Annotated in this window: 30 protein-coding genes (1 of these 30 running past the window's edge); 21 read left to right on the plus strand and 9 right to left on the minus strand. The window is 38.0% G+C overall.

Annotated features, from left to right (window positions below; genetic code table 11):
• Positions 1 to 293 precede the first annotated feature (293 nt).
• The 4 genes from U2718_RS25365 to U2718_RS25380 all read left to right on the plus strand — a co-directional run bounded on the left by U2718_RS25365 (position 294) and on the right by U2718_RS25380 (position 3,382).
• Positions 294 to 533 (plus strand): hypothetical protein, encoded by a 240-nt coding sequence (locus tag U2718_RS25365; protein WP_342002862.1) that lies wholly within the window; start codon positions 294 to 296, stop codon positions 531 to 533.
• A 661-nt stretch (positions 534 to 1,194) separates the two neighbouring features.
• Positions 1,195 to 1,677, plus strand: a complete 483-nt coding sequence (locus U2718_RS25370; protein ID WP_342002863.1) for an adenosine-specific kinase — start codon at positions 1,195 to 1,197, stop codon at positions 1,675 to 1,677.
• A 53-nt stretch (positions 1,678 to 1,730) separates the two neighbouring features.
• Positions 1,731 to 2,678 (plus strand): YihY/virulence factor BrkB family protein, encoded by a 948-nt coding sequence (locus U2718_RS25375; RefSeq protein WP_342002864.1) that lies wholly within the window; start codon positions 1,731 to 1,733, stop codon positions 2,676 to 2,678.
• A 116-nt stretch (positions 2,679 to 2,794) separates the two neighbouring features.
• Complete coding sequence (locus U2718_RS25380) at positions 2,795 to 3,382, plus strand: DUF3611 family protein (RefSeq protein ID WP_342002865.1); 588 nt, start codon at positions 2,795 to 2,797, stop codon at positions 3,380 to 3,382.
• Between the two features lie 9 nt (positions 3,383 to 3,391).
• Here the strand turns inward: U2718_RS25380 and U2718_RS25385 are convergent, their stop codons facing one another.
• From U2718_RS25385 to U2718_RS25395, 3 genes are all read right to left on the minus strand, one after another.
• Positions 3,392 to 5,029 carry an alpha-amylase family protein gene (locus U2718_RS25385; RefSeq protein WP_342002866.1) on the minus strand — a complete coding sequence of 546 codons (1,638 nt, stop codon included), beginning with the start codon at positions 5,027 to 5,029 and terminating at the stop codon, positions 3,392 to 3,394.
• 78 nt (positions 5,030 to 5,107) lie between these two features.
• Positions 5,108 to 5,605 carry a permease gene (locus U2718_RS25390; protein WP_342002867.1) on the minus strand — a complete coding sequence of 166 codons (498 nt, stop codon included), beginning with the start codon at positions 5,603 to 5,605 and terminating at the stop codon, positions 5,108 to 5,110.
• 633 nt (positions 5,606 to 6,238) lie between these two features.
• Positions 6,239 to 7,081: a hypothetical protein gene (locus tag U2718_RS25395; RefSeq protein ID WP_342002868.1), complete on the minus strand. Its 843-nt coding sequence runs from the start codon at positions 7,079 to 7,081 to the stop codon at positions 6,239 to 6,241.
• Between the two features lie 1,062 nt (positions 7,082 to 8,143).
• Here U2718_RS25395 and U2718_RS25400 point away from each other — a divergent pair.
• Entirely contained in the window at positions 8,144 to 8,872 is a 729-nt protein-coding gene (locus U2718_RS25400; protein ID WP_342002869.1) for an AIM24 family protein, read from the plus strand.
• A 198-nt stretch (positions 8,873 to 9,070) separates the two neighbouring features.
• Positions 9,071 to 9,460 (plus strand): 6-pyruvoyl tetrahydropterin synthase family protein, encoded by a 390-nt coding sequence (locus U2718_RS25405; protein WP_342002870.1) that lies wholly within the window; start codon positions 9,071 to 9,073, stop codon positions 9,458 to 9,460.
• Here U2718_RS25405 and U2718_RS25410 read toward each other — a convergent pair.
• Positions 9,457 to 9,702 (minus strand): hypothetical protein, encoded by a 246-nt coding sequence (locus U2718_RS25410; protein WP_342002871.1) that lies wholly within the window; start codon positions 9,700 to 9,702, stop codon positions 9,457 to 9,459. The two genes, U2718_RS25405 and U2718_RS25410, sit on opposite strands and share 4 nt — an antisense overlap.
• A gap of 362 nt (positions 9,703 to 10,064) precedes the next feature.
• Here U2718_RS25410 and U2718_RS25415 point away from each other — a divergent pair, with 362 nt between their 5' ends.
• Positions 10,065 to 11,381 carry an HhoA/HhoB/HtrA family serine endopeptidase gene (locus U2718_RS25415; RefSeq protein ID WP_411813364.1) on the plus strand — a complete coding sequence of 439 codons (1,317 nt, stop codon included), beginning with the start codon at positions 10,065 to 10,067 and terminating at the stop codon, positions 11,379 to 11,381.
• 169 nt (positions 11,382 to 11,550) lie between these two features.
• Here the strand turns inward: U2718_RS25415 and U2718_RS25420 are convergent, their stop codons facing one another.
• A complete protein-coding gene (locus tag U2718_RS25420) occupies positions 11,551 to 12,129 on the minus strand; it encodes a DUF1997 domain-containing protein (protein ID WP_342002872.1) in 579 nt (192 codons plus the stop codon).
• A gap of 469 nt (positions 12,130 to 12,598) precedes the next feature.
• On the minus strand, positions 12,599 to 13,081 hold the full coding sequence (locus U2718_RS25425; protein ID WP_342002873.1) for a DUF393 domain-containing protein: 483 nt from the start codon (positions 13,079 to 13,081) through the stop codon (positions 12,599 to 12,601).
• Positions 13,082 to 13,237: 156 nt separating this feature from the next.
• Between U2718_RS25425 and U2718_RS25430 the strand changes: the two genes are divergently transcribed.
• Complete coding sequence (locus U2718_RS25430; protein WP_342002874.1) at positions 13,238 to 14,251, plus strand: NAD(P)/FAD-dependent oxidoreductase; 1,014 nt, start codon at positions 13,238 to 13,240, stop codon at positions 14,249 to 14,251.
• A gap of 234 nt (positions 14,252 to 14,485) precedes the next feature.
• On the plus strand, positions 14,486 to 20,104 hold the full coding sequence (locus tag U2718_RS25435) for a translocation/assembly module TamB domain-containing protein (RefSeq protein ID WP_342002875.1): 5,619 nt from the start codon (positions 14,486 to 14,488) through the stop codon (positions 20,102 to 20,104).
• A gap of 249 nt (positions 20,105 to 20,353) precedes the next feature.
• On the opposite strand, the gene U2718_RS25440 is transcribed toward U2718_RS25435, so the two are convergent.
• The 3 genes from U2718_RS25440 to U2718_RS25450 form a co-directional block, all read right to left on the minus strand.
• On the minus strand, positions 20,354 to 21,214 hold the full coding sequence (locus tag U2718_RS25440; protein ID WP_342002876.1) for an alpha/beta fold hydrolase: 861 nt from the start codon (positions 21,212 to 21,214) through the stop codon (positions 20,354 to 20,356).
• Between the two features lie 85 nt (positions 21,215 to 21,299).
• Positions 21,300 to 22,277, minus strand: coding sequence for an iron-siderophore ABC transporter substrate-binding protein (locus U2718_RS25445; RefSeq protein ID WP_342002877.1), 978 nt, complete (start codon positions 22,275 to 22,277; stop codon positions 21,300 to 21,302).
• 100 nt (positions 22,278 to 22,377) lie between these two features.
• A complete protein-coding gene (locus U2718_RS25450) occupies positions 22,378 to 25,044 on the minus strand; it encodes a TonB-dependent receptor (protein WP_342002878.1) in 2,667 nt (888 codons plus the stop codon).
• 661 nt (positions 25,045 to 25,705) lie between these two features.
• Between U2718_RS25450 and U2718_RS25455 the strand changes: the two genes are divergently transcribed.
• From U2718_RS25455 to U2718_RS25510, 12 genes are all read left to right on the plus strand, one after another.
• Positions 25,706 to 31,069, plus strand: a complete 5,364-nt coding sequence (locus U2718_RS25455) for an amino acid adenylation domain-containing protein (RefSeq protein ID WP_342002879.1) — start codon at positions 25,706 to 25,708, stop codon at positions 31,067 to 31,069.
• A gap of 13 nt (positions 31,070 to 31,082) precedes the next feature.
• Positions 31,083 to 32,336 (plus strand): glycosyltransferase, encoded by a 1,254-nt coding sequence (locus tag U2718_RS25460; RefSeq protein WP_342002880.1) that lies wholly within the window; start codon positions 31,083 to 31,085, stop codon positions 32,334 to 32,336.
• A gap of 171 nt (positions 32,337 to 32,507) precedes the next feature.
• Positions 32,508 to 37,115 (plus strand): type I polyketide synthase, encoded by a 4,608-nt coding sequence (locus U2718_RS25465; RefSeq protein WP_342002881.1) that lies wholly within the window; start codon positions 32,508 to 32,510, stop codon positions 37,113 to 37,115.
• 41 nt (positions 37,116 to 37,156) lie between these two features.
• Positions 37,157 to 38,245 (plus strand): LLM class flavin-dependent oxidoreductase, encoded by a 1,089-nt coding sequence (locus U2718_RS25470; RefSeq protein ID WP_342002882.1) that lies wholly within the window; start codon positions 37,157 to 37,159, stop codon positions 38,243 to 38,245.
• A gap of 6 nt (positions 38,246 to 38,251) precedes the next feature.
• Positions 38,252 to 42,979 (plus strand): amino acid adenylation domain-containing protein, encoded by a 4,728-nt coding sequence (locus U2718_RS25475; protein ID WP_342002883.1) that lies wholly within the window; start codon positions 38,252 to 38,254, stop codon positions 42,977 to 42,979.
• Between the two features lie 14 nt (positions 42,980 to 42,993).
• Positions 42,994 to 44,004, plus strand: coding sequence for a TauD/TfdA family dioxygenase (locus U2718_RS25480; RefSeq protein WP_342002884.1), 1,011 nt, complete (start codon positions 42,994 to 42,996; stop codon positions 44,002 to 44,004).
• 30 nt (positions 44,005 to 44,034) lie between these two features.
• The gene (locus U2718_RS25485) at positions 44,035 to 48,603 is read left to right on the plus strand and encodes an amino acid adenylation domain-containing protein (protein ID WP_342002885.1); all 4,569 of its coding nucleotides are present in this window, start codon (positions 44,035 to 44,037) and stop codon (positions 48,601 to 48,603) included.
• Positions 48,600 to 50,006 (plus strand): condensation domain-containing protein, encoded by a 1,407-nt coding sequence (locus U2718_RS25490; RefSeq protein WP_342002886.1) that lies wholly within the window; start codon positions 48,600 to 48,602, stop codon positions 50,004 to 50,006. Before U2718_RS25485 ends, U2718_RS25490 begins: the two co-directional genes overlap by 4 nt.
• Before the next feature lie 64 nt (positions 50,007 to 50,070).
• Positions 50,071 to 51,324: a diaminobutyrate--2-oxoglutarate transaminase gene (ectB, locus tag U2718_RS25495; RefSeq protein WP_342002887.1), complete on the plus strand. Its 1,254-nt coding sequence runs from the start codon at positions 50,071 to 50,073 to the stop codon at positions 51,322 to 51,324.
• A gap of 244 nt (positions 51,325 to 51,568) precedes the next feature.
• Positions 51,569 to 52,339, plus strand: coding sequence for a class I SAM-dependent DNA methyltransferase (locus U2718_RS25500; RefSeq protein WP_342002888.1), 771 nt, complete (start codon positions 51,569 to 51,571; stop codon positions 52,337 to 52,339).
• A 252-nt stretch (positions 52,340 to 52,591) separates the two neighbouring features.
• Positions 52,592 to 56,707 (plus strand): amino acid adenylation domain-containing protein, encoded by a 4,116-nt coding sequence (locus tag U2718_RS25505; RefSeq protein WP_342002889.1) that lies wholly within the window; start codon positions 52,592 to 52,594, stop codon positions 56,705 to 56,707.
• Between the two features lie 14 nt (positions 56,708 to 56,721).
• On the plus strand, positions 56,722 to 57,671 hold the start of the coding sequence (locus U2718_RS25510) for an amino acid adenylation domain-containing protein (protein WP_342002890.1). It continues 3,640 nt past the right edge of the window; the window shows 950 of its 4,590 coding nt (coding positions 1-950); the start codon lies at positions 56,722 to 56,724; its stop codon lies beyond the right edge, outside the window.

Raw genomic sequence — 57,671 nt, forward strand, 5'->3', positions numbered from 1 at the left:
TATTACTTAAGGTTCACCCATATAGATTAAAGCAGAACAGCCAGGGCAATTGATAAGCTAATCCGCCTTTAAGTTGCATAATCCTTAGCCTTAGAAAGACGCAAAGACGCGGAGAACGGGAGACGCGGGGATGCAATTTGAATAGATTATTAGCTTAGAAATCATAGTCATCGCTTAGAGATTGCTTACGGCTTGCTGAAATTGCATTCTCAACCGTGGTAAGTATGACTATTTGGCTCCACACTTCTGGATAAACTGCCGAAAGTACTCAGCTTACTACTTTTTTCACCAATATGCCAGTCAATACTCTCTCTGGTGCTGTCACACCGATTGAAAGTATGCTTGTATTCTTTCAATATTTGTCTTGGCTAAATCCGCTACGAGATTATGTCACGATTTCACGCACTTTACTCCTCAAGAGAGTTGACTTAGAAGTGTTATTGCCCAATACTTTTGTTTTATTAATCTTTACAGTCATATTTTTAGGGGTAAGTAAGCCACCTATTTCGCCGTCAACTCGGTTAGTGAAGTAAAAAGCCCACTCTTGCAAGCGGGCATACAAAAAGATTGACAAAATTTAGTCTGAGTCAAAAACTAATGTTGTACCCAGTATGTAAAAAATAAGGCATTTTTATCCTATATTAAAAGTGGAAAACTTGATTTTAAGACTTAACTTTAGACTTCTGTATTAGTTCTCAATTGTCTGCAATACAATCAATAAAATTTAATAATTAGCAAATGTTTTTTGTTTTTTGATGTTACACAATTGTAGTAACTCAGAACTTTACTTCTTTACAAAGCAAGAGTTATCGTCTTTTTTCAACTCAAATTAATAATAGTTGGTTATAAAGATATGCGCAATTTTTCTGTAGAAAATGCGATCGCCTCTTTTTTATCAATATTCATCTAACAAAAATTATGTAGCATAATTTAAACAGTATATACCAATTAGATAGGCTTCACTATAATTAAATAAATGAACATAAATAGACAGAATGAAATATAAAATTATTAAAAATTATTTATAAATTGTAGAGTGTGTTAAAGTAACGCGTAACGCACCACCATCATGCTACGTTACGGTAATTTTTCATTCTCTTAAACTCTCAAATCTTTGCATAGCCGTAAATACCCTACTAGATATCATAAGTCTTTTGTCCTCTACCTTTTACCTGCTATTTGGAGAAAAATAATATGGAATTAAAATCAGTAGCAATGGAGATTCCGGAAGGAAGTAATATCATTATTGGTCAAACCCATTTTATTAAAACAGTAGAAGATTTATATGAAATCATGGTGGGAATATCTCCCCAAGTTAAATTTGGAATAGCCTTTTGTGAAGCTTCTGGCCCCTGTCTAATTAGAGTCACAGGTAATGATAGAAATTTGGAAGAAGTAGCAACAAAAAATGCCAAATCTTTGGCTGCTGGTCATAGCTTTATTATTCTATTAAAAGAGGCATATCCCATCAATTTTTTGAATGCTATTAAACAGTGTCCAGAGGTTTGTAATATCTACTGCGCCACAGCAAATCCTGTACAGATGATAGTCGCTCAAACAGAACAAGGTCGCGGTATTTTAGGTGTTGTCGATGGATTTTCACCCAAGGGTATAGAAAGTGCTGATGATGTCAAAGCACGGCAGGAATTATTGCGTAAGATTGGTTACAAACTTTAAGTTGAAAGTTCCTCTTGATTAAACTTGTAACTCTGCACCAGACATCAGTTCTTATGATTCGATATATTCGAGCCAATATTATACCGTCAAAACCAGCTCAACTCCTCATCAAAACAGGACTGAAGTGGGATCAAGATAATTGCCCCGGTATGGCAGCTGCCCTATCGTACTACGCCCTCTTCTCACTGTTTCCAATGCTATTAGTAATCTTAAGTGTGATCAGTTCGGTGATTGAACCCAATTCTGATGCATTTCAATACCTCAAAGAAGTCGTAGATCGGTTTTTACCTCCAGAAGTTCACGAACTGGTGAAAGGAACTGTAGTTGCCCTCAACAAAAACAGTGTCGGAGCTGGAATCATTGGTTTTGGATTGCTCTTATCCGCAGCCAGTACAGTTTTCGCCGTTCTCAGAAATTCAGTCAATAAAATCTGGCGATCGCATTATACAGCTTCTGAATCAGCATCAATTCATAGAATGGTACTTTCATTTTTTCTGAACCAACTTCTGTCTTTTATGTTGGTTTTTGCAACTGCCTTATTGTTGTTGACTTCATTAATCTCAAATATTGCCATTAAGACAATCCTCAAGCTAGTCGCAACCTTTAAAGAAACCTTTTCCTTTATCCAGGTTAATGAACTGCATTTATCCCAAGGGCTTTATGCCGGCTCGGCTTTTTTCATTTTGGCTTTGGCTGCCTGTATTTTATTCAAAATTTTGCCATCCGTTTATGTAGGTTGGCGTGATGTCTGGTTAGGTGCTCTACTTACTGCCTTACTGCTGGTGGCGTTGCAACAATTAGTTAGCAATAGCATTATTACGATCGGTAGTCATTTTCTATCCTATGGCATGATCGGAAGCGTTATGATTCTGTTGCTGTGGATTTATCTGACGTGCCAAATTTTCCTAGTTGGCTGTGTGTTTTCCTATGTTTACGCCCATATTTTCGGTAGCCGTCGCGGAATGGCAATGAATAAGGTAGGCAAATCTCCTTCTGCTTGAGCCTATATCTTTCTTCCCAAGTAATACGAACTAAAAAATTGATTGCAACAGATATATTCACAAAAGCCGAATACAAAAGCAATTTTTAATCCAAAATCCAAAATCCGAAATTGTATATGTTTGACTTCCTTAAAACTGAAACTGTTAGCTCTACTCCCCAACAGATCGCTCGTTCTATGCGCTGGCTGGGATGGGCTGGCTTCTGGTTGCAAGCCCTGCTGGGATTTATTCCGCTATTGGTAGTAGTCACATCTGTGCTGTTCAATCCTAGACAAGGTGGATTTTCCTTTGGTATATGGTTAGCGATCGCTTGTTTAGGGATTCTCATTTTTAGTATTTACTGGTGTTTTCGCTATACACAACTAGCAAACAAGCTAACGATTCGGGAACTGCGCCCAGCTAAGTCTGAGATTAGCCGAGATCTGAAATTCGGGCTACTTGCCAATCTTAGTATTATGGCGCTTGCAGTACTGATTGCCCTAGCGCGAGTTGGTGAATTGAGCTTCAAAATGTTAACGCTGCCTCAAGGTTCGACTGTGATTACTCCCAATCAAAGCGCGACGATGGTAACCCAAGGAGCAATGATCCCACCGTCTACTATTATTGCCATTCAAGCGATGGTGAATGCGATCGCAGCCGGATTAGTTGGAGCGATTGTGGCAATAATGTTGCTCTACCAACTTGGGCAAAATCGTAATGACTAATCATTGCGATTAGCCGAATGAGAGCATACTGTTAACTCGGAACCAGCGATAGCCGTATGCTGATAAAGGTATGGAGTGAACATCACCGTCGAGTGGTTCATACTGACAATTGCAAAACAAATCTATCAAATGTTGGTACTGTGGTGATTTGAGCCTAACGTTACAGACTTTATCTGCTAAGTTATGAACTGCTATTACCGCATTGCCATTCCACTCACAACAATGGGCAAAAACGCTAGGTTCATCTGTTTCTAGAATATGCCATTGACCCCGCCCTAACTCCGGACACTGCTTGCGAATGCGAATTACCCGTTCCATCCAGTTAATTAAAGAATCTGGTTGACGCTGCTGGGTAGCAACATTGACATCCTCATAGCCGTATTCACCCTGAGAAATGACAGGATGAGGCAAAGCAGAAGTCGGGGCAGTAGAAAAGCCTCCATTCTCTTCATTTGACCATTGCATCGGTGTACGAACACTGCTTCTACCTGGTAAAGACAAGTCATCACCCATACCAATTTCTTCACCGTAACGGACTAAAGGCGTACCAGGTAAACTAAATAACAGACTGTAAGTTAATTCTATACGACGGCGATCGCCTCCTAGTAAGGGTGGTAGTCGGCGACGGATACCCCGCCCGTAAATCTGCATATTTTCTTGAGGTGCAAAAGCCGCAAATACTTCTTGTCGTTCAGCTGGGGTAAGTTCAGATAAAGAAAGCTCATCGTGATGGCGGACAAAGTTTACCCACTGTGCAGTATGAGGAATACTTGGTAGAGACTTGAGCGCATCACATAAAGGTTTTGTTTCCTGACGGGCAAGAGCCAAAAACATATACTGATTCAACCAAAAGTTGAATAGCATTTGCATCCGATCGCCATCTCCGAAATAGGTACAAAGTTTATCTGGCTCAACGTTTGCCTCTCCTAGTAGTACTGCATCACCATGACGAGATGAAACAAACTCCCGCATCTCGGATAGGAAATTTTCTAAATCGGATGGTTCTGCACCAGGAATGCCCATTCCTTCTATCAAGTAGGGAGCAGCATCCACGCGAAAACCAGAAACGCCTAACTCTAACCAAAAACCCATGATTTTGCAAATTTCTTCTCGTACCGCCGGGTTGGCAATATTTAGATCTGGTTGTTCTTTATAAAAATGATGTAGGTAATAAGCTCCTGATTGTTCGTCGTACTCCCAAACACTTTCTTTTTCTCCAGAGAAAATAACTGTGTGTGAGTCTACCTTAGGTTCTTCTTCTGTCCAAACATAATAGTTGCGGTACTTCGAGTTCCGATCTGATCGTGCTGCTACAAACCAGGGATGGCGATCGGAAGTATGGTTAACTACTAAATCCGCAATCACGCGAATACCCCTTTCTCGCGCTTCGTGCATGAATTCTACAAAATCTCCTAAAGTTCCTAATCGAGAATCAACATTGTAGTAGTCCATTACATCGTAACCATTGTCACGATTAGGAGAAGGATAAAATGGCAATAACCACAGACAAGTAATTCCTAACCCAGCCAGATAATCAAGTCGGTTCGTCAGCCCCGGAAAATCACCTACGCCATCTCCATTGGAATCTACAAACGTCTCCACATCTAGAGAGTAAATAATTGCGTTTTTATACCATATGTGTTCCATTGCAGCTACTTTCCTGTCTTGATATAACTCATTAATAACTAAATACTCATAAATTTTAGTATTAACTACTACTGTGCATTATGATTTTGCTACCTCCTGTTGCGAGTATTGTTCAGTATCGGCAGCTTGATAGACGTGTTTGTTTTGCCAGTGTAACCACACCAATACACCACCAAGTACAGCAAAGATCATATTGAGCCACAAAGTGTAATCAATGCTAAACCTATACACTTGTGTGAGCATAGATCGTTCAACAGGAAGTACGCCACACAGAGCAAAAATTTCATGTACTGTAATTGCTGCTACTATTATGCAGACATACACAGCGATCGCTGGCAATGAACATGATGAAGAGATCAAACCAAATAACCCAGCTAAAGTCACTTGTTTCCAACTGCGCTTACCTAAAACTCTTGCCATTCCACAGCGGTTAACCAGTACCTGAATGACAGCAGAAATCGTGTACCCGAACACCAATGCCCAAAATGATTTCCACAAAATACCAGCACTGGCGAGCAGAGCTTGGATGATTTGATTGAGCATGACATAGTCTATATAGCTAAATTTTGTTTGCAAAAGTCTTGTACTTCACCCTGATTTGAAACTCCAGTAAAAGCTTGTCAAATGTTTGACAAGACATCGCTTTAAAGTATTAGGACAATAGGATAAGATGCAAAACCTGAGACTGGAGAGTTTTTTACCCAATAGTCATGATTGTGGAAATTTTCAAAATATTACTCACCTACCTTTAGGTAGAAATAACTTGGCTTTGGCAAAAAGAAGGTAATTCTTTCTAGCATTGCAATTAGAATAACTAATTGAGAATCAGTACCAACACTAGTTAGTGCAGGCACAATGTTTCAAATACACCATCCACTTCTAAAGCTTTTTCCTGGCACGTGGCTTCTGTACAATAGTTTCTGCCAGGCAAGTTCCAAACCTTGCTTATCCCAGCTAAGGGGAAATAGATCTAGTTGTGATTGACTATAATTATTACCAAAATCATTATATAAGTAAAAAGACGCAAGAAAACTTTTTTTTCGTGTTTTATATCACTGGTAAATAAATCCAAACTCTAGAAGTGGGAGTTAGGCGATCGCTCCCAAATACGTCATCACCCACCTGAGTCACAGCTTCTTTGTTGCAACGGAACTGTTGGCTCAAGTACTCAAAGACTGCCTGATCCGGGTTGTAGCAACGGCATTTATACTAAATCCCTGAAGGATATACAGCTTCGGCAACGATTACAGGCATATTATTATATTGTGCTTCTAACTGTCTTTTCACCTGCAAATCCCAAGTTACCTTATAATCTCGTTCAATCTCAGCCACAATAAACGGACGAACTATGCCGACGACTGCTATTGTCTGCCCTTTGTTAATAGCTACCGCTGGCGGCGTATTTAATAAAATTGGCAAATTTTCCCCGACAAACAGTCGATTTTCCTTAATTGAAAATAAAACTGGGCTTTGAATATTTTCAACTTTACCGATTACTACTAGTCTTTTACCTGAATATACATCAATATTGGCACGGACTTGAGTCGGTGTAGGAGAAAGTATAATAGAGCGAGCTATAATCGCAGGTTTGTTGATGCTATCTCTATAATTTTCATCTTGCAACCTGAGCTTAAACTCCCGTTCAATTTCTGAAATTATCAGGTTGCGAACCTCACCTGTGACTTGAATTGCAACATTTGGATCTTCGGGTAAGTCAAAGGCTTTTCCAGAGGCATTTACAACTATGATCGGTTTCCCACTAAAAAAACGGCGATCGCTAACTGTAAATGAGCTCAAACCAACTGTTTGTAAAGGTTTGCTTTTAATCGTTACACTTTTACCAATTAATTCCTCAGTGTTGTTAACTACATCTGTAGTGGTAACTAAACCTGGAGGAGCTACTGTTTGTTGACCGTTACTATAACAAGCCCTTACTATCACTGCTAACATTACTAAGCCTAATAATACTTTCGCTCTCCAAAGGCTTTGAAGTATGCCATTTTTTTGAGTATTAGTCTTTTCGGTAGTCTGTTTTTCGTCAAGTTTAATCATAATTAAAATTATTTAATAATATTTTGGGAAAAATATTAAATTTACTAAATAAGATAGATTTTTATTGTTCTTGTTAAAGATTATTCAAAATTTGATTTTTACTTTCAAAAAGTAATTAATTATTAATTAAACCCAAAATTTAAACTAATTCTTATAATAATAAGAAAATTATATTATTTCTTCTAGCTAAAGTTACATAAGGAATATAAAATTATACCTGTTGACTCTACCATAGATAGAGCCAAAAATATCTGCTTAGAGATGATTTATAAAGTAAACCTTAAACTGTAGTAGTGGCGTGACCGAACTAATTTAGTGCATAAATGTAAAATAAAGCTTGGATATGGCCATCTAATCTGCACCGAACAGACTAGAAGCCTAGAATTTCGGAGCATACTGCCCATACCACAAGAAAATCTCGGCAAAGCGCGATCGCGCAGTGTCTATTCTTGTAAGTTGTGTTCATTGGTAAAAGCTTGAAGCGTATTTACTTCCACTCACTTCTTTGGTGGCGTTACTGATGTTATAGCGTGAAAATAATTTTGTCTCATAACCAAAGTTCCTATAGAGAAGCGATTAATCACATCTCTACATCTGGGATTGATACCGCCATTGGGCAACATCTATTTAGCCATATACATAGTACAATCTCTTACATTATTTATCCAGTTATTAAACAGTTGCTAATTTCTAATAAATCTCATAAAAAAGCTCCTAACACAGGAGCCAGTGCATTCAAGCGAGTGTGTAAACGTGCCATTAGTGCTAGTTTAATCATTAATTTATAAATTAAACCCTATCTTAAGGTTGATAGTAACAATGAGATAGTAAAAAAGCGATCGCACTTTCAGTTTTGAGTCGATTAAACAGATATAATGCTACGGTTTTTGGAATCGCTGTGCATCTATCTGCCGCTGCACGACTTTCCTGCGCCTGAGTGTCAGCAAACTAGCATTTGTGTATATCTACTCTCTGTCTGCAACGTTATAAATTCTTACAAGTATTGACAAATACTAAAAAAATTTATACACCTAAACTTAATTGTCAGCGGAGATAGAAATTATGCACCACGAAGTCAAAATTTTGGAACCAACAGATTTATGGTATTTGCAAAATAATATTAACAAAGATACAAATAAATATTACCATCCTACAAAAAATATTCCACTTGTTCAGCAAGTGGAAATTAGACTAGAAAACTCTGGAGTAATTATTCAAAAAGGTACACTGCATAGTTGTATTGGAAAATTGACTTATGATGTTTATAAAACTGATAATCGTTTAAGAGATATATGGGTGTCTTTAACAACAGAGATAGAATTTAATGCGCCTGTATACAGAGGTTTGGGTATGGTTTTCCTAGAACCTAGACAAAAAGGTTATTTTTTGCATTACACACCTATTGAACTTTCAGAACAAGAACAATGGGAATTTGATGATGGTGTATTTCAGTTTTGTTCTGACAATGTAGTCATAGGAGCAAGAAAATTAAAATTCCGCCAGATGGCTGCTTCTGGAGATGGGAAATGGAGAATTGCTCTCAAAGCTTTACCAGGGCAAATAGCAAAAGTGATCACGGGTACTTTAGCACCTGCCAAAGTAATTGAATTAAAAAGAGGAGAAACTTTGATTGCAGATTATGACATGGTCAAAGGATATACAAATGGGATTACAGAAGATTACCGGAAATTAGGTCATTTTGGCAAAGGAGGTGGAGAAGGTTTTATTTGGATTTATAGTGGTGAAGGTAAACTATTAGTATCTGAAACTGATAGTCTTGGTCTTGGATAAAGCGGCTTTTCTGGTGCAACGTGTGTCATCTGTGTATTAACATCCCCCAAAGGAAGTCGATGGAAGCTTCAGTGTATGGTTTAATTGAAGGCGATCGCCTTTGCATAACAAACCTAACCTGTTGTCCCAAGATGCCTAGAAGCAGAGTATACGATCAACAAAGAATATATTCAAGATTGGCTTTGAGGCGATGTTAAAATGCCCAGATGGAAACTAGTAACAGAATTCTCGTTTGATAGTGCTCATTTCATTAAAGATTACGATGGCCCCTGTGGTAGGTTGCATGGACACACTTATAAAGTACGAATCGAAGCAATATCATCCAAATTGCACTCCTCAGAATATTGTCCGCATCCAGTCATGGTAGCCGATTTTAGAACTTTACGCTGGGCGAAACAGGATGTTTCCAAAGGAGGACTCGATCATTGCGTTCTCAACGAAGTCTTGCCTCCTGAGTACGAAACCACCGCTGAGATGATTGCTAAATTTATCTACGACGAAACCAAAAAACGGATGCCGCAGGATATACAACTAAAAGTTGCGGTGTCAGAAACTCCAAATTCTTGGGCAGAATATGAGGATGACTAAAATTGGCATCGCCCAATCGCGATATAAACCCCAGATGTAGAGACGCGATTCATCCCGTCTCTACAAGAATTTTGGACAGAAGCAATCGATACTCCACCAGCAGCACTTAACCAGCGACTACGAGGAAGTTTTTTGAATCTCAACCTCCTAGAGTACAAGTGTGCTAATGCTAAACCCATAGCAATTAATACTGATAAAATAAGTATGCCTTGGGCAGACGAAAAAAATGCTGAAATCCACATTATGTTACTAGTAACTTATAAAAATAATTTAGTTTCATTGCTACTCTTACTAAGAAATGTAGCTACTAATATTTTTATCGTCTTCACAAGAAGCTGAATCAAAACTATTCCTAAAGAGTGAATATAAAAAGTAAGTAAAAATTAAATAAGTATTTTTATAAAATTTTTTATAAATCAGTTCATACCATATAGTAAATGACTACAAATATTAAAAAAATGCATAAAATCACAGTAAAATCATTACTTTTGGTAATTTATGGCTGATAGCTCTCTTCCGGCAGAGGTAAAAAAACTAAAAAAGTATCAAAATTGAAAATAGACATCCTCAAATGGATAACTTACATCTAAATTAAAGCCTAACTATGACGCAAAGAATAAGCAGAAAAAATAATCAGAATACTTTTGATTTAAACTTTTACGAGACTCAAGAACAACCAGTCATTCTTAAGAAAGAAGCTTTGAAAACAAACCATTTTCTAGGCAAATTTCCTTGGCGCAAAGAAGCAAAACACTTACTGCTACCATTCATAGCAACAGCCATAGGTTTATTAAATGGCTGCTCGGTACAAGTTCCCAGAAGTACTCCTGAAAATAATACTACTCAACAAGTTCAGCAGCCAACACCTACAAACAATCGTCCCTTAGAACCAACTCCTGAAGACACCAATTTTGTAGTAGAAGTCGTAAACAAAGTAGAGCCGGCAGTAGTGCAAATTAACACTGCTCGCACTGTCCGCACTCAAGTTCCAGACGTTTTTCAAGATCCATTTATTCGCAGGTTTTTTGGCGATCGCGTACCGACACAACCACAAGAACGAGTCGTACGCGGTGTTGGCTCTGGTTTTATAATTAGTGCAAATGGTCAAATTTTGACTAATGCTCACGTTGTTAACAACGCTGATAGAGTAACGGTTACTTTTTCTGATGGTCGCAGATTGGAGGGTAAAGTACTTGGAAGTGATACCGTCAGCGATGTTGCGGTGGTGCAAGTTCCTGCCAACAATTTACAAGTAGTAGAATTAGGAAATTCCAAGCAGGTACAACCAGGACAGTGGGCGATCGCGATCGGTAATCCTTTAGGTTTGCAAAGAACAGTTACAGTTGGTGTTGTTAGTGCTATAGATCGTTCTGTAAGCGATTTAGGAATTTCTGAGCGTGGTATTGGCTTTATTCAGACGGATGCAGCTATCAATCCTGGAAATTCGGGTGGCCCTTTGTTAAATGCTCGCGGGCAAGTCATTGGTGTCAATACTGCAATTATCCAGGGCGCTCAAGGCATTGGCTTTGCTATCCCAATTGAGACAGCACAACGCATCGCCCAACAATTAATTACCGAGGGCAAAGTTGAATATCCTTACATTGGTATTGAGATGATAGCCCTGACGCCAGAGATTAGGCAACAAATTAACAATCTTCCCAACAGTAATATCCAGGTTGGCACCGATACAGGCGTTTTAATAGTTCGCATTGCTCAAGGTTCTCCAGCAGCGCGAGCTGGATTGCGCCCAGGAGATGTAATCCAGCAAATCAATAATCAATCAGTGACAACAGCCGAACAAGTGCAGCAGGCAGTTGACAAAAGTGGGGTAGGTAGTAATGTACAACTGCAATTACTACGGAATGGACAAACCGTGCAAATAACTGTACAATCAGCACCCCGCCCGGCTAGAACCCAATAAATCCAAACTTACACACAAGCCATTACAAAAGCCCAGCTATTATGCCGGGCTTTTGAGTGGGGATATATTCCCTAGAGGTTTAGATATAAGAGGTTAAGTATACATAGTTAATTTGTAGGCTGATAATGACTACGAAACTTAGGCTGTTGATTTCGGAAAAAACTCAAATCTAACTAACTGGATTTGTGATTGGAATCATGGAAGAAGTGTTTGCAATAACTTGCATCCCCTTAGCCCAAGCTTGATAATCCCGCACTAGTTGACGTTCCAAACGGTGCTTCATAGTCAAAAGAATGCCATTGAGAAAAGTATTACCAGCAGTCTCTAAAATTGACTTGGGTGTTAGCAAAAGGGCTGGCGGTAACTCAACTTGCACTATCAAATCTGCTCTCCCCTTGAGCAATGTGGCACTTCCTCTACTTTCAGGCGATAGATTACCTGTAAGATTGAATTTGAAAGACTTTTGTAGGTACTCGACTCCATGAATCTCACAAGCAAGCGATCGCAGATGGATTGTTCCGTCTGCCTGTGCCAAAACCTGCAAATCGACTATCGGTTTAAAACTGAACATCATAAAATTTAGAGGACGAAGCTTGAGCCGAAAGTCAGATTTACTCAGTGGTTCTACCTGAGTGCGATCGGTGACAGCTTCAACCAAACGTTGTGGTTGACGTAGATAGTGTTCAATTGGAACTGCCTGATTAGGCACGTTCATCGTCAAGTCTTGAGATGCATGCAATTTAAGCATAAGTAGAATTCCGTTCCCCTACAAAAGGAAGATACTTAATAAACTCGGTATAGGTTTTGAGAAAATCCAGGCTGTAAGCATTACGAACACCAAAAATCCACTGATTTAAAAGCCTACGCCATCATATAAATTAACTTTTGTAAATATTATTAATAATTTATTACAAAAAAAATTTAAAAAACAGGGTGGATAACCGTATATTTTTAGAGATACAAGGGAAGAGGAGGAAAGAGGACACGGGAACACGGAGAATAATTTTTCCTAAATACCACACCCTAATTTTGATTAAGTACCTAAACAAAATTAATTACACATTTTTTTTGCTGTTCCCCGTTCCCTATTGCTCCGAACTTCTGAAGTTCCCTCCGGGATGCTAGCTAACGCAACGCCTGACGGCGAACGCGTCTACAGAGTTCTCTGTGTTCCCTTGCCTCCACCGATAAGTTTAATTTTGCCTAACCACTTACCATTACTCACTTAGTTGGCAGCGCCCCTGCGTACTACACTCAATCCGCTTGTTGCGATCGGCTATGATTGTTGCTAAATCTGGTCGTCCAGTTAGAGTAAGCCGCCAATCAGCCCAAATTCCATACAGCCTATCAACGATGGGGCCAATTACAGGCCAACGGGTTGCAGCATATACCCATCCCATACCTAATGCTTCGTAGACTCGACGAAAGACTTCCACATTTTTGATTACACTACCATCAGGCAGAACAGCGTGAATGCGCCCCATCGCCGTTGCAAAGTCTACACCTCCATGCTCTTCGGGGGTATAATTTTCGTCTGCAATATCTACAAATGCTACCAAGCCTCTACCCGCGTCTCGCCTTTTCAAGAAGTTGACTTCTCGCATACACAACGGACATTCACCGTCATAGAGTAACTTGATTTGCCATGACGGTACCGCAGTTCCAACGGCTTCATGGGACTGAGTGTTTAAAGAGGACATAAGTATTTCTCAATCAATTCATGTCTTAAGTGAGGCTAAAAAGCCACATTAATTATTTTAATTAAATTTAATAAAATTTAACAACTGTTCTTTGGTGGGAAAAATCTCAGTCAAATTCGAGATATCCTTAAGCAGGTATTATGTATATTTTTCTTCATGGCTGAAAAGTCTTCTCAATCCTCTTGCCTAGTGATTGGAGGTGGAATTTCTGGTTTAATTGCTGCTACAGTTCTGCAACGTCACAATATTCGCGTTACTGTAGTTGACAAAGGTCGAGGAATTGGCGGGAGAATGGCGACTCGTCGAATTAGACATCCTGAGTATGGTGAAGGTGTCTTTGATTACGGCGCTCAATACTTTACTGTTACTGATTCAAAGTTTCAATATTGGGTTAACAGTTGGATTCAAGAGGGAATTGTTCAGGAATGGACACGAGGTTACTCAAGGCACAATCAACACTCAAGCAATAGTGAAGTTTGCTATCGAGGAGTCAATAGTAATCGCAGCATTGCCCAACATTTGGCTCAAAACTTGAATGTTCATACAAATACAAAAGTCGTTAGTTTTGAATGGCAGAGCGATCGCTGGCAAGTAAAGACAGAAAACAACGAAAACTTTTCAGCAGATGTACTATTGCTGACACCACCGATACCCCAAACTCTAGAATTACTAAATCGTTCGCAAATTGAATTAGCACCGCAATCGAGACATAGATTGGAACAGGTAGTCTACCATCGCTGTATTGCGGTACTTGCTCTATTAGCACAGCCCTCTTTGATCCCAAATCCTGGTGGTATGAAGTTGGATGGGGAACCTCTAAGCTGGATAGCTTGCAATTACAAAAAAGGAATTTCACCACAAGGCAATGCAGTTACACTCCACGCAAGTCCCAAGTTCAGCACAACCAACTGGGAAATGGACAATTTAGCGATCGCCAATCAACTTCTAGAAGCTGCATCTGAATGGCTAGGCTCGCAGGTAATAGAATTTCAGGTGCATCGATGGCGCTTTAGCCAACCACAGACAGTATATGGTGAGCCTTTGTTTGCGCTAACTAAGCCAGGATTACTAGTTATATCAGGAGATGGTTTTGTTCAACCGAATATTGAGGGTGCTGTTTTATCAGGTTTAGCTGCTGCTGATCACATACTGAAAATTTTAAATTCATAAAATCTGTGTACATCTGTGTCCTTCTGTGTTTGATTTTTTTGAAACTAGAATGAGTCACAGTTTTAATGCACCCTCTTAGCCTTGCCACACCACTAACTTAAATAGCGATCGCGCAACCATAAAAGCATGATGCTAATATTCATTTCACAATCATAATTTTTACCTTGTGCGTTTGTGTAAATCAACAGGTCAAGTTCAGAAGCTCCCTTCTTCTGTGCACAGAGGATGCAACCAATGACAAATCAACCTCATCCAAATCATCAGCCTCAACGAAGAACAAGTAGACGTACTCGACAAATTCTCATCGGAGGTGGCTTCGCTATTACTGGAGCCATTTTAGTAGGAGTGGTTGCTGGAAGTTGGTGGGCATACAAATTTATTGACAAGCAACTCTCGCCTTTGATTGTTCAAAACTTAGAAGATGTTTTAGATCGTCCTGTAGAAGTAGGCAAAGTTCAAAAATTCAGCTTCACAAATATCACATTTGGTCGTTCTACTATTTCTTCCACTGTAAAAGATCCAAATCAAGTCAATATTGATCGCATTGTAGTCAACTTCAACCTACTAGATGCTCTATTGACTCAAACCTTACCTTTAAATATTACTCTTGAACGCCCCAATATCTTTTTGTCACAAAATCAACAAGGACAATGGATAATACCACAAATCAATCAATCAAAACTAAAAACAGGATTAAAAGACAGTTCAATCAAAATTAATCCTAGTATTACGGTGCAAAATGGTACTGCTACTTTGTCTGCGATTGGAAAACCCAACCGTCCTTACAGTTTACCAGAGGATTTGTCCTCAATTTTTGCAACACCAAAACAATCAACCCCTAATCTCAATTCTAAATTACAAAATCAAGTTAGAAGTGTTGTCAAGATTGGCAATATTAACGCCAATCTTTCATTGCAAGACAACTATCAACTGATGGCATTCGACTTGACTGGAAAACCAGCAACCGGAGGAAGTCTGCAACTGCAAGGCAATGCTAATTTAAACTTGCCAGAAATTAAGCTACAAGCCACAGCACAAAACTTTCTTGCTTCAGATATTACGCTGTTATTACCCACACTGCCGGCGAAACTCCTCAATGGCAGACTCTCAAGCAATGTAAATGTTCATTTCCCTCCCCATAACCAGCCGCTTCAGTTTGGTGGCAATTTGAGTTTTCGCGATCTAGCAGCTAAGTTTGATGGTATTCCCAAACCAATTACATCTGTCAACGGTAGTCTCCAACTGCAAGGAGAACGCATCACTTTAGGAAATGTAAGTTTGCGTTACGGAGAAATTCCAGTACGAGCTACTGGTAGCCTTACCACCCAAGATGGTTATAATCTCAATGCCCAAGTACTTCCTGTCAGTGCCAAAGCTTTATTAAAAACATTAGATCTCAAATCACCTGTATCAGTTGCAGGAGAATTTGGGGTTGAGACGCGAATCACGGGAGCGATCGCCCAACCTATCATCACAGGAAGCGCCAGAAATACTAAACCCGTAAAAGTAGATAAAGTTAATTTTGCCACAACTAATGCTAATTTTCAGTTGACTCGCCAAGCTCTGATTTTACAAAAGTTTCTGGTTACTCCCGCAGATGGTGGTGCGATCGTCGGTAAGGGAAATATCCAACTAGATAAACAACTGCCAGTTACCTTGAATTTGCAACTACAGGATTTACCAACAGATGGTATTGCTAGTTCTTATGGAATTAAAGGTACAAATTTAACCTACGGTAAAATTACTGCTGATGGGAAGATTTACGGTGATCTAAACAATATTCGAGGCAATTTGCACTGGCAAGCACCTCAAGCAACCTATCCAGGGCAAGGAAATATTGTGATTGCAGGTAATAATCTCTTATTTAAAGATACGGTTTTCTCTGTTGCAGGTGGGAATGTTCGGTTACAGGCAGAACTGTCTCAAGTCGTGGGGGTATTGCCGCAACGCTGGCAGGTACTTTTAGAGGGATCAAAAATTTCGCTCAATCAGTTTGCAGTCAATATGCAAGGGCTAGCGAGTGGAAGATTGCAACTATCTGGCAGTATGAACCATGCCAACCAAGCTACCATGTCTGTGCAAGGACAAGCCCAACTTGCTACCAATCAAAAATTGTTGTCGGTAGCGCCGATTAAGGCTTCACTACGTTGGTTAGGGGATAAACTGCAAATTCAACAAGCAGCAATTCCTGGTTTAGAGGTAGATGGATTGATATTCACTCAGCAGCCACCAGGAAAAAGCATACCTACCATCTCTAATTTAGATTTAAATGCACGACTGCAAAACTTTAACTTAGCTACTGTGCCAGTTCCGATTCCCGATGCTATTCGTTTAAATGGAAAAGCGAATTTCAACGGACGCATCACTGGCAATTTAAAAACGCTCAAATTGGCAGGTAAATTGGGACTAAATCAGTTTGCCGTTAATGATTTTATCTTTGATCCCAAACTTAACGGGCAGTTGCAGTTTGCCCAAAACCAAGGATTAAATGTAAATTTGACTGGGCAACAAGACAAAATTGAATTGCAATTAGATAAAGACTATCGTTCTGCTAACTTTTTATTACAGCAAGGCGAAACTGTTGCTCGCGCTACAGCCAAGAATTTTGGTCAAGACTATCGTTTACTAGTAAATTTACGTAATCTGCAATTGAAAAAAATTACTGCCAATACACAAGGGCTGGTTGATGGCAATTTGCAAGTATCTGGTAGTTGGGATAATCTTAACCAGGCTACCATTCAGGCTCAGGGGAAAGCACAACTTCCTTCAGTGGCAAAACCCCAACCAATCGGCCCTATTGTAGCTTCACTGCATTGGCAAAAAGATAGGTTACAAATTCAACAAGCATCTGCTCCTGGTGTAAAAGTAGATGGATGGGTATTTGTCCAGGAGGCACCAGGACAAATAATACCTAGTATCTCTAACTTGGATTTGAATACTCGACTGATCAACTTTAACTTGGGTGCGCTGCCAGTTCCTATTCCTGATCACGCCATCCGTATCGCTGGAAAAGTAAACTTCAACGGACGTATCACTGGCAATTTAGACATACTCAATCTCGCAGGTAAATTAGGGTTAAACCAATTTGCTGTTAATGATTTTGTCTTTGAACCCTTACTTAAAGGACAGTTGCAATTTGTCCAAAACCAAGGGTTATCTTTAGATTTAGCTGGTAAACAAGACCGAATTACATTGCAGCTAGATCGTACTTATCGTCCCATTAATTTCTTATTACAACAAGGGCAAACTGTTGCTCGCACGATCGCTAATCAAGGCGATCGCACCTTGGCAGAGGTACGCAATCTTCCGCTCGAAAAATTCGCGATCATCCCAGCAGATGCATTCGGTTTAGGGGTAGTCAAGGGCAACCTTAATGGTAACTTTGATTTGAATCTTACAGAGTTATTAAATCCAGCAGTAGTAGGAGTTGTAAGCGTTACTAAACCAGCCCTTGGCTATATCGGGGCTGATTTATTTACCGGACAATTACACTATGCTAACGGTACTGCCGTCCTCAGTCAAAGTCAATTACATAAGGCACAAAGCCGTGTGTCGATGACTGGGAGTTTGAATCTTAGAAGCGAGCCCCAAATAAGAGCAAAAATTACTGCTCATCCTATCAATTTACAAGATATTTTAGCAGCGTTACATTTTTTTGAACTTTCAGATTTTTCTAGAGGACTTAAAGCTCCTGAATATGCTTCTGCAAAAGTATTGCGATTATCGCCAGTGGGCAACTATAACACTAACCTGCCAGAACAGCTAAAATTGCTTGCAGACATCACTCAACAGCAAAAGCAAGCGCAGAAGCAAGCAGCTTTGCAATTACCAGAACTTTCACAGTTGCAAGGAACGTTTTTAGGTAATGTCAATGTTGGCTTTTCTCCTCGCACCGGGCTGACATTCAACTATGGCTTGCGCAGTCAAGATTTGAACTGGGGCGAGTATCAAGTCGAGCAGGCGATCGCCCAAGGTAATTTCCAAAATGGCTTATTAGCAGTTTCACCTCTCAAATTACAATCTGGGCGATCGCTGGTAGCATTTTCAGGACAAGCAGCGCTAGACAAGCTATCTGGGCAGCTAGTATCTCAGAACATTCCCATATCACCTCTACGTAAGTTTTTTGATTTGCCTGTTGATATTCAAGGTGACTTCAACAGTAATGTGAATTTGGCAGGTAACTATAAAAATCCCCAAGTAGCCGGAGAGTTATTTCTAACAAATGCAAGCCTCAACCAAACCCCAATTAATCAAGCTCAAACTTTGTTTAGCTATAATAATGCTCGCTTAAATTTTAATGGAGAATTGCTTGCTACCAATTCACAAAATCCGCTACGGTTAGGTGGTAGTATTCCGTATACTTTGCCTTTTATAACTGCATTTCCCAATAATGATGAATTCAGATTAGATGTCAATCTTAAAGATGATGGATTATCTTTAATTAATGCTCTGACAAACGGTCAAATGAACTGGGCAGGTGGCAAAGCAGCAGTACAAATCAATGCTAAAGGAACTGTGCGTAACACAACAAATGGTTTAGAAATTAAACCATTCATGAATGGTGCTATTGATTTTGACAAAGCGGCATTTGCAGCATCTAATATGCAAAAAATCATCGAAAACTTGACTGGTAACATCTTATTTAATTTTGACCATCTTCAATTTGATAACTTACAAGCTAATGCCGCTAATGCGAATGTATTGATTCAAGGTTTTCTTCCTATTTTTAAGCCTGAAAATTCTACTATTTTAGAACAAAACAAACCCTTAACCATTACTCTGAATAATCAAAAGTTACGGTATAAAAATCTTTTTCGAGGGAACATTGATGGTCAGGTATCAATTACTGGTTCTGCCCTTGCACCTATAATTGGTGGACAAATTAACCTTGAAGATACCAGAGTAGAAATAACATCATTTAATTCGCCTTTTTCATCTTCTCTTTGTGATTCTCAAGCTAATCAGCAAATAACTGCTGCCAATCCAATTAAAACAAACGAAGGGAACCAAAACTTTGTGTTTATACCTCGATTTAATAACCTACGATTGAACTTAGATGATAAAGTTCGTCTAAAAGGCCCCTTATTTAATTTTTCACTTGCAGGGAAAATGGCTGTTAATGGAACATTACTTAACCCTCTTCCCAAAGGAGAATTTAATATAAATCGTGGTTCTATTAACCTATATACAACTGAATTTCGCTTGGTATCAAGCCGTCCTAATACTGCTTCATTTGTTCCTAGCCAAGGCTTAGATCCGATTTTAAATGTAGAGATGTATTCTTTAGTTTCAAATATAGACAATCCTCCAATTACCAATAACTCTGCTCTATTCCCATCATCAGAATTTGCAGATTTATCAAATAATAACTTTGGTGAAATTGGCAATGTAACAGTTGATGCCAAGGTTGAAGGGCCAGCTTGCAAATTGTTTGAAAATCTCCAATTAACTAGCACTCCTAAACTAAGTGAAGAAGAAATAGTTAGTTTAATAGGAGGGAATACTCTCGACCATCTATCGCTAAATCGAGGTCTACTTCATGAACTAAATAGAGGTATACTTTCTGAATTAAATAATTTGGTTAATAACATCTTGGGCTTAGATAATTTCAGCCTATATACTACTAACGTTGGCTCAAAAGATGGTAAAGGCTCTGAAAATACCGTAGTAGCTGAAGTAGCATTTAACGTTAATCCGAAATTATCTGTCTCTGCTAGTTCGTTGTTGAATTCTAATACTTCACCATTTCGACTTGGTGGAGTATATCGGCTCAATGAAGATTTGACTGTGCGTGGTTATAGTCAATTGATGATTGATAATCGAATCCTAATAGAATATAGAAAAAGGTTTTGACACTTTAATTAAATATAAAACTTTGGCGTAGATTGGGTTGAAGAAAATAGACGCGATGTAACATAATCTTTATAAGAATATGATGAGTGACACCAAAATGGCGAGTGGGAATCTTGTTTCAAAATTCTGGACAAGCCTACTAATCAATGGTTTTAATCCAAAATCCCAAATCCAAAATTGGTATGACGCTTACGCTCTACCCATCCTACAAATAATTATTTTGACTGTGTTGTGTATTTTTCTTAAGTGCTAGCTTTTATAGACTAAAAAACCAGCGATCGCATCTAGCAGCGCTTCTTTTTCATCTGCCCGAATCAAGTGAGCGCTATTTTCAAAGATTCTTAAGTCAGCATTCTTAATTGCTTGAGCTATCTCCTCAGAAAATTCCGGAGGACAAATCCAGTCATGTCGTCCTCCAATAACTAAGGTAGGTGTAGTAATTTTGTGTAATTGATCAAGTAAATTATAGTTACGTAGAAAACCACCAAAGGCAACATTAATGGCATCAACCGATAGAATTGCCCGATCCCAATTTTTACCAGATACATGAGGATCGTACGTTAGCGAATACATCGGCCCCATAATCTTAAAATACTCTCGCAGTTGTTCTTCATTTTCAAAGGAGCCATCCCACAGTTTTTGAGCAATTTTCTTTTGTTCTTCGGTTCCCCGTTGTACCAAAATTTCTTGAGCTCGTTGTAAGAAGCGGGAACTAGCTGCTGTGGCAATTACAATTAAATGCGATATGTGCTGAGGATAGCGAACTGCATAAGATAAAGCAACCATACCGCCATAGGAAGTCCCAATCACAACAATTTGATCGAGTCCTAAATAACGGCGTAGCGCTTCCATGTCCTCGACATTATTATTTAGAGTGTAAGTTTCTTTGAGTCCACGGGCAGAACGTCCTTGTCCCCGATGATCGAAATAGACTAGTTGTAGCTTTTGAGCAAGAGGAGAAAAAGCAGGTTTATATGAAGTATGATCTGCACCAGGGCCGCCATGAACCAAAAAGGCGACTGGTTTGGTGTGAATGCGATCGCCATCTACTACTAAAGAAGAACCTTCTACGTCAAAGAAAAGCTCTGTATCTCGGATTTTTGCTCGCATTTTTGACTCCTATCCTGCATACTCATTTTCTTTGAAAATTAGATACTTTCATCATTCAAAATTAACTTTACTTAAATATCAATTACTAAGTTAAATATTTAAATAAATCATCAAGTAGCTTATTCACACCCAAAAAGCCATATGTCCACCATCTATCTTGTTGAACTGTATACACTCGATGATTTTTAGCAGCTTTGAGTGTAGATAAAAGTGGATTTTGAGAAAAAGATAGCGCTGCATTCTTACTTTCACTCATAACAAATAAAATATCAGCGTCATACTTATTTAATACCTCGATATTCAAAAATAAGCTTGTTTCTTTTTGTTTTGCGAGTGCAGGTATCAGGGGTATACCAATATCTTGCAAAACTTGATTATAGGTTTCATTGTCTGAATAAGTAGCGATAATACCATCTGTAAAAACATTAATTACTGATACTTCTATCTTTTTTAGACGCTCACCCATTAGTTGTTGTAATTGTTTAACTCGCTCATAGTATTGAGCAATGACTTGTTCTGCTTTTTCTGTTTCACCTAGTACTTGAGCTATAAAGCGGAGATTTTCTTTAAAAGAATAATTAAGACTAGGTAAGTCAATGACTACTGTGGGTGCGATCGCCGATAATTGTTGATATAAACTCCTTTGATATTCCCGCATCAGAATTACATCTGGTTTGAGCAAAAGAACTTTTTCTAAAATAGGCTGATTGCCGATACCAACTATCTCAATACCTGCTGCTTCCGCATTAGTCACACCACGAAATAAAAAATCGTATTGTGGTAAATAAGATACTGTACCAATTGGTTTGATCCCAAGAGATAATACTGGATCTAAAAGGCTGATATCATTTAATACAATAATTCGTTGTGGCTTGACGGGAATTGTTACCTCACCAAAAGCATGTTTAACCACTTTTGTGGCGGCTACTGGTAATTCAGAGTAAGTTGAAGCCCTATCAGTTTGAAATTGCTGATTTTGAAAATGATAACTATGAATTACCCAAAGTAAAACGATAGCAACCATTCCTAGCAAAAACACTTTGACAGGACGCTTGATTCTCATGCTTTGTCTTCCTTCTGCCTTCACACTACTAATGAAGTAATAGAAAGCCTCTACACGTCTATAAGTTTAACGACAAAGTAGTGGCCCCTAATAGTGTTGACTAAAATTCAAACGAAATTGTCCCTATCACTGTGAACGGTGCGCCTGGAATAACTGTATTTCTGCCAAAGTTAAATGACTCAATATACCTGATACCAAATAAGTTTTCGATATTGATGGCAGCTCTCCAATTGTCTTGTCTGTAAAAAATTGCAGCATCTGTTCGCAGATAGCTAGGCAACGTGAAAGTATCGTCAAAATCATCACTAGGAATATCACCACCGACTCTATCTGAAAGATAGTATAGTCCCAAACCAAAACCTAAACCTTTCAAATTACCTTGGAGAAATTGATAAGTCGTCCACAGACTAGCTTTGTGTTCGGGTACTTTAGGAACTCTAGAACCTACCCTCAAATCATTACTTTCCGTAATTTCGGCATTTGTGTAACCATAAGCGGCAATAATATTCCATCCAGGCAAAATTTCCCCAGATATGTCTAGTTCAATCCCTCGACTTCTCTGCTCTCCAATTGGAATGCTAAAACCATCAGGGTCATTGGGATCGGTGGTAGCAATATTTGTTTTAGTAATTTCGTAAGCAGCTAAAGTTGCTGAAAGTTTTTGATTCAAATCTGCCTTGATCCCCACTTCATATTGAGTTCCGCGTTCAGGTGACAAAAATGTACCATCAGCACGCTGGGCAAAATTTGGGGCGAAGGAGCGACTATAACTGGCATATAGTGAAATCGGTTGAATTGGCTGGTAAACAACCCCAATTCGAGGAGTGAAGGCTTCGTCATACTGAAGGGTACGAGTATCCGAGAGCCGATCGAACTGGTTTTGGTCAACAATATCAAAACGACCACCCAGCATTAACTTAAAATTGTCTGAAAATGCTATCTGGTCTTGCAAATAAACACCTAATGTCTCAGTCGTAGACTTACCATCTCGAACTACATCAGTGAGTTCAGAAAGTGCCGGTCTGGAAATAACGTTGTAAACCGGGTCAAAGATGTTTATAGATGGAGTTAGTCCCTCAGGTAGCCGGCTTTGTGAACCATCCCGATTTTCTCGTGCAAGATCCAGTCCAAATAAGAGTGTGTGTCCGATTGAACCCGTTGTAAACTTACTAACAAGGTCTGTTTGTAGAGAGTATCTATCAAAGTAATCATTATTGGAACGGAAGTTGCGTGATAATTCACCTGTTTCTTCGTCTAGTTCTAGAGGTTGTGCGCGGTAATCAAAACTATTATTTGAAGTGTAGCGAAAGGCATTACGAAGCGTTAAGTTGTCATTGAAGCGATGTTCTAGGCGATAACCAACATTTACCTCTTCTACTGTACGTTCATCTCCCGGTTCACCCAAGAATCTACTGGTCGGAATGTCAGCAATCCCTCGACCAAAAGCAACTATACCCTGATCAAATGTGCGCTCGTCGTTGACATAACTAACATTAAACAGTAAGTTCGTACGATCATCTAGTTTTAAATCAAATACAGGTTCAAAAAAGAATCGCTCACTACTGACAAAATCCCGGAAACTACCAGTATTCTCATAAGCAGTATTCAGTCGATATAGCAATGTATTGTCTAGATTGAGCGGCCCAGACAAATCAATAGCAGAACGATAGTAACTGTAGCTACCAACAGAGAAATCACCAGAGTAATAAGGAATATTCAGAGGTTTTTTCGTTACTAAATTAATGATTCCTCCTGGTTCAGCATTTCCATATAGCACAGAAGCCGGCCCTTTGAGGACTTCTATCTGCTCAATATTGGCAAGTTCTCGCAAGTTATCGCCAGTGTCTCTAAAACCATCTCGAAAGGTAGAAGTAAAATCAAAGCCTCTAATATTGAAGTTGTCAACTGTTCCTGCAAAATTATCACCTTCTACAACACCACTAACGTTGCGAATTGCATCTGTCAGCCGAATAACTTGTTGATCTTCTAAAACTTGTCTAGGAATTACTTGAATTGATTGGGGAATGTCGCGAATTGGTGTATCTGTTCTAGTGGCTGCCGATGCTTCAGGTACAAAATATGCATCTTGTTCGCCTGTCACAACTAATTCAATTGGTTCTTGTTTTTCAGGTGTCTCACTAGGAGGTTGTGTTGGTGGCGTTGGTTGTGTTTGAGGTGTCTCGCTAGGGGGTTGTTGTATTGATGGAATTTGGGCAGTGGTAGTCGGCGCTACTCCAAAAATAAGACCCTCATTGCCATCAAATAACTCAACTTTTGGCGTACTAGCTTCGCCAGTGACAGTAACTCGGATTGTATTACTATCCAAGTTAGTTACAGTAACTGTTGTAATTCCTGCAAATGGCTTTTCTTGACTAAATACATTACCACTAGGTAGACGCAATTGAGCATTAGGAATATCTGCAATAAAACTGTTACCCTCACTTTTGCTAAGAGGTTGCAGTTTTTCTCCTTGAGGCGTTTCTAAAATGATTTCCAGTTGTTTATCGACTGAATTCAGTTTGACTCCGGTAACTTGTATAATTTCTGCTGCTTGAACTAGCTTTTGGTAATTTCTACTTGTGTGCGGTAACGTCTTTTTCGCGGCTAGATGTGGTTGAGTTGTAGTTTTTGTAGAAATAGCGTCCCGATTAGTTCTCTGTTGCTGTGTTTCAGAAATTTGTACTTCTTTGCTCCAAGCAGGAGTTACTAATAACAAAGTAAACGAACCTGTAAGTACAAGGTTTCTGAATAGTAAAACTGGATTCATTAACTTCCTCATACGTCATTTAAAACCTGTTAATACCTTGATGTATTTGCTAGTTACTTATTAAAATTTATTAGCACTAGTTTGCTCCAGATTGAACTATTACATTATCAAAAATTGACTCAATAAAATATTTTTTTTGCATATACCTCTCAATAAATTTAGAAGCATTTCAACATTTAATATTGGAAGCAAAAAACAACTTGTATAAAAAATAACTTTAATAAGATAATTGTACTAGGTATAAGATATTTTAGATATATGCTTTTATGGCAAACGCGAGATTTACGTAGATGCTATATGGTGCCATTAATGCGGTTAGAAAAGCAATACCCCACTCAATAAAAAGTATCTAACAGTTATATTCATAAGGTTTTTTGCCAAAAATCTAAATTAGTTAATATATCAAAATCAGATAATTAAGTTTTGTTAAGAAAAAAGTAATGGAGAATTATTAGCATTAATTGTGATATAGGTAATATTGAGAATAAATTGCAAAACTGTATGAGAGAGGTCTTACTGATAATCTCCTAAAGACAGCCAAGCTCAAGCTAAACCAAGACTGTGCTTGAATCTAATGTGGTCAGGAAATCTACAAATCGTCGGCACAGCTTCGGTTACACCACGTATTACAGTGACATTCCAGAATTAGGTGTGCATTTCAATGCCTGAAAATAAGAATACTCAGAACAGTAATGCCTTTGAAGGCATTTGCAAATTTTCTACTGTTGTTGAACTTTTACGTTATAGAAGCAACGTACAGACCGAACAACTGAGTTATACATTCTTAAGCGATGGAGAAACAGAAACCGATCGCCTGACATATCAACAGCTAGATAGATTCAGTCGAGCGATCGCATCTGAGCTCCAAAAAATAGGTTTAAGTGGTGAACGTGCATTACTACTTTATCCACCAGGTTTGGAGTATCTTGCCGCCTTTTTTGGTTGTCTGTATGCTGGTGTCGTAGCAGTTCCAGCTTATCCACCACGCAATGGACGCAACACCCCCAGAATTTTAGCAATTTTAGAAGATGCACAAGCGGCGATCATCCTGACTACAACTGGTATTTTGTTTCAGGTACAATCTTTGTTCGCTAGTAAACTTGATCTAGATAACATTCAGTGGCTAGCCACTGATAATCTTGATTCCGGTATAGAAGAAGATTGGCAAGAGCCTCTCATCAACACAAACACACTGGCTTTTCTACAATATACCTCTGGTTCTACTGGCACACCTAAAGGTGTAATGCTCAGTCATGGCAACCTGCTCCACAATGCTGAGGTAACGCGCCAATATATGGAACATACCTCCAGCAGTAAGTTTGTCACTTGGCTGCCTGTTTATCATGACATGGGATTGATTGGTGGCGTACTGCAACCTCTATATGGCGGTTTCCCTTGTATCATGATGCCGCCAGCAGCTTTTCTCCAAAGTCCCTATCGTTGGTTGCAAGCAATTTCTCGTTATGGAGGAACTACCAGTGGCGCTCCCAACTTCGCCTATGAACTGTGTATTGAGAAAATTACCCCCGAACAACGCTCAACCTTAGATTTAAGCAGTTGGAGTGTCGCTTTTAACGGTGCTGAACCAATTCGTCACGAGACTCTAGAGAAGTTTGCAGCTACCTTCGCTGAATGTGGGTTCCATCCAGAAGCTTTTTATCCTTGCTATGGCATGGCAGAAGCTACTTTGATGGTATCTGGTAGTGTCAAGAATGCGTTAATAAAGAGCAAGATTCTGCAAAAAAACGCTTTAGAACGCGATTATATAATTGATACAGTTGCTAACGCAGATAACTCAATTACATTAGTTGGTTGCGGTCAAGCTATACCACAACAGCAGATAGTAATTGCCAATCCAGAAACCTTAACTCGTTGTGATCCCAACCAAGTTGGAGAAATTTGGGTTTGTGGCCCTAGTATTGGTCATGGTTACTGGAACCGACCAGAGGAAACAGAACAAACTTTCCACGCTTACCTACAAGATACAGGAGAAGGGCCATTTTTACGAACTGGGGATTTAGGCTTTTTGCATAATGGCGAACTCTTTATTACTGGACGAGCGAAAGATTTAATTATCATCAGGGGACGTAATCTCTACCCACAAGACATTGAACTTACCGCAGAATGTAGCCACAAAACATTACGTACAGGGAGTGTTGCAGCCTTTGCTGTAGAGGTAGAAAAAGAAGAACGTTTGGTAGTTGTACACGAATTAGAATTTCGTGCCAAACCTAATCTTGAAGAAGTGACTGCGGCTATTCGCCAAGCAATTACACAAGAACATGAAGTACAAGTATATGCAGTCGTCTTAATTAAAGCTGGCACCATTCCCAAAACTTCTAGTGGTAAAATTCAACGTCGAGCTACCAAGACAGCATTTTTGGCAGATAAATTAGAGGTTATTGGTAGCAGTGTTTTGGAAATTTCCCAGACAACGGTAACAGAAGATTGTCTGACACGTACAGAATTACTAGCAGTAGAACTAGAACAAAGGCAGCAGTTATTAAATTCCTATTTACAAAAACTGGTAGCAAGAGTATTGAAGGTAACGCCTTGCCAGGTAGACAGTATTCAACCTTTGAGTAGTTTTGGTCTAGACTCCCTCAAAGTATTTGAGTTAAAAAACCGGATTGAGGTTGATTTTGGGGTCACTATATGTATAGCAGACTTATTTGAAGGTGCTGGTATTGCTGAGTTAACAACCCAAATACTAAACCAAGTTAACAGCAACTTGACTAGTAAATACCTACCTATATCTAGAGCACAGACAACTACTAGCCAACATCCACTTACCTTTACTCAACAGCAGTTGTGGTTTATCAATCAACTGCAACCTGGAATAGCTACATACAACATTCCTGTAGCTATTCATTTGACAGGAAGTTTGAATGTGCCTGCCTTGGTTCGCAGCCTCAACAAAATTATTCAAAGACACGACATCTTGCGGACAAGTTTTGAGGTAGTCAATGGAGAACCTATCCAAAAAGTTGCAGATGCAGTCACATTAACTTTACCAGAAGTTGATTTATGTCATTTGGCCGATGAACAAAAACAAATACAAGTACAAAAGTTATCTTTGCAAGAGGCTCAGTCATCTTTTAACTTAGGACAAGCGCCTTTGTTACGGGCAAAACTGCTGCACTTGCAAGCAGAGCAGTCAATCTTAATTTTGACACTGCATCATTTGATTGGTGATGGTTGGTCAGTCAAGGTACTAGTTCAAGAATTGTCTGCGATTTATCAAACTTTTGCTGATGATAAATCCTCCCGTCTACCTCAACTTCCTGTACAGTATGCTGATTTTGTGTATTGGCAACGGAATTGGTTGCAGGGTGAAGTGATAGAAAAGCATTTAGCGTATTGGAAGCAGCAATTAGGCGGAAATCTACCTATACTGCAACTACCTACTGACTATTCCAGATTGCCAATACAAACTTTTCGGGGATCGCAGCAAAAATTTGTATTGCCCAAAGCTTTAACTGAAGCCATCAAACAGTTAAGTCAACGGGAGAAAGCTACTTTATTTATGACCTTGTTAGCGGCATTTCAAACCTTGCTTTACCGCTACACAGGGCAAGAAGATATTCTTGTCGGTTCACCAATAATCAACCGCAATCGTGCCGAATTCAAGCACTTAATTGGGTGTTTTGTCAATACTTTAGTATTGCGTACCAATCTAGAAGGAAATCCCACATTTATAGAATTGTTGGGACGAGTGCGGAAGATGGCAATTGATGCTTATACTTACCAAGATTTACCCTTTGAGAAGCTAGTAGAAGCGTTACAACCAAATCGGGATCTCAGCTATAACCCACTGTTCCAGGTGATGTTTGTGCTTCAAAATCCTGCATCAAATAGTATCTGGAAAACTGAGGAACTTGATACTGGGACAGCAAAATTTGATCTACTTCTGTCAATGATAGATAGCGAAGAAGGATTGATCGGGACGCTAGAATACAGCACCGATTTATTTAATGCAAATACTATGTCGAGAATGGTAGGGCATTTCCAAACCTTACTAGAGAGTATAGTTAGTCATTCCAACAAGCGTATTTCTGAGTTACCAATATTGACAGCTGCTGAACGTCAAACGCTACTAGTAAAATGGAATAACACCCAGGTTGATTATCCTCAAGAAGCTTGCATTCATCACTTGTTTGAAGCACAAGTAGAAAAAATACCAGATGCGATCGCTCTAATTTTTGGTAACCGAGAACTCACCTATCGAGAGTTAAACAATCGAGCCAATCAACTAGCTCACTACCTGCAAAATCTAGGTGTGAAACCAGATACCTTAGTTGGAATCTGCATGGAACGCTCCCTAGAAATGGTGGTTGGGATCTTAGCTATTCTCAAAGCAGGTGGGGCTTATGTACCATTAGATCCTACTTACCCATCAGAGCGTCTTCGTTTTGTGCTAGAAGATGCTCAGTTGAGATTTATCCTGACTCAACAAAAACAAAGCCACAAATTACATAACGATCAAACACAATTGATCTGCCTAGACACAGACGGAGAAATCATCGCGACACAAACCACAGATAATCCCAATAGTCAAGTGACAGCAGCATCTTTGGCTTATGTTATTTATACATCAGGTTCTACAGGTAAACCCAAAGGTGTTTTAGTCAATCATGCCAACGTTATGCGTTTGTTTGCAGCTACTGATACTTGGTTTGGGTTTAACCAGCAGGATGTGTGGACATTATTCCACTCGATTGCCTTCGACTTCTCGGTGTGGGAAATCTGGGGTGCTTTGCTGCACGGTGGACGTTTGGTGGTAGTTCCCTACGAAGTTAGCCGCTCACCCCAGGCATTCTATGAGCTGTTGTCTCAACAAAAGGTGACAGTTCTCAACCAAACTCCCTCAGCCTTCCGCCAATTGATACAGGTTGATGAATCTGTGAAAGCTGCTGAAAAATTAAAAAATCTTAGATATGTGATCTTTGGTGGTGAGGCTTTAGAACTTCAAAGTTTGCAGCCGTGGTTTGAGCAGCATGGAGACAAGTCGCCACAGTTAGTCAATATGTACGGCATTACAGAAACAACTGTACACGTTACTTACTGCCCGTTAACTCAACTAGATGTGACTCAGGTACAAAGAAGTGTAATTGGTATTCCCATTCCTGACTTGCAAGTGTACCTGCTAGATCAACATCAGCAACTTGTGCCAATCGGAGTTTCGGGTGAAATGTATATTGGCGGTGCAGGTTTAACAAAGGGTTATCTAAATCTTCCAGAACTAACACAACAGAGATTTATTTCTAACCCATTTACACCAGGAACACGCCTTTATCGTTCTGGAGATTTGGCACGATGTTTACCTAATGGCGAATTAGAATACCTTGGTCGGATTGATACACAGGTGAAAATTCGTGGTTTCCGTATTGAGTTGGCAGAGATTGAGACAACACTGAGCCAATATCCAAGTGTGCGGGAAACGGTAGTAATTGTAAGAGAGGATGCACTCGCTGATAAACGTTTGGTAGCTTACATAGTTACTAATTACAATTCAGCCTTTTCTGTGAATGAATTAAGGCATTTTCTCAAAGAAAAACTGCCTGAATATATGGTTCCTTCTGCCTTTGTAGTTTTAGAAGCATTACCTCTTACTCCCAATGGTAAAGTAGACCGTCGTGCTTTACCCGCGCCGGATCACTTGCGTCCAGAATTAGCCAATGATTATCAAGCTCCTCAATCTGAGATAGAACAATCAATCGCTAGAGTTTGGAAACAGGTACTACAGCTAGAAAAAGTAGGTATTCATGATAATTTCTTTGACCTTGGTGGACATTCTTTGCTGGTTGTGCAGGTAAATAATAAATTACGAGAAATTTTTCATCGAGATTTATCGGTTGTGGAAATTTTTCAGAATCCAACTATTAAGTCACTGGCAGAACATTTAAACCAAAATTTAGAAGTACAAGTTATGTCAGAACAGACACATCAACGCGGTCAAATGCAACGTGAGGCATTGAAACGCCAAAAGGAATTGTTATATAAGTCCAGAAAAAATAATCGTTAAAATTTCTCAAAATATGCGAATTATAATTGTTACATGGGGTACTAGTGGTGATGTTATACCTTTTGTGGCCTTAGCTTTAGGGTTAAAACAAGCTGGTCATCAAGTACAACTGGCTACTCTCAGTGAGTATCAAGAATTCGTTAGTAATTATGGGGTTCCGTGTATTCCAATGGATTGGAATGAATACGAAAATCCTTTTCATGCAATTTTGAAATTCCGTCCTTTGCATGTTATTAGCTCTCAATATAATCAATTGAGAAGTTTAAAAGATGGTTTACTCCCCGAATTATGGCGTGTTTGTCAAGAAGCAGAAGTGATTATCTTTAGTCCTGCTTCGTATCCAAGCTATTATATTGCCGAGAAATTAGGTATACCCTGTTATGCAGCTTGTGTGCAACCCTATCATCAGACCGATGATTTTCCTAATCCATATGTTACAGATGGTAAGTTTCTAGGAAGCTTATATAATTGGTTGAGTTACCCCCTTTTCGATCAACTTTTATGGCAATTTGTTAGACCAACTATTAATAGGTGGCGACAGGAAACTTTAAACTTATCTCCTCTGCCTTTTTGGTCAGGGATAGTGCGTTGGATGAACCAGAAAAAGCTACCTTTTATTTACGGTTATAGTCCTTCGTTTCTACCAAAACCATCTGAATGGGGTGATTGGATTCATATTACAGGTTACTGGTTTTTAGAAAAACATAAAGATTGGCAACCGTCCAAAGAATTGATGGAATTTTTAGCAGCTGGTTCTCCACCAATTTATATCGGTTTTGGCAACAAAGGAGGATGGGACTCAATCGCACTCACCAAGTTAGTATTAGAAGCACTAAAAATAACGGAGCAAAGGGGAATTCTATTGGTAGGAGAGGATTTGAGCAGCCAGGTTGATTTCCCTGATGATGTGTTTCCGATTGAATGGGTACCATTTGATTGGCTGTTCCCCAGAATAGCAGCAGCTGTACATCATGGAGGTCTTGGTACAGTTCATGCAGCATTACGCGCTGGAATTCCTAATATCATTGTTCCTTATTATGATGACAATATTTTTTGGGCTAGAAGGATTGTAGAGTTAGGTTTAGGGCCACAATCGATTAAAAGAGACCAATTGTCAGCCCAAAGATTAGCGATGGCAATTAAAACCGTGGTGAGTGACAAGAATATGCAAATTCGTGCAATTGAAATGAGTAAAAAAGTTCATGTAGAAAACGGTGTACAGCAAGCAGTTGAAATTTTGAATCAATATCTTGCGTTTAATAGTTAATTATTTCCAAATCTCATCGTATCAGTCTGTAATATTACATTTTTTAATCCAAAAATTTTGAATTTTACCAGTATTTTTAAGGATTCAGAAATGTTTTGATTGATAGTATGATTTACAGTTGGAATTTTACTCTGATAGCAGCAATTACGAAAACCAAAAGGGCAGAGGCTAATGGGTAATTTGGAAACCTATGAGTCAGTAGAATGTATAGCAATTATCGGTGTATCTGGGCGCTTCCCTAGAGCTAAAAATATTGCGGAGTTTTGGCAAAATTTATGTGATGGAGTTGAGGCAATTTCTCAGTTCAGTGATGAAGAATTAATTGCTGAAGGAGTAGATCCATCATTACTAAAAAATCCTAACTATATAAAAGCTAGCGCTGTATTAGAAGATGTAGATTTATTTGATGCTAGTTTCTTTGGCTTTAATCCCAAAGAAGCAGCAATCACCGATCCGCAACATCGGTTATTTTTAGAATGTGCTTGGGAAGCGTTGGAAAATGCTGGTTATGATGCTCAAAGATGTGAAAGTAGGGTTGGTGTTTATGCAGGTGCTAGTTTAAATAATTATTTACCATTTAAGCTAAATATTGACCAAATAGGCTCTGCAAATAGCTTCCAAAAGTTAATTGGTAACGATAAAGATTTTCTTGCTACTCGCGTTTCTTACAAATTAAATCTTACCGGGCCAAGTCTGACAATACAAACTGCTTGTTCTACTTCTTTAGTAGCCACAGCTTTAGCTTGCCAAAGCTTGCTCAATTACCAATGCGATATGGCTTTAGCGGGTGGAGCTTCGATTCGTATACCACAAAAAACAGGGTATTTACATCAAGAAGGAGGAATCTTATCACCTGACGGACACTGTCGCGCTTTTGATGCCAAAGCAAAAGGCACAATTATTGGTAACGGCGTAGGAGTAGTGCTGTTAAAGCGGTTATCGGAAGCGATCGCTGACGGCGATCATATCTATGCTGTGATTAGAGGTAGCGCCATCAATAACGATGGTTCTGGAAAAGTGGGCTATACTGCACCCAGCGTTAACGGACAAGCAGAAGCGATCGCAGAAGCAATAGTCTTGGCTGATATTGAACCGGAAACAATCACCTATGTCGAAACGCATGGAACAGGAACCGCTTTAGGCGATCCCATTGAAATCTCTGCATTGACAAATGTTTTTCGGGCGAAGACAGAGAAAAAAGGTTTTTGTGCGTTCGCGAAGCGTGCGCGATGCGCTCTCGGTTCTGTGAAAACAAATATTGGACATCTAGATGCAGCAGCCGGAATTGCAGGTTTAATTAAAACCGTTTTGGCTTTGCAACATAAATTAATTCCTCCCAGCCTAAATTTTGAACAACCCAATCCAGAAATTGACTTTGCTAATAGTCCTTTCTACGTCAACACTAAGCTGACTGAATGGAATACAACTTCTACACCGCGCCGTGCTGGAGTTAGTTCTCTCGGTATCGGTGGAACGAATGCTCATGTGATTTTGGAAGAAGCGCCTTCTGTTAGGGAAGTAAATAATCAGGGAAGAGATTATCATTTGTTAGTGCTTTCAGCTAAAACTGATTCGGCGCTACAAACCGCTACCAAGAATCTTGCTCAACACCTCAGACAGCATCCTGATTTGAATTTGGCAGATGTAGCTTACACATTGCAAGTGGGGCGTAGGGTATTTAATTATCGCCGTGTTGTAGTTTGCCAAAATACCCAACAAGCAATAACTACTCTAGAAACGGCAGATCCCCAACAATTATTAACTCACTTTGAAGAACCAATTCGACGTTCTATAACCTTCATGTTCCCTGGGCAGGGCGCTCAATATGTAGACATGGGGCGGGAACTGTACCAGACTGAGCCAACCTTCCGCGAACAGGTAGATCGTTGTTGCTCACTACTCCAACCACATTTAGGATTAGATTTACGTTCAGTTATTTATCCACAAGAGTCTGAAAAAAAAGCAGCAATAGAACAACTCAAGCAGACATCCTTAGCACAACCAGCATTATTTGTAATTGAGTATGCCTTGGCTCAACTGTGGATGTCTTGGGGTATGTCGCCGCAAGCTATGATTGGTCACAGTATAGGAGAATATGTAGCCGCAACTCTTGCTGGTGTGATGGCTTTAGAGGATGCGTTAGCTGTGGTTGCTGTGCGTGGACGATTGATGCAGCAAATGCCAACAGGTGCAATGCTTTCTATTTCTGCATCAACAGCAGAAGTTAAACCTTTTCTCAACGAAGATTTAGCTTTAGCTGCTAGTAATGCACCTTCCTTGTCTGTGTTGTCAGGAAGCCACGAAGCCGTAGATGCACTTCAACAGAAATTAACTGCATTGGGCATAGAATGTCGTCGTTTACATACTTCCCATGCTTTTCATTCTTCAATGATGGAATCGGTATTAGAACCATTCATTGCCCAAATAAAAAAAATCAAGCTGAATCCTCCCGAAATTCCCTTTATTTCTAACCTCACGGGAACTTGGATGACAACGCAGGAAGCAACAGATCCCCATTACTGGGCGCAGCATTTACGTCACACAGTACAATTTTCAGCTGGTTTATCAGTTTTTTTGCAGAATACAGAAAGCATACTCTTAGAAGTAGGGCCAGGACGTACTTTATGTACTCTTGTCAAACAACATACCCAACAAGCAGCCGGGCAAGTTGTATTACCTTCCTTACGTCATCCCCAAGATGAAAAATCAGATATTAATTTTTTAATCAATATTTTAGGGCGGCTGTGGTTAGCAGGAGTTGAGATAAATTGGTCTGGTTTTTATACACATGAACAGCGTTACCGCGTACCTTTACCGGCTTATCCCTTTGAACGTCAGCGTTACTGGATTGAACCAGAACTACAAGCTCAAGTGTCCGATCAATTTGAAAATAAGCAGGGTAAGAAGCCTGATATTACTGATTGGTTTTATGTTCCTTCTTGGAAACGAGTTCCTCTTGTCAAAACAAAAGAAATTAATCATAGTAACTCTCTAATTTTTGTAGATGAATATGGTGTGGGTTCACAACTTATTCAACAATTACAACAGCTTGGACAGAATGTAATCGCTGTTAAGGTAGGAAAAAAATTTAATCAAATTGATAGCAATACATACGCTATCAATCCGGCTCAAGTGGATAATTATCATAAGTTGCTGCAACAGTTACAAAAACAGGGAAAAATTCCTAAATCAATTATTCATTCTTGGAGTTTTACCCAATCACAAAATTTATCTTGGGAAGTAACTCAAAATTTAGGTTTTTACAGTCTTATCTACCTTGCACAAGCAATTGGACAACAGCAGATAAGTGATACGATTCAACTTTTAGTTATCGCTAATCATCTGCACGATATAACAGGAAATGAAAAATTTTCTCCTGAAAAAAATACCATATTAGGTGCTTGTAAAGTAATTCCTCAAGAATATCCGAATGTCAGTTGTCGTCTTGTTGATATCTTACTATCATCATCAATAAGCGAAGGTATTCTAGAGCATTTATTAGCAGAATTAATGGCAGAATCAAAATATTCAATAATTGCCTACCGTAATAATTACCGTTGGGTACAAACATTTGAGCCTATGGCGCTAGAACCAGCTAGCAAAGATAAAATTCAGTTGCGCCAAGGAGGAGTATACTTAATCACGGGTGGAATGGGAGGCATAGGTTTAGTTTTAGCTGAATACTTAGCTAAAACTGTACAAGCAAAATTAATTTTATTAGGACGTTCTGTATTATCTGGAACTGAAAAAATTAAACAATTAGAAGCATTAGGCGCGGAAGTATTGGTACTGGCTGCTGATGTTACTAATTATGAGCAGATGCAGAGTGCGATCGCGCAATCTTTAGAACATTTTGGTACGATTCATGGTGTCATCCATACTGCGGGTGTTGCTGGTGCTGGGATGATTCAACTCAAAACACCAGAAATTGCTGAAAGAGTTTTTGCACCCAAAATTCAAGGAACAATCACTCTAAATAAAGTTCTCAAAAACATCTATTTAGACTTTTTAGTTCTTTGTTCATCCTTAAGTGCAATTCAAGGAGGGTTTGGACAGGTAGATTATTGCGCAGCAAATACTTTTTTAGATGGCTTTGCTCATTGGAATACAGTGAAAAACAACCGATTTACAGTTGCAATTAATTGGGATGCTTGGCAAGAAGTTGGGATGGCTGTTAATACTAATGTTCCTAATAAAATTAAAAACTGGCGAGAAGAAAGTTTAAAGAATGCTATCTCTCCAGGTGAAGGAGTAGAAGCCTTTAGCCGTATTTTAGCTAACTCTCTACCTCAAGTTATAGTTTCTACCCAAGATTTACAAGCAGGGATTGAGCAACTTAACCAATTAAATTTATCTCTATCATTTGCCGAAAAGCCAGTAAATGCTGGGCAAGTATCTGCTAGCAGACATTCACGCACTCTGGAAGAAAACACTTATGTAGCTCCTCGTAATGAAATTGAACAAACTATTGCTAATATCTGGGAAGAACTCATCGGAATTGAAAAAGTAGGAATTCACGATAATTTCTTTGAATTAGGTGGACATTCTTTGTTAGCAGTCCAAACTATTTCTCGAATCCGAGAAGCTTTTCAAGTTGAATTACCGCTACGTACTCTGCTTTTTGAAGCTCCTACAGTTAGCGAACTAGCTAATGTAATTATAGAAAAACAACCACAATCAGAAGAAATTGATGAAATATCCAAACTGTTAACAGAAGTAGAAAATATTTCTCCTGAAGAACTCCAAAAACAACTAGCCAAAGAATCAAAAATTCATTAATTATCCATTATTGGAGTAGTTTAATAATTTATTTTTAGCTTATGGAATTCACTATTCTATACTTTTCTGGAGATGGCTCAACAATTGAATCAGATAAATATAAACTATTGCTAGAAACAGCTAAATTTGCTGATAAAAATGGGTTTTCAGCAGTATGGACTCCCGAACGTCATTTTCATCCTTTCGGGGGTTTATATCCAAATCCATCTGTAATTAGTGCAGCCTTAGCAATGGTTACAGAGAAAATTCAACTCAGGTCTGGTAGTATTGTCATGCCATTACAACATCCTGTTAGAGTTGCAGAAGAATGGGCTGTAGTTGATAATTTATCTGGTGGTAGAGTTGGTCTTTCCTTTGCACCTGGTTGGCACGCCGATGATTTTTTATTACGTCCAGAAAACTATATTGAACGTAAAGAAGTTATGTGGCGTGATATCGAAATTATGCGAAAACTTTGGCAGGGAGAAGAAATCGAATTTGTGAATGGATCAGACAACAAAGTTAAAGTACAAACATTTCCCCGCCCCATCCAATCTCAAGTACCTATTTGGATTACTTGTCAAACAGATGCTACATTTATTGGTGCAGGTAAAATAGGTGCTAATGTTTTAACTTCTTTGTTGTATGCCACTATTGAAGATTTAGCGCAACAAATATCTCTTTATCGTTGTACTTTAGCTCAACATGGTCATGAGCCAAAAAGTTGCAAAGTTTCTCTCATGTTGCATACTTATATAGGAGATAATGAACAACTAGTTAAGCAACAAGTCAAGCAGTCTTTTTGTAATTACCTCAAAACACATTTTGGCTTAGTTGAGAATTTAGCAAAACGGATTAATTTTCAATTCAATCCCGAAAGTTTTTCGGAAGAGGACAGACAACAGCTTTTAGAGTTTGCTTTTGAACGCTACTTTCAACAAAATAGAGTATTAATTGGTATTCCAGAAAATTGCCGCCAAACAATTACACGTCTAAAAGAAATTGGCGTAGATGAGATAGGCTGTCTTGTTGATTTTGGTTTAGATTTTAATACAGTAATGACAAGCTTGAAGAAATTAACAGATTTTAAGCAAGAGTATCAGCCAATAAAGAATACCAGTAAATATTCAACTTTAAGCTTATTTGGGTGATTAGTTGTGAAAGATATAAATGATAGAATCGCCGCCTTATCTCCCGAACAACGAGCATTGTTTGAAATGCGGCTAAAGCAGAAAAATTTACAAGTTAAAAAATCAACTTCAATTCCTAAAAGAGCATCATCAGATCCTTTATATTTATCATTAAGCCAAGAGAGGTTGTGGCTACTTTATCAGCTACAACCAGATACACCTTTATATAATGAGTCTAGTCTATTGCGTCTTACGGGTGTTCTCAACACTGTAGCTTTAGAAAAAAGTATTAATGAAATTATTAAAAGACATGAAATTCTCCGTACTAGTTTTCAGATTATAGATGATGAAATTTTACAAGTTATTATCCCCGCGCTCACATTTACACTGACAACTATAAACTTACCAACTTGCTCAGAAGCAGAAGTAAAACAGATTGTCATAGAAAAATCTAGTCAAATCTTTGACTTTAGCCAAGCGCCACTGTTTCGAGGTACGCTAATTTATCTGAGTGAGCAAGAACATATTCTGCTACTCACCATGCATCACATTATTTCTGATGGTTTGTCATGGCAAATCTTTTATCGAGAGTTAGCAGCACTATATCAAGGATTTTATGAGGATAATCCAGCAATCCTATCCGAATTGCCAATTCAGTATGCAGATTTTGCGCTGTGGCAAAGACAATACTTAAATGATAAATCGCACCAGCTGACATATTGGAAGCAGCAACTCAAAGATGTACCGCCAATCCTCAACCTACCAACAGATTATCCTCGCCCTGCCCAACTAAGCTTCCGGGGTGCGCGTGCAACTATAGTAATCTGCCAAGCGATCGCAGATGCACTTAAGTCTTTAAGTCAGCAAGAAGGTGCTACCCTGTTCATGGTATTGCTCGCAGCATTTAAAACCTTACTTTATCGTTATACAGGACAGACAGACTTATTAGTTGGAACTCCAGTTGCCAACCGTACTCACAGCGAAATAGAGAATTTACTCGGATGCTTTGTTAATACTTTAGTTTTACGCACTGATGTATCTAGGGAACCAAGTTTTAGAGATTTGCTGAAACGAGTACGTGAGACTGCCTTAGCTGCTTATGCTCATCAAGACTTTCCCTTTGAGCAGTTGGTAAAAGAACTACAACCGGAACGGGCATTAAGCCACACTCCTTTGTTTCAGGTAATGTTCGTCTGCCAAGATACGCCAATGTTAGCCTTACAACTTCCAAATTTAACCTTGGCTCCTTTGATGATAGACAACGGCACTGCTAAGTTTGATTTAACTTTGTATTTGGAAGATACCAAGCAAGGGCTAATTGGATTTATAGAATACAACACCGATTTGTTTCATAGTGATACCGTTAACAGGATGGTGAGGCATTTTGAGACTTTATTAGAGGGGGTAATTGCAGATAGCGATCGCTCAATCTCTTCTTTGCCATTATTAACACCTTCAGAACAACATCAGTTATTAGTAGAATTTAATCAAAGTACTGTAGAAATATCTCATAGTCAATTTGAGCAATGCTTGCATCATTTGTTTGAGGAACAAGTAGAAAAGACACCTGATGCTATTGCAGTAGTCTTTGCAGATCAAAAACTTACTTATAGAGAATTAAATAATCGTGCCAATCAATTAGCACATTACTTACAACTGTTAGGAGTTGAAGCAGAGAAGCGTGTTTGCATTTGTCTAGAGCGTTCTCTAGAAATGGTAATAGGGTTGTTGGGAATCTTAAAAGCTGGTGGAGCTTATGTACCAGTAGATCCTAATTATCCTCTAGAGCGTTTAGCTTTCCTTTTAGAAGATTCTCAAGCACCACTATTATTAACACAACAAAAAATCTTAACTAAACTACCTACATATCAAGGACAAGTTATCTGTTTAGATATTGATTGGAAAAAAATAGCAAAATACAGTCAAAATAACCTAAATACTAAAATCACACCTGGCAATTTAGCTTACATCATCTATACCTCTGGTTCTACAGGAAAACCAAAAGGAGCAATGAACACGCACCGGGGGATTTGTAATCGTCTCCTCTGGATGCAACAAGCCTATCAACTCACGGCAAATGATGTTGTACTCCAGAAAACTCCTTTTAGTTTTGATGTGTCAGTCTGGGAATTTTTCTGGACTCTAATCACAGGTGCTCGTCTAGTAATTGCAAAGCCAGAAGGACATAAAGATAGTGCATATTTAGTCAAATTAATTGCTGAGAAAAGTATTACAACTCTGCATTTTGTACCTTCCATGCTTCAGGTATTCTTAGAATCGCCGGGAGTAGAAAAATTAACATCTATCAAACGGGTTCTTTGTAGCGGAGAAGCTCTACCTTTTACACTTCAGCAACGCTTATTTGATATTTTAAATACTGAATTATATAATCTTTATGGCCCTACGGAAGCAGCAATTGATGTCACCTTCTGGAAGTGTCAAAAAGAAAGTAGTAAATTCATAGTTCCAATTGGTCGTCCTATTGCTAACACTCAAATTTATTTATTAGATCCCCATCTGCAACCAGTACCTATTGGCGTTCCTGGAGAAATATATATTGGTGGGGTTGGAGTAGCTAGAGGATATTTAAATCAACCAGATTTAACAAATGAAAAATTTATTCCCAACCCTTTTAGTAATCAACTTGAAAATCGCCTTTATAAAACTGGAGATTTAGCTCGATATTTACTGGATGGCAATATTGAATATTTAGGAAGAATAGACAATCAAGTCAAAATTCGAGGTTTTCGGATTGAATTGGGAGAAGTTGAAGCAGTATTGTGTCAACATCCTACAGTGCGAGAAGCTGTTGTTCTTGTGCAAGAAAATCAGTCTCTGAGAGCATATATAGTTTTTCATAATAATATTAAGATTTCTATTAAAGAATTGCGAAATTATCTACAGCAGCACTTACCAGAATACATGGTTCCTTCTACCTTTTTGCTGCTAGATAATCTACCGTTAACGCCTAATGGTAAAGTAGACCGTAGGTTATTACCAGCACCCGAACAAACCTGTCCCAAACTAGAAAAAAACTTTGTTGCTCCTCGTTATCCAACTGAAGAAATACTGGCAGGAATTTGGTCAAAAATCTTGGATTTAGAACAAGTAAGTGTCCAAGATAACTTTTTTGAATTAGGTGGACATTCTTTATTAGCTACTCAAGTAATTTCCCAAGTACGCAAAGTGTTTGGATTAGAAATACCGCTACGTTATTTATTTGCATCACCTACAGTAGCTGAACTTGCCAAACATATAGAAATAGCATTGAAAACTCAACCAGAATTAAATTCAGATTCTTCTCTAGAACGGATTTTACACAATGGAGAATTACCCTTATCTTTTGCTCAACAAAGGCTGTGGTTTCTTCATCAATTAGATCCTGATTCAACAGCTTATAATGGCTCTGATTTGGTGCGTCTACAAGGAGCTTTAAATATAGCGGTACTAGAAGAAAGTATTAACGAAATTGTGCGGCGACATGAAGTTTTACGAACATGTTTTGTAGTGATTGAAGGGCAACCAATTCAAAAGACTATTTCCAAATTGAGAATACCTCTACTAGTTATAGATCTACAGCATTTACTTGCAACAGAACAAGAAAAAGAAATACGTAGGTTAGAGATAAAAAATACCCAGCAGCCGTTTGATTTAACACAAGCACCTTTACTGCGGTTGGTACTTTTGCGTCTTACTCAAGCAGAACACATTTTGTTAGTGACAACACACCATATTATCTCCGATGCTTGGTCAGCAGGAGTATTTATCCGTGAAGTGTTAGCACTTTATGAAGCCTTTTCAACTGGGAAACCTTCCCCGCTACCAGAGTTACCGATTCAATATGCTGATTATACAGTATGGCAACAGCAATGGTTACAAGGTGAAAGACTCGATACTCAATTAACTTACTGGAAACAGCAGTTAGAAAACGCCAAACCAATTCTAGAATTACCAACAGATAAACCGCGCACACAACTGCAAACTTCTTTAGGGAAAAAACACTCCTTCACCCTCTCTTCTACGCTATCTAATAATCTCAAATTTCTCAGCCAGCAAGAAGGTGTCACTTTATTTATGACTCTACTTGCAGCTTTTAATGCATTACTCTACTACTATACAAAACAAGAAGACATTCTTGTCGGTTCTCCGGTTGCCAACCGCAACTACAGTGAATTAGAAGGGTTGATTGGCTTTTTTATCAATACTTTAGTATTACGTACTAATCTCTCTAATAACCCTAGCTTTAAAGAGCTATTACAAAGAGTACGAGAAACAGCTTTAGGAGCATATGCTCACCAAGATTTACCATTCGAGAAGTTAGTAGCAGAACTACAGCCAGAGCGCAATTTAAATCATTCACCGCTATTTCAAGTCTGGTTTGTTCTACAAAACGCCCCAACATCAAACCTGGAAATAGAAGGGCTAAAGCTAAGTATTTTAGAAAGCGAAATTAATACAGTTCGTCATGATTTAAAGTTGCAATTCACAGAAACACCAGAGGGGTTACAAGGATTATTTGAATATAAAACTGATTTATTTCAGCCTAATACTATTACTCGCATGATAGTTGTCTTAGAGACATTACTAACAGTTATTGGAGAACAACCTAATATTACTCTTGATCAGTTAGTAAAACTATTGCAGGAAGTAGAAAAACAACAGCAAAAACTTCAAGCTCAAGAGTTACAACAAGCCCGGATTCAGAAGTTAGGAAAAATTGGACGTCAGGCGATTATTGGCAAAGTAGACTTATAATAAAACATAAAATTATGAATCTCAAAAATATTAAAAGAAAATCAATTATAGTTTCTTCAGAAAACTTGATAAAAACCAGTTTTCTCAAACCCAACCAATTACTACCCTTCGTTATTCAACCTACTGTAGATGGTACTAATTTAATCAATTGGGCAAGTAGTAATCGTGATTGGATAGAGAAAAAAATAATTCAATATGGAGGTTTACTTTTTCGCGATTTTTCAATTAACACCCACAGCGAATTTGCCAATTTTATGCAGGCAGTAGCAGGAGAATTAGTTGAATATTCTTATCGTTCAACTCCACGAAGTCAGGTTGATGGTAAGATATATACATCAACAGAATATCCGCCTAATCAATCAATTCCTTTACATAATGAAATGGCCTATTCTCTGAATTGGCCTATGAAAATTGCTTTCTTTTGTGTAAAGGCAGCAGAGCAAGGTGGAGAAACACCAATTGCTGACAGCCGCAAAGTATTTCAACGAATAAATCCAAAAATTAAAGAGCGATTTATTCAAAAAAAGATTATGTATGTTCGTAATTACGGACAAGGAATTGATTTATCTTGGGAAACGGTATTTCAAACTAATGATAAAGCCGAAGTTGAAGCTTATTGTCAATCTGCTGGTATTAATTTTACATGGCTAGAGGGAAATAAACTTAGAACCAGTCAAGTTTGTCAGGCTGTTGCGAAACATCCTCAAACTGGTGATTTAATTTGGTTTAATCAAGCACATTTATTTCATATCTCAAGTTTAAAAGCCGAAGTATACCAATCCTTACTTTCTGTGTTAAGTGCTGAAGAATTACCACGTAATGCTTATTATGGAGATGGTTCAGAAATTGAAACATCTGTTTTGAAAGAAATTCAAGCAATATATGAGCAAGAAACAGTAAAATTTTCGTGGCAAACAGGAGATATTTTACTGCTAGATAATATGTTGGTTGCTCATGGACGTAAGCCATTTACAGGCACTAGAAAAGTTTTGGTAGGTATGGCACAACCTCATACAAGCCAGTAATTTAAATATATTTCATTACATCAAAAAGTTATGCAATCTCTATCAATAGAAGGCTTTCAATTTTCACCTCAGCAAAAACGCTTATGGTTATTACAGCAAGAAACTAACCATCAGCTATATCGAGTTCAATGTGTAGTTTTAGTAGAAGGAGATGTTGAATATACAATTTTGGAAAAAGCTATACGTAATGTTTGGAATAAATACGAAATTTTACATACTAGTTTTCCTGTAATCGTGGGAATGACAATTCCTTTACAGGTCATACAAGAGGAATTAACTATACAATTTAACTATTATGATTGGCAGAATTTAGATATAGAAACACAAAAAATAAATATTGAAGCTTTATTCCAAGAACATAATAAGTCATCTTTTAACTTAGAAAAAGGTTTTACTAGTCAGATTAATGTAATTAAAAAATCCGAAAGTCAATATTGTTTGATAATAAAACTATCAGCTATTTGTGCAGATAGAGTTTCACTGCATCATCTTGTACGTGATATTAGTGTCACTTACGATGCTTATTTGCAAGAACATAAGCTAGAAGATACACCTTTACAATATGCAGATATTGCTGCTTGGCAGAATGAGCTATTACTGGGTGAAGAAGCAGAAACGGCAAGAGCTTATTGGTATGCTAAAGAAATATCTCATATAGGTAATTTGCCAAATGAAAAAAAGATTAACGAACAAATAAGATTTCAACCAAAATTTATTACTATCAACTTTGATGCTCGTACAAAAAATAATCTTGTAGCCTTAGCCAAAAAATATGCTGTTGATATTTCGACAGTTTTAATGGCGATTTGGCAAATTCTAATGTGGCGTTTGACAAATAAATCTGAAGCTGTTTTAGCTTTGTGTTGTGATGGAAGAAATTACCAAGAGTTACAGTCAGCAGTTGGTTTATTAGCTAAATATTTACCTGTTACTATTCAACTACAAGAAAATTATGTACTTGCTGATGTATTAAAGCAATTAGACAAACAATTAAATAAAATTGGTCAATGGCAAGACTTTTTCGCTGAATATAAAGATAGTCAAGAAGCAAAATTTTTACCTTTTGCCTTTGAATTTATATCCCAACCTAGTCAATATTTTGCTGATGAAGTATCTTTCTCAATACAAAAAATATATAGCTGTATAGAACGCTTTAAGTTAAAGCTATTATGCTGGCATCAAAGTGATGCACTCACAGCAGAATTATATTATGATGCTAATTTATTTGAGCAAAAAGATATTGAACGATTAGCAGCACAGTTTGAGACTTTGTTAATCAGTGCAATTAACAATCAACAGACTGCGATCGCCCAGCTAGAAATACTCTCTCCACAAGAACGCCAGCAACTATTAGGCCTATTTAACAATACTACAACCGTTCCTCATCCATATGCCTGCATTCATCATTGGATTGAAGCACAGGTAAATAATACACCAAATAACATTGCAGTTGTTTTCGACAATCAATATTTAACTTATCAAGAACTAAATATCAAAGCTAACCACTTAGCCAATCACTTAGTATCACTTGGAGTTCAACCGGAAACCGTTGTTGCACTTTGTGTTGAACGTTCTTTGGATACGATAGTTGGTATCCTTGGCATTCTCAAAGCAGGTGCAGCCTACTTACCTGTGGAACCTTCTTTACCCGAAGCAGCATTAGCCTTTAGATTGCAAGATGCTCAAGTATCGCTGTTGTTAACTCAAAAGCGCCTTACAGAAAAAATAAATTTCCAGGTGCAGATAGTTTGTATTGACGCAGATATAAACGATTCGCCTCAAAACAGCATTCTTAAGCCTGCAACGCCAGAAAACTTAGCATATGTTATCTACACCTCTGGTTCCACAGGTAAACCTAAAGGTGTTGCAGTTGAACATCGGCAAATAGTCAATTACGTTAACGGTATATTAGAAAAAATTAATTTACCAGAAGCTGCTAGCTTTGCCACTGTTTCTACTTTCGCCGCAGATTTAGGTAACACAGCAATTTTCGCGGCATTGTGTACAGGTGGATGCTTGTATATCATTGCAGAGGAAGTTACCACTGATCCGGTAGCATTTACGGAATATTGCGATCGCCATTCTATAGATTGCCTAAAAATAGTTCCTTCACACCTATCTGCTTTATTGTCAGGTTCTCACCCCGAAAAACTTCTACCACGTCAGCGCCTCATTCTTGGTGGTGAAGCTGCAACCTGGGATTTGATTAGACGAGTACGTGAACTAGCACCAAAATGCACAATTTTTAACCATTATGGCCCAACAGAAACTACCGTTGGTATACTCACCTATTTTATAGAAGAAATTTTTACAGATGCAACATCAAATACAGTTCCTCTTGGTCGTCCTTTAGCGCATACTCAAATATATTTACTCGATAACTACTGCCAACCCGTACCCTTAGGTGTAGTAGGAGAAATCTATATAGGTGGTGATAATGTAGCTAGGGGTTATATAAATCAACCAGAACTAACTAAAGAGCGATTTATTCCTAATCCATTCAGTAGTGAACCAGGTGCAAGACTTTACAAAACAGGTGATTTAGGACGCTATCAATCTGATGGTAACTTAGAATTTATAGGTCGAATTGATGACCAAATAAAATTACATGGTTATCGGATCGAACTAGGAGAGATTGAAGCTGTACTTCATCAACACTCGCAGGTGAGAGAAGTAGTTGTAATTGCAAAAGAAGTATATCCAGGGAAAAAGCAGCTTATCGCCTATGTAGTTGGTAAAGAAAGTTTAAAATCTGCTGAACTGCACGATTTTCTGAAGCAAAAACTGCCTAATTATATGCTGCCTTCACAATTTGTCTTTTTGAAGGCTTTACCGCTAACAAATAATGGGAAAATTGATAAAAAAGCTCTACCAGCACCGGATACAGTTAATCCAGAACTACAAGCTGATTTTGTTGCACCACGAACTCCAGTAGAAATTACTTTAGCCAAAATTTGGACAGAACTTCTCAATTTAAAGCAAGTTAGTATTCATGATAACTTCTTTGAATTGGGGGGAGATTCGATTATTAGTATTCAAGCGATCGCTAAAGCAAATCAAGCAGGTTTACGCCTCACCCCCAAGCAAATTTTTGAACACCAAACCATTGCTAAACTAGCAGTAGTTGCAGATACTAGCTCAAAGATAGAATCAGAACAAGGATTAGTAATTGGGACTGTACCTCTCACCCCTATTCAACATAGCTTTTTTGCTCAAAATTTAATTGAACAGCATCATTTTAATCAATCATTTTTACTAGAATTACAGCAATATATTGAGCCTCGGATTTTACAGCAGGCAATACAGAATTTACTAGCCCACCATGATGCACTCCGCTTACGTTTTCGACCAACAGCTAATCGATGGGAATCATTTAATGCTGATGTAGAGCTAGAAATTCCATTTACCAAATTCGATTTTTCTCATTTACCCCAAGAGCAACAAAAAGCTGCTATTGAAATCAAAGCCACGGAATTACAGGCAACTTTGAATTTATCAAATAGTTCACTCGTGCGAGTGGCGTTATTTGATTTGGGTTCTCAGCAAAATAGCCGCTTATTAATTATCATTCATCATTTGGCTGTTGATGGTATTTCTTGGCGAATTTTATTATCAGATTTACAAACAGTAATAGAAAATATTCAGCAAGGACAAGCAATTCAATTACCAGCTAAAACTACTTCTTTTAAACGATGGAGTGAATATTTACAAGAATATGCCAACACAAAAAATTTGCGCTCACAGTTAGATTTTTGGTGTTGTAAGTCAAGACAACGAGTTTCTCCTTTACCTGTTGACTATGTGGGGGGTTTTAATAATATATCTACAAGTAAAACTCTCTCAGTATCTCTTAATCAAACTGAGACACAAGCACTGCTGCAAGAAGTACCAACTAAGTACCATACACAAATAGATGATGTTTTATTAACAGCAGTAACAAAAGCTTTTGCAGAGTGGACAGGAGAACAAACACTGTTAATCAACTTAGAGAGACATGGACGAGAAGATATTTTTCCTGATGTTGATTTATCTCGTACAGTCGGTTGGTTTACTACTGTGTTTCCAGTACTATTGGATTTAGAAAATAGTGCGACAGTTGGAGATGCTTTAAAAGTAATCAAAGAACAGCTACGTAGTATTCCAAATCGAGGTTTTGATTATGGTGTATTGCGTTATCTATGCAGCGATAGTAATGAAAAGTTAGCTACTATACCCCAAGCAGAAGTTTGTTTCAACTATTTAGGACAATTTGACCAAGTTTTACAAGAATCTTCTTTATTTAAATTGGCATCAGAATCGAGTGGTGTAGCACGCAGTCCTTTGGGTAGCCGCCATCATTTATTTGATATTAACGGTTTTGTAACAGGAGGCTGTCTACAAGTGAATTGGATTTATAGCACAGCCATACACCAAGAAAAAACAGTATCAAGCATTGCTAAAAGCTTTGTCAAATTACTGCAAGAAATTATCAGTCATTGTCAATCAAATGATGCTGGAGGTTATACACCATCTGATTTTCCCAAGGCCAACTTGAGCCAAAAACAACTAGATAATTTTCTCGCACAAATCAGCAATAAGAAAGAAAAGCAAGGTAAATGAATACAGAAAATATCGAAGATATTTACGAACTCACACCTTTACAAAAGGGCATTTTGTTCCACAGTTTGTACAATCCTGAATTAGGAATGTATTTTATTCAAATTAGTTATACTTTGTGTGGAAACCTAGATATAGCTGCTTTTGAGCGTGCTTGGCAAACAGTAGTAGATCGCCACACAGCTTTACGTACAGGTTTCTATTGGGAAGAAATTGATAAACCGCTGCAAGTTGTTTACAAGCAAGTTAAAGTACCCCTCAAATATTATGATTGGCGGGGGATAGAGTCAGTAGCACAGCAAGAGGAATTAAAGACGTTTGTTGTGAGCGATCGCAAACTTGGCTTTGACCTTTCTCAAGAAAGTTTGATGCGCCTACATTTGATCCGCTTAACAGATAATTCTTACGAATTTATTTGGAGCAAACACCATTTAATTATGGATGGTTGGTCAATTCCTGTCGTGCTCAAAGACTTTGTGCAAATATACGAAACGCTTTGTCAAAGTCAGCAAGTTTCCCTCAAACCTACTCGTCCTTTCCGAGATTATATCGATTGGTTACAACAACAGGATACATATAAAGCTCAAGAGTATTGGCGACAAACTGTTAAGGAAATCAAAGAATCTACTCCTCTTACTAACCTAGAAACTAAAGACTTGCAAAATCAAACAGAAAAGTACGATGAAGAAAAACTCCATCTATCAGCGACAACTACAGCTGCGCTACAGTCTGTAGCAATACAGCATCACCTGACAATGAATACACTTGTTCAGGGTGCTTGGGCTATTCTCTTATCTCGTTACAGCTGTCGCAACAATGTAGTTTATGGTTGCACTGTTTCTGGTCGTCCGGTAGACTTAGCCGGGGCAGAATCAATGGTAGGTGTGTTTATTAATACCTTACCTATTTATATCAAGGTAGACAGTGAACAGTTTCTTGTACCTTGGCTTCAGCAACTTCAGGCACAGCTAGTTGACGCGCGTCAATATGAATATACCCCGTTGACAGAAATTCAAGGGTGGAGTGTAGTACCAAGAGGACTGCCTTTGTTTGAAAGTATTCTCGTATTTGAAAACCAACCAGTTAATCAGTATTTACGCGACTGGAAGGGCAATATAGAGATTCAGAATACTCATCTTTTTTACAAAACAAATTATCCTCTGACTGTAGTAGCTTATCCTGGTTCTGAGTTGGCGATCGCCATATCCTACGATTTCCGCCGTTTTGAGATCGCAACCATTACCGAAATCCTCAAAGATTTTGAAATATTACTCCAAAATATAGCGACTAATCCTGATATCCGTCTTCAAAATTTGCAATTTTTCAGACAGAGAGAACAGCGCATCGCTCTGATGCTGCAAAAAGAAGCTAGTTTTAATTTTGATTATCTATTATGTACGCCATAAAATGACATGACTCAATTATTTATAGCGATTTAATCAACATTATCCAAGTAAATAGAAGGCTTACATGAATATTTTTGAAACCCGTGAATCAAATGTTAGAAGTTATTGTAGAAATTTTCCTGCTGTATTCCATAGAGCAAAAGGTTCTGTGCTTTACTCTGAATCTGGAAACGAATACATAGATTTTCTGGCAGGAGCAGGAGCATTAAACTATGGACATAATAATGATTATATCAAAAACAAAGTTATTTCTTATTTAGAAGCAGACGCAATTACACATGGATTAGATTTACACACATCAGCTAAAGAACAGTTTTTATCAAAATTTTCTCAAGCAATACTAGCACCCAAAAACTTAGATTATCGTGTTCAGTTTTGTGGGCCGACTGGTACAAATGCTGTGGAAGCTGCTTTAAAATTAGCCAGAAAAATAACCAAAAGGTCAGGTATATTTTCCTTCATGGGAGCCTTTCATGGCATGAGTCTTGGCAGTTTATCTATTAGTGGAAATTTGTCAATTCGCTCTGGGATATTCGGTACATCAAACCAAGTAACATTTATGCCTTATCCCTACGGTTTTATGGAGAGTTTTGACACCATCCAATTTATAGACTCAGTACTTAGTGATACCAACTCTGGAATTGAAAAACCCGCAGCCATTATCTTTGAAACAGTACAGGCAGAAGGAGGAGTTATCGTAGCACCAATTGAGTGGATGCAAAAACTGCGATCGCTGTGTGACAAGCACAATATTTTATTAATTTGTGATGATATTCAAGTCGGTTGCGGTCGCACAGGCCCTTTCTTTTCTTTTGAAAGAGCTAACATAAAACCTGATATGGTAGTGCTTTCAAAATCTATTAGTGGCTATGGTTTTCCTATGTCTCTATTGTTGATTAAATCAGAATTTGATATTTGGGAACCTGGAGAACATACAGGTACTTTTAGAGGAAATCAACTAGCTTTTATAGGCGGTGCTGCTGCTTTAGAGTATAGAGAAATGACTAATATGGAGCAAGATGTTAAAACTAAAGAACATTTTTTAAATGAGTTTTTAATTAATAATATTGCCTGTTTGTGTGATAACATAAAAATACGTGGGCTTGGTTTAATTTGGGGTATTGATATTGCTAGCTTAAGCAATGCTAAATTAGCACAAAAAATAATTTCTCGTTGTTTTCAGTTAGGGTTAATAGTTGAAAGAGTTGGAAGAAACGATAGTGTTATCAAAATCTTACCACCTTTGACCATTGAACTAAATCTTTTAGAAAAAGGTTGTTCAATTATTCAACAAGCTTTTGAGGAATATTTAGTTTGATTATCCATTAATACTACTTCAAGAATATAGCAAAAAATCTGTTTTCGGATTAGTTCTATATAGCTCATGAGCTAAAACTTACGATTCAAACGGTTTCAAATTATCAAAACAACTTTTTGAGCATTATAGAGGATTTATAAAAACGCGCTTTTTCTCAAATGTATAAACTGAAATCTATGGTTTTAACGAATTTATTTAGCGCAAACTCACATAGAATTTGTCTTAGCACGCAGGAGAATATCTTATGCCTTCAAGTATCTACCCTAGTTATGATGTAATTGCTCCAATTAGAGCTAAAGAAACTTGGAATCAACAGACAACTGAAGCTATTTTGCTAATTTTAAAAAAATTGATGTTAGAGTATCTTCCAGAAGGAGCAAACATTCTTGATCTATGTTGTGGAACAGGACATTTAATACAACTTCTTGACAAAAATGGTTATAAAATGACAGGTCTAGACGGTTCGGAAACGGCATTAGCTTATGCGCGAGAAAAAACGCCTCATGCTGAATTTCTCCTCGCTGATGCACGTTCCTTTGAGTTACCATCTATGTTTCATGGTGTTATCTCGCAAACCGCCCTACCGATGATCACAAACTTAGAAGACTTAACAAACGTCTTCCGGAATGTTTATTTAGGATTGCGGAAAAACGGTATTTTTGCCTTCAATATTGCTTTAGAAGAAGAAAACTCAAAAGTACCAGAAGAATACATTAGGGCTGATGTTCAAGATGACTATGCCTGGTGTCTGCGGTATTTATCTAATCAGCAAGAAAGAACATATGATGTCAAAGTTACTTCTTTTGAATTACTTAATGGAACATGGCAACGTTCAGATACTAGCTGGTTAGTGAGGGTTTACACAAAAGAAGAAGTAGAGTTAGCTCTAAAAAATGCAGGTTTTACAGAGATTAATCATTATAATCTTGACCAAGAATTAGGATTTAGTATAGAGGGAGATCAAGATATTTTTGTGTGTCGTAAAACGAGTTTATATTCAGACCAAATAAACTGAGTCGCATTTCTTAGTTAATTACTACCTCTCTTCTACCAGCTTGGGATAATGCAGTAACTAAAAGGTTCCAGGGCTTAATTTTCCAGGTTTTAGCTATGATGTTTTTACGTTAGACAATAGAGCTAAAAACCATTATTACATCAGAGTTACAAAACTTGGCTTCGATTATTGTATTCAGAGAGTAACATGGCATAAGAGAGGTAAAAATATAATTTTATTGTCAACACTACGCTGTTTTTTATCAGTAAAATAATGCTATTAACACTATCTAAAACTCAAAAAAAATCTCATCCTTTATTTAGCCAGAAATTTTTTTGGCTAAAGGAATTATCGAAAGAGATAACTGAAACTAGTATTCTTCCTGATTTTATTAGAACTAGAGATTCTTATAACACTAATAATTGTATTAGCTTCAAAATATCAAATGATTTCTCTCAAAAAATTATTCAGCTGTCAAATGGCTCTAATTTATCAATATATTTAGTCTTATTGGCTAATCTAAATATACTACTGCATAAATATACTGGCAATAATCATATTATTATTGGTTCACCTAGTTATATAAACCAAGATAAAGAAGAATTTATTAACCAAGTTATTCCTTTGCGAACGAATGTAAAAACTCAAATTAGTTTCAAAAATTTGCTTTGCGAAACCAAATTAAAATTAATAGAAGCTTACAGTAATTCTCACTATCCTTTAGATGAACTAATTAAATTCTTGAATCTACAATATGATTCTAACCGTCATCCTCTTTTCGATATAGTTATCTCCTTAGAGAATATTCATAATTCACAGCTTTTAGCAGATATTTGCACTGATTTCCATATTTCATTTGTAGTCAGTAATAATTCGATTCAAGGAAGGATAAATTATAATAAATCTCTGTTTAGAGAAGTCACAATTAAAAATATTATTCAATCTTATCTCCATATCATAGAAATTACTATCAATAATATTAATATCAAAGTAGCAGATATTCCATTAGTCAATGAAAACCAGAAGAGTCTACTATTAGAAATTTATCATCAAAACTATCGAGATTATCCAGTCACACAGAGTATTTTTCAGCTATTTGAAAAACAAGTAGAGCTAACTCCACAGCACACCGCCGCAATATTTGGTAATCATAGTATCAATTATCAAAAACTTAATGAGTGTGCCAATCAAGTTGCAAGGCATTTAATCCAATTAGGAGTTAGTAAAGGTAGTTTTGTCGGGATTATAAAAAAACGAGATATTAATTTCTTAATAGCCATAATAGCTATTTTAAAAGTAGGCGGAGTTTATGTACCAATCGACAGTACATATCCGCCAGATAGAATTAAATATATGCTATTAAATAGCGAAACAAAAACTGTTTTAACCGATGCTGCTTGTTTAGATATATTGGCGGATGTAGCCGAAAATTGTCAGTACTTACAATCTCTAGTTTGTTTAGATATCAAGCTTAATAACAGAGTTTTCCCAACGCTAGAAAAAATCAATATCTATGATCAGCTTGATTTGGAGCTATTCCCAACCAATAATTTAGATATTGAGGTTGATGGCATAGACCAAGCTTACATGATTTACACCTCTGGTTCTACAGGATTGCCCAAGGGTGCAATTATTAGACATGGAGGCGCAATCAATCATATTTATGCCCAATATGAAGCTTTACAATTACCTGAAAAACTAGTTTTTCTACAATCTGCTCCTGCGTCATCCGATATTTCTGTTTGGCAATTCTTAGCCCCAATATTAATTGGTGGCAAGACTGTGATCATAGATACAGAAACAGTTTGTCATCCAGAACGACTGTTTCAAGTTCTTCAACAAGAAAAAATAACTATTGCTGAATTAGTTCCCGTTGTTCTCAAGAATTTACTAGATTATATTTCTGACCTCTCACATCAAGAAAAGCTGTTACCTGACCTCAGATGGATGATGGTGACAGGGGAATCTGCTACTGTCGAAATTGTTAATCAATGGTTAAATTATTATCCTGCAATTCCAGTAGTTAATGCTTACGGCCCAACTGAGGCTGCCGATGATATCACTCAATTTATTATCGACAAACCATTAGCAGAAAACCAAAGAACAGTTTCTATTGGTAAACCTTTAGCCAATTTACATCTTTATATTCTTGACCAAAAGATGCAATTGTTACCTGTTGGTTTCCCAGGAGAGATTTGTGTTTCGGGATATGGTGTAGGCAAGGGATATTGGAAAAATGAAGAAAGTACTAAATTAAGCTTTGTTACTAATCCATTTCCTAGCACTACAAGACTTTTACCAGGAACAAACACAGATTTTATTTATAAAACCGGAGATTTGGGAAGGTGGCTACCAGATGGGAATATCGAGTTCTTAGGACGAATTGATCATCAAGTAAAAATTCGGGGTTTTCGTATTGAATTAGGAGAAATTGAGACATTATTAAATCAGCATCCCTTGGTACGGGAAAATGTGGTTATTGCCAGAGAAGACGTACCTAACCATAAGCGTTTAGTAGCTTACATTGTTGTAAGTGTTGAAGATAATCAACTGGTAGCGCAGCTGAGGAACTTATTGAAAGAAAGGCTGCCAGAGTACATGATACCCTCAGCTTTTGTACTGCTAGAAAAATTACCACTCACACCTAGTGGCAAGATAGATAGAAAAGGACTACCTGCACCCGATACGCAAGATTCTGATTTAGCAGCAAGCTTTGTGGCTCCTCGTACAACAGTTGAAGAAACTTTAGCCGGGATATGGGAGCAGGTTTTGGGGATTGAGCGGGTGGGAATTCATGATAACTTTTTTGAATTAGGCGGTGATTCAATTCTCTGCATTCAAGTGATTGCTAAAGCACGCCAAACAGAATTAAATATTACGCCTAAGCAGTTATTTCAACACCAAACAATTGCCGAATTAGCCAAGAATATTGGTACCAGCCAAGCTACTTTAGCCGAACAAGGTTTAGTAACAGGTATTGTACCTCTGACACCGATTCAGCACTACTTCTTTGAACAGAATTTGCTCAACCCACATCATTGGAATGAAGCAGTTCTATTAGAAGTGATAGAACCAATGAAACCACAGTTGTTAGAGCGGGTTGTACAACAATTGCTGGTACACCATGATGCACTCCGCTTGCGTTTTGAACAAACTGAATCTGGCTGGAAGCAAATTAATTTAGCACCTGAAGATAATATTTCTTTTTCATACATTGACTTATCAACCTTGCCACCAATAGCACAGTTACCTGCTCTGGAAAAAGCAGCAACTGAAATCCAAGCTAGCTTGAATTTATCGCAAGGATCTTTAGTAAGAGTTGTTTTATTTAATCTAGGTGCAGAGCAAACAAACCGTTTATTAATAGTTATTCACCATTTATTAGTAGATAGTCTGTCTTGGCGGATTTTAATTGAGGATTTACAGACAGCTTATCAGCAACTCAACCGAGATGAGGAAATAATTAAACTACCCGCTAAAACAACTTCATTTCAACAATGGTCGCAACAGTTACAGGATTATGCAAACTCAGCATTAGTGCAACAAGAACTGAGTTATTGGTTGACAGAATCTCGCACTCAAGTGTCACCTATTCCAGTAGATTATCCAAGAGGAGATAATACCGAGGCTTTAGCTTGTACGGTATCAGTAACCCTGGGAGTTGCAGAAACTCAAATTTTACTTAAGGAAGTTCCGATTGTCTATCGCACCCAAATCAACGAGGTGTTATTAACGGGATTAGTACAGGCATTTTCTCAGTGGACAGGCAAAAAGTCGTTGCTTGTTGACTTAGAAAGTCATGGGCGAGAAGATATCGCTGATGAAGTCGATTTATCACGTACTGTTGGGTTATTCTCATCTATTTACCCGGTACTGTTAAACTTAGGAGAAAGTTCTGAACCACAAGATAATTTAAGGATAATTAAAGAGCAGTTACGCAGTATTCCTAATCGGGGAATAGGTTATGGTATGCTGCGCTATTTGAGTCATGATCCGGAAGTAAATAAATCACTAAAATCACTGCCAACGGCAGAAGTTGTGTTTAATTACCTGGGACAATTTGACCAAACATTATCTGAATCATCCCGATTGAGATTAGCTCAAGAACCCATTGGCCCGCAAAGTAGTCTAGAAAATAACCGCAGATACTTAATTAGTTTTAATAGTTTTGTAGTTGATAGTCAACTGCAAATAAATTGTACTTACAGCCAAGCTATTTTTCAAAGAAAAACTATAGAAGATTTATCTGATAAATTTATACAGTCGTTGCTCATGCTCATTGCTTATTATCAGTCTGGTGATATCAACGGCTTCACGCCTTCAGATTTTCCCTTAGCACAGTTAAGTCAAGATGATCTGGATGCAGCCTTAGCAATGGTTGAGTTTTAATGAGGATAAATAAAATGAAGTCAAAAAATCAAAATGTTGAAGATGTTTATCCTCTTTCTCCTATGCAACAGGGGATGCTCTTCCATAGTGTTTTTGCTCCAGCATCAGGAGTTTATATTGGACAAAGTACCTATGAATTACATGGAAATTTAGATATATTTGCATTAGAGCTTTCTTGGCAACAGGTAATAGAAAGGCATTCAATTCTGCGAACTGCTTTCGTCTGGGCAAATCTGGAAAAACCGATTCAAGTAGTTGGTCGTTCTGTCAAATTACCATTACTAAAACATGATTGGCGTGGCTTATCTGTTAGCCAGCAACAACAGCAATTAGAAACATTTATGCAAACAGATAGACATCAGGACTTTGAACTATCCAAAGCCCCACTGATGCGTCTGAATCTTATTCAGTTATCCGATGAAATATACTATTTAATTTTGACTCACCATCATTTAGTGCTAGATGGATGGTCTTTACCCTTACTATTTGGCGAAGTTATTGCTTGTTATGAAGCGTTTCGCCGGGGTCAAAAATTATCTTTATCACGTCCAATTCCTTATCGGAATTATATTGCGTGGTTACAAAAGCAAGACTTATTTCAAGCTCAAAAATTCTGGCAGAAGTATCTTCAGGGTTTCACTGCACCTACTCCTTTAGGAGTTGAACAAAATACTCATCATTTAGTTAATCACAACAAAAATGCTGCCGTACAGCAGCTATGCTTATCAGCAGAAACTACATCTGAATTACAAGCTTTTGCTCGCAAACACCGATTAACTCTCAACACAATTGTACAAGGTGTTTGGGCGTTGTTATTAAACCGCTATGGCAATGAAACAGATGTGGTTTTTGGAGCAACTTCTGCCGGTCGTCCTGTGGACTTAATTGGGGCGGAGACGATGATCGGGAACTTGATTAACACTTTACCTGTACGAGTGCAGATAGATTTTAAGGAGTCTATTAT

The organism is Chlorogloeopsis sp. ULAP02, assembly GCF_038404745.2.
Taxonomy (GTDB): Bacteria; Cyanobacteriota; Cyanobacteriia; order Cyanobacteriales; family Nostocaceae; genus Chlorogloeopsis.

What these genes read in the sequence shown, in the direction of transcription:
- U2718_RS25365 (WP_342002862.1), top strand. Translation starts at nt 294, where the DNA reads ATGCCAGTCAATACTCTCTCTGGTGCTGTCACACCGATTGAAAGTATG.
- U2718_RS25370 (WP_342002863.1), top strand. Translation starts at nt 1,195, where the DNA reads ATGGAATTAAAATCAGTAGCAATGGAGATTCCGGAAGGAAGTAATATC.
- U2718_RS25375 (WP_342002864.1), top strand. Translation starts at nt 1,731, where the DNA reads ATGATTCGATATATTCGAGCCAATATTATACCGTCAAAACCAGCTCAA.
- U2718_RS25380 (WP_342002865.1), top strand. Translation starts at nt 2,795, where the DNA reads ATGTTTGACTTCCTTAAAACTGAAACTGTTAGCTCTACTCCCCAACAG.
- U2718_RS25385 (WP_342002866.1), bottom strand. Translation starts at nt 5,029, where the DNA reads ATGGAACACATATGGTATAAAAACGCAATTATTTACTCTCTAGATGTG.
- U2718_RS25395 (WP_342002868.1), bottom strand. Translation starts at nt 7,081, where the DNA reads ATGATTAAACTTGACGAAAAACAGACTACCGAAAAGACTAATACTCAA.
- U2718_RS25400 (WP_342002869.1), top strand. Translation starts at nt 8,144, where the DNA reads ATGCACCACGAAGTCAAAATTTTGGAACCAACAGATTTATGGTATTTG.
- U2718_RS25405 (WP_342002870.1), top strand. Translation starts at nt 9,071, where the DNA reads ATGCCCAGATGGAAACTAGTAACAGAATTCTCGTTTGATAGTGCTCAT.
- U2718_RS25410 (WP_342002871.1), bottom strand. Translation starts at nt 9,702, where the DNA reads ATGTGGATTTCAGCATTTTTTTCGTCTGCCCAAGGCATACTTATTTTA.
- U2718_RS25415 (WP_411813364.1), top strand. Translation starts at nt 10,065, where the DNA reads ATGACGCAAAGAATAAGCAGAAAAAATAATCAGAATACTTTTGATTTA.
- U2718_RS25420 (WP_342002872.1), bottom strand. Translation starts at nt 12,129, where the DNA reads ATGCTTAAATTGCATGCATCTCAAGACTTGACGATGAACGTGCCTAAT.
- U2718_RS25425 (WP_342002873.1), bottom strand. Translation starts at nt 13,081, where the DNA reads ATGTCCTCTTTAAACACTCAGTCCCATGAAGCCGTTGGAACTGCGGTA.
- U2718_RS25430 (WP_342002874.1), top strand. Translation starts at nt 13,238, where the DNA reads ATGGCTGAAAAGTCTTCTCAATCCTCTTGCCTAGTGATTGGAGGTGGA.
- U2718_RS25435 (WP_342002875.1), top strand. Translation starts at nt 14,486, where the DNA reads ATGACAAATCAACCTCATCCAAATCATCAGCCTCAACGAAGAACAAGT.
- U2718_RS25440 (WP_342002876.1), bottom strand. Translation starts at nt 21,214, where the DNA reads ATGCGAGCAAAAATCCGAGATACAGAGCTTTTCTTTGACGTAGAAGGT.
- U2718_RS25445 (WP_342002877.1), bottom strand. Translation starts at nt 22,277, where the DNA reads ATGAGAATCAAGCGTCCTGTCAAAGTGTTTTTGCTAGGAATGGTTGCT.
- U2718_RS25450 (WP_342002878.1), bottom strand. Translation starts at nt 25,044, where the DNA reads ATGAATCCAGTTTTACTATTCAGAAACCTTGTACTTACAGGTTCGTTT.
- U2718_RS25455 (WP_342002879.1), top strand. Translation starts at nt 25,706, where the DNA reads ATGCCTGAAAATAAGAATACTCAGAACAGTAATGCCTTTGAAGGCATT.
- U2718_RS25460 (WP_342002880.1), top strand. Translation starts at nt 31,083, where the DNA reads ATGCGAATTATAATTGTTACATGGGGTACTAGTGGTGATGTTATACCT.
- U2718_RS25465 (WP_342002881.1), top strand. Translation starts at nt 32,508, where the DNA reads ATGGGTAATTTGGAAACCTATGAGTCAGTAGAATGTATAGCAATTATC.
- U2718_RS25470 (WP_342002882.1), top strand. Translation starts at nt 37,157, where the DNA reads ATGGAATTCACTATTCTATACTTTTCTGGAGATGGCTCAACAATTGAA.
- U2718_RS25480 (WP_342002884.1), top strand. Translation starts at nt 42,994, where the DNA reads ATGAATCTCAAAAATATTAAAAGAAAATCAATTATAGTTTCTTCAGAA.
- U2718_RS25485 (WP_342002885.1), top strand. Translation starts at nt 44,035, where the DNA reads ATGCAATCTCTATCAATAGAAGGCTTTCAATTTTCACCTCAGCAAAAA.
- U2718_RS25490 (WP_342002886.1), top strand. Translation starts at nt 48,600, where the DNA reads ATGAATACAGAAAATATCGAAGATATTTACGAACTCACACCTTTACAA.
- ectB (WP_342002887.1), top strand. Translation starts at nt 50,071, where the DNA reads ATGAATATTTTTGAAACCCGTGAATCAAATGTTAGAAGTTATTGTAGA.
- U2718_RS25500 (WP_342002888.1), top strand. Translation starts at nt 51,569, where the DNA reads ATGCCTTCAAGTATCTACCCTAGTTATGATGTAATTGCTCCAATTAGA.
- U2718_RS25505 (WP_342002889.1), top strand. Translation starts at nt 52,592, where the DNA reads ATGCTATTAACACTATCTAAAACTCAAAAAAAATCTCATCCTTTATTT.